Origin of the sequence: Moraxella canis (assembly GCF_002014965.1) — a bacterium.
GTDB lineage: Bacteria > Pseudomonadota > Gammaproteobacteria > Pseudomonadales > Moraxellaceae > Moraxella > Moraxella canis.
This window is the reverse complement of the sequence record NZ_MUXT01000014.1, coordinates 1-47137: the sequence shown is the minus strand read 5'-3', so window position 1 is coordinate 47137 and position 47137 is coordinate 1. Positions and strand designations below refer to the sequence as shown.

The following is a 47137-nucleotide window of genomic DNA, read 5'->3' as shown; positions in this document are numbered from 1 at the left end:
TGTTTCATGGCGAGATTATCAGTCATCAGATGCATAGCAGTCCAAATGATGGCTTGGTTGCTAAGATGCTTGATAAAGCACTAAAGCGACTGCAAGCAGATGGCAATCGCAGTAACCAACAACTCATTTTACATTCCGACCAAGGCTGGCATTATCAAATGAATAATGACCAACAAATCTTAAAAGACAATGGCATTATCCAAAGTATGTCAAGAAAAGGAAATTGCTTGGATAATGCAGTGATAGAGAGTTTCTTTGGAACATTAAAAGAAGAAATCTTCTTTCATGGCAAAAATAGTCAAAGAGTGACATCAATCGACGAGCTTAGAAAAGTCATTGATGAGTATATTCACTACTACAATCATGATAGAATAAAGAGCAAATTAAAAGGACTAAGTCCTGTACAATACAGAATTCAGTCCTTGATTCAACCTTAACCGTTAATCTTAGTGTCTAAGAATTGGGGGTCGGTTCATTTTGGTGGCTTTTTTATTAAATTAATAATTAAACAGCGTCTTCTTGGTTTTCGGGCATCGCAGCAATAAAGGCAGGCTGAGTGTTGGCATATTCATAAATCCGCCGAAGTGTCGGATAGGCGCTCAGATCCACATGAAAGCGAATGGCGTTGTACATTTGAGGAATTAAAAAACAATCAGCGAAGGTCGGCGTATCGCCAAAGCAGTATCGGCTTGCTGTTTGGCTTAATGTTGTCTCTAAAGCATCAAAGCCAAGCTGTATCCAATGTGCGTACCAATCATCAACGGCAGCAGTATCCAAGTGAAGTGTGTTTTTTAGATAATTGAGTACTCTTAAATTATTCAGCGGATGAATATCACAAGCGATGTGCTGTACAACGCTTAAAACCTGAGCTTTTTTGGCAGGATCGCTAGGCAATAGGGCGGGTGTGGGATATTTATCCTCAATGAATAGCATGATGGCAACAGACTGGCTATAGCTCCCAGAATCATCTTCCCAAGTAGGGATTAGTCCTTGAGCATTGATTTGTTGATAGTCTTGTGTGGTCTGCTGCCCCTGTCTTAGATTAACAAACGCCTTTTGATATTCCAGACCTTTGAGTGCCAAAAAAATGCGTACCCGATAAGCAGCCGAGCTGCGAAAATAAGTGTGCAAAGTCGCCAAATTCTAAATCCTTTTATGGGTTATTCATTAATTGTGCTAAACTTATCCATCTGGACTTTTATTATTGCTGATATTGATGAATTTATCAATATCAATCAACCAAGCCTAACATTCTCCATTTAAAATGGATATCAATTTGGGTTATTGTGGCTGATACAAATCCACCACACGACCAACAATGATGATGGCAGGCGCGCTGATACCGGATTTATCTTTTTTATCAACAATATCTGTCAGTGTGCCTGTCAATACTTGCTGGGTGGGCAAGCTGGCATTTGAGATGATGGCGATGGGCAAATCGCTTGGTAGACCAGAGCCAATCAAAGAATCGACAATTTTATTAAGCGCGTGTAAACCCATATAAAAAACCAATGTTTCATCAGTTTGGTAAGCGCTTTTTAGACCATCAAAGGCTTCGTTGGTCTGATAACAGCCGGTCAAAAATCGTACAGAAGTTGCGACACCGCGATGTGTCAGCGGTATGCCCGCATAACTACCCGCCGCCAATGCAGCTGTAATCCCGCTGACAATTTGATAGGGAATATTAGCAGCTTGGCAAGCAAGCATCTCTTCGCCGCCGCGCCCAAAGACAAACGGATCGCCGCCTTTTAGGCGCAACACGCGATGACCTTTTTTGGCATACTCAACTAATAATTGATTGATTTCATCTTGGGTTTTGGCGTGATCTTTTCTTTTTTTGCCCACAAAGATTTTTTGGCTATCACGGCGGCACAGCTCCAAAATCTCATTCGACACCAATGCATCATACAGTACGATGTCTGCCTGTTGCATGAGTCTTAGCGCCTTAAAAGTCAGCAAATCTGGATCGCCTGCGCCTGCGCCGACGATATAGACTTCACCTGAGCGATTATTGGTATTTTTAAATTGATTAAGCTCATCACTGAGTGAGTCAATTTTTTCATCTTTTAAGGCACGGTTAAAAATTGACTCCCAAAAATATCGCCGCTCGGTGAGGGTAGGGAGAGTGTTTTTGACAGTTTGGCGAAACTCACCCGCCTTGTGTGCAAGCTCTCCTAAGCGACTGGGTAATGACGATTCAATTTTGGCTCTAATTAAGCGAGCAAGCACAGGCGCTTTACCATTGCTGGATACGCCGATCATAATCGGGCTTCGATCAACAATGGCAGGGAAAATATAATCGCACAGATCAGGCGTATCGACGATATTCACTGGCACGCCGTGCGCTTTTGCAGCATGATGAATGCTTAGATTGGTCTCATGATCATCAGTTGCACCGATGACTAACGCAGGCTTATGCTCGTTAAGATCGGTTGGCTCAAAGGATTTTTGATGAGCTTGATGATGATTGGACTGTAAAAAATTTAAAAACTCATCATCAAAATGCTTAGCAATGACCACAAGTCGTGCTTCAGCTTTTGCCATTAAGAGTGCTTTTCGGTGGGCGATATCACCCCCACCGATAATCAGCACAGTTTTATTGTTTAGGTTAAAAAATAATGGCAAAGTCTTCATAACGCTCACTTTATTTTTTTAATATTAGCTAAACAATGGCAAGCGATTAACAGATTCGCCATCATAACCTGTCGCCAGATCCTGCAAGGTTTTTGTCAGTGTCTCAACATTTGCTTCGTTCACCAAAAAAGCCGTTGCACCAGATTTGACAAAGTAATTGGCTTGATCAAGAGCGAAGTCACCACCTACAATGATCTCACCCTGAAAGCCTTGGTGTCTGGCATGGCGAATCAAGCTAAAGACGCGACCGTCCATGAAGTTAGCAACGACAAAAACAAGGCGCTCTTGATCAGCGATGGCGGCTTCGATATCATCAGGTGTGGCGTCAGCCGTCAAAGCTTGGCTTAGATCAAGCTCAGCGGGCTCTGAGTTGGCATGTCGATCAACTTTGATTGTACTCATTATTTATCCTTAATAGAAATAATCTATCTGTTATAATATTTTATAAATGTGATTAGTTAATTAGCTATATACGGCTGCTTTGAAGGGTGCTATGCCAAGTCTTTCAACAGCTTGAGCAAAGCTTTCGATATGCTCGTCACTTTCGATGCGCTCATTTTTATAGACATCAACAATGGTGGCGATGGTTTGGGCAACTTCGTCAGCGGCTACAGCGCGTCCTAGGATTTGACCCAATTTGGCATTCTCGCCTGAATTACCACCTAGGCTGATTTGATACCAGTGTTCGCCTTTTTTATCAACGCCTAGAATGCCGATATCACCCACATGGTGGTGAGCGCAAGCATTCATACAGCCTGACATATTCAAGCGGATATCGCCTAAGTCATACAGATAATCTAAGTCATCGAACTGTTTTTCGATGGATTCTGCAATATTGTGCGTGGTGGCATTGGCAAGCGCACAATAATCAAAACCAGGGCAGACGATCATGTCGGTCAAAGTGCCGATATTGGCGCGTGCAAGGTTAAGCGCGCTTAATTTTTGCCAAAGCGCGTATAGGTCGGTGACTTTGACATCGCCGAGTACTAAGTTTTGTTGGTGTGTGGCGCGAATCTCACCCAAGCTGTACTCATCTGCCAAATCCGCCAGCGCAAACATTTGCGTATCGGTGATGTCGCCTGCAGGCACATACGCGCCATCAACAACGCCAGCCTTTAATGAGATGACAACGGCTTTATAGCCATTGATTTTATGAGCGACGGTATTGTGCTTATACCAATCACGAAAAGCCTTGTCAGCTAAGAACTCATCTAGCTTTGCTTGCGCTGCCAAGCCATCAATTTGCTCATAAGCAGGCGTGGTAAAATAGCTTTCGGCTTTGGTAAAGTGCGCATCGGTCAATGTCAAGTCGCCATCTTTTAAAGACTGCCATTCATCATTGACTTTTTGGGCGAAGACATCTTTACCCAAGCTTTCCACCAAAATCTTGATGCGCGCTTTATATTTATTATCGCGGCGACCTTCCAAGTTATAAACACGCAAAATGGCATCAAGATAGCTAAGTAAATGCCTGCGCGGTAAAAATTCATTGATCAGCTTACCGATGATCGGTGTGCGACCTAAGCCGCCGCCGACAATCACTTCAAAGCCAATTTCGCCATCGCGCTCTACCAAGTGCAGACCGATGTCATGAACCTGCGTGGCTGCGCGGTCGGTTTTTGTACCGATGACGGCAATTTTAAATTTGCGTGGTAAAAAGGCAAATTCAGGATGGAAAGTACTCCACTGACGGATGATCTCGCAATAAGGGCGTGGATCGGCAATCTCATCAGCATGAATGCCAGAATAAGGATCGGTGGTGGTGTTACGAATACAGTTGCCTGAAGTTTGGATGGCGTGCATTTGATTGGCAGCCAATTTGGCTAAAATATCAGGCACTTCTTCAAGTTTCACCCAATTAAGTTGTAAATTGGTGCGCGTGGTAAAATGCCCATAGCCTTTATCATAATCACGCGCAATCTCAGCCAATGTGCGCAGCTGATGACTGCCCATCAGGCCATAAGGAATCGCAATACGCAGCATCGGCGCGTGGCGCTGAACATAAAGACCATTTTGCAAGCGCAAGGGCAAAAACTGCTCTTCGGGCAGCTCACCTGCCAAGAAGCGTTCGGTTTGGCTGCGAAATTGTGCCACTCGTTCATCGACAAGTTTTTGGTCGGCATAGCTGTATTGGTACATTATAAAATCCTATTTGGCTTAGCTGATTTATTTTGCATCATGTTAAGTGTTTGATGCCAAAAATTTAAATTCAAAAATGGAATATAGGTAGTGATTTTGGGGATATATTACACCTATTAATAATAAAAACGCCCCATGCAAAAGCAGCGGCGTTTTTGTGCTGACTGCTGATTGGTTAGTCGGTGCCAAATTCTTTGCGTTTTTTGGCAAAGAAGCGATCCAATCTGTCCATGGCATCTTCTAAATCGATGAGATTTGGCAAGAATACGACTCGGAAATGATCAGGTTGATCCCAATTAAAGCCTGTGCCTTGAATGATCAATACCTTTTCTTCGATCAAAAGATCCATCATAAATTTCATGTCATTATCAATGGGGTAGATCTCACGATCAATCTTAGCAAAGCAATAAAAAGCACCTTGGGGCATGGTACAGCTGATGCCTTTGATAGCATTAAGACGCTCAACCGCCAAATTGCGCTGCTTATATAAGCGTCCTGTCGGCGCGGTCAATGCCTGCATGGATTGATAGCCGCCCATCGCTGTTTGGATGGCGTATTGGGCAGGGACATTGGCACAAAGGCGCATGCTTGCCAGCATCGTCAGCCCCTCAATAAAATCGGCGGCATGATCTTTTTTGCCCGAAACCATGAGCCAGCCAGCACGATAGCCTGCGATGCGATGCGATTTGGACAACCCATTATAAGTCAGGACTAAACTATCATTAGTTATGGTGCACATGGGTGTGTGCGTGACACCATCATACAAGATGCGGTCATAGATTTCATCTGCCATAATCACCAAATCATATTTTTTGGCAAGTGCAGCGATGCTTTTTAGGATGTCATCAGAATAGACCGCGCCTGTGGGATTGTTGGGGTTGATGACCACAATTCCCTTAGTGCGTGGAGTGATTTTGCTTTCAATGTCTTTTAGGTCTGGTTGCCAATGATCTTCTTCAAGACAGCGATAATGCACCGCTTTGCCACCTGCTAAATTTGCCGCCGCCGTCCATAAAGGATAGTCGGGCATAGGGATCAAAATTTCATCATCATCGTCAAGTAGCGCTTGCATGGTCATGACGATCAATTCACTGACGCCATTACCGATATAAACATCATTGACATCGATGGCAGACAAAAGCCCTTTGCCTTGATAATATTGAAGCACCGCTTTTCTGGCGGCAAAAATGCCTTGAGAGTCAGAATAACCAGACGCCTCAGGTAAATTCAGCGCCACATCACGAATGATCTCTTCGGGAGCTAGTAGCCCAAAAGGGGCAGGGTTACCGATATTGAGCTTAATAATCCGCTGACCCTCAGCTTCCATGCGATTGGCAGTCTGTAGTAGTTCACCGCGAATATCATAGCAGACATTGGCAAGCTTGTTGGATTTTTTTAAAGGTTTTGGGTGTGACATGGTGGTGTATTCCGATGGCAAAGTAACGAAAATCTGATCAGGCTGTGGTTTGATGAGAGTTGATTTTGGGTGAATTTCATTAATGGGTTGTTGCTCAGGTGCCTGTGGGGCTGAGTCGCCGCTTACAAGATAGCTTTCACTGACGCCCAAAGCTGCCGCTAATATGGGTAGTTTGCTCATGACGATGCCATTTTTGCCACATTCCCAATTCGCGATCGCACCGCGACTGACAGGCGCGCCAAGCTCACTCATCTTGGTGGCTAGAGCTTCGGCGGATAACCCCAAAGCCTTACGCCGCGATTTTAGCCGTAAGCCTTGTTCTGTGATGGTATTTTGTGGGTCATTCATGCTAATATATCCTTAAGTGTGAAGATCATTTTATGTGATAAAGTGATGAATTGCAAGTTATACTTTACAAAATTTATTGGTGAATTAAGATGTTTTTTTATGCAAGTAAATCTTGCAATGTATCATCCTAAATTGATCAGTAACCCATTTTTTTTCAAAAAGTTTAAGGAGTGAATCATGAAACCCCTTGATAAAGCAGTGATAGAGTCGATGAGTGAAGCAGATTGGCAAAATCGTTTGGATGATTTGTCATACTATGTGCTCAGACAAAAAGGCACTGAGCGTGCATTTACAGGGCTTTATACTGACACCGAAGCGGATGGTGTGTATCGCTGTAAGGGCTGTCATACGCCGCTTTTTGATAGTAGTGCTAAGTTTCATTCAGGCTGCGGTTGGCCAAGCTTTGACAAAGTTATCGGCGATAATGTCGTTGATGAAACGCTGGATTTATCGCATGGCATGCGCCGCATTGAGGTAACTTGTCATCACTGTGGCGGACATTTAGGTCATGTTTTTCCAGATAATCATGTAACCGACACTGGGCTAAGATATTGCATTAATTCGGCAGCAGTTGTGCTTGATGAAGCCTAAAACCGTCATAAATGCGATGTTATTTTGAGTAAAAATTTTTGCTCAAAATATAGATTTTTTGTATTTTTTTATATATAATAAGCAAAATCTACGATGAGCGAGTGATTATGAATCCACATAACTTTATCTTGGCACTGACGCAAGGGTAAGTTATTTGTTTTAATCATTCGCTTTTTTGTGGGCAAAATCAAGCAATAGCGATGAGTTTTTTGGCGGACAACCGCTAAAAAATTTTATCTAAAATTTGGTAAACGCCAATTTAATCTATAAGATTTTATCACATAAAAGTTTAATTCTAATAAAAAATTCGGGTGAAATTCATGACAGCTCAAACAACAAAAAAAGCCGTTTTGGCACTCGCTGATGGCACGATTTTTCGTGGTGTAAGCATTGGCGCAGCAGGCAGTACCGTTGGCGAAGTGGTATTTAATACTGCCATGACGGGCTATCAAGAAATTTTGACCGATCCCAGTTATTCAGGTCAGATGGTTACTTTGACCTATCCGCATATCGGTAATACTGGCTGCAATGAAGAAGATTCTGAATCTGGCCGCATTCATAAAGTTTGGGCAACTGGCTTGATTATCCGTGATTTGCCGCTTTTGCACAGCAATTTTCGCGCGACAGGCTCGCTGTCTGAGTATCTCAATGAGCACAATGTGGTGGCAATCGCTGACATTGATACGCGCCGACTCACCACACTGCTGCGTACCACAGGCGCTCAAAATGGCTGTATCATGACAGCTGATGAGCAAGGTGAGATTGATGAAGCGCGAGCGGTAGAATTGGCACGCTCAGCGCCGAACATGAAAGGTCAAGATTTGGCCAAAGTCTGCTGTGACCAAGAAGGCTATGAGTGGACTGAAGGCTCTTGGGAGCTTGCCAATGATGGTCGTAACGCCAAGACAACCGAAACAGGCGGGCGATTTGCCAAGCTTGGGGTGGATATTGAAAAACAGTTTGATATCGTGGCGTATGACTTTGGGGTAAAAACCAATATCTTGCGTATGCTGGTAGATCGTGGCTGCCATGTGACGGTTGTGCCTGCTACCACGCCAATCCAAGACGTTTTGAAGCATAATCCTGATGGGATTTTCCTATCAAACGGACCTGGCGATCCTGAGCCTTGTGCGTATGCCATTGAGGCGATTCGCCATGTGATCACTCAGACCCAGATTCCTGTCTTTGGCATTTGTCTTGGTCATCAGCTACTGGCATTGGCCAGCGGTGCTAAAACCATTAAGATGAAATTCGGTCATCATGGTGCCAACCATCCTGTCCAAAATCTGGCAGATGGTACAGTGATGATCACCTCACAAAACCATGGTTTTTGTGTGGATGAAGAGACTTTACCTGAGCATGTTCGCCCAACGCATCGTTCATTGTTTGATGGCTCAAACCAAGGCATTGAGCTGACCAATCATCCTGCGTTTAGTTTCCAAGGTCACCCTGAAGCAAGCCCAGGACCACATGATTGTGCGGTGCTGTTTGATAGATTTGTGGCAGAGATGCAGAAGTCCAAAGCTTAATACAGGGTGTCAGATCCTGTTTTTGAATTGATAAAAATATTTTAATAAACCAAATTGAGATAAAAAGAGAGTAAACATGCCAAAACGTACAGATATAAAGTCCATCTTAATCATTGGGGCAGGTCCAATCGTCATCGGACAAGCTTGCGAATTTGACTATTCAGGTGCGCAGGCATGTAAAGCCCTAAAAGAAGAGGGCTACCGAGTGATTTTGGTGAACTCAAACCCAGCCACCATCATGACTGATCCTGCGATGGCGGATGCCACGTATATCGAACCGATTACTTGGCAGACCGTTGAGGGGATTATTGCCAAAGAGCGCCCTGATGCCATTTTGCCAACAATGGGCGGTCAGACAGCGCTTAACTGCGCACTTGATCTTGATAAGCATGGCGTGCTTGCCAAATACGGCTGTGAGCTGATTGGCGCTACCAAAGATGCCATCGAAAAAGCGGAAGATCGTGAGCTGTTTGATAAAGCGATGAAAAAAATTGGACTTGAATGTCCGCGTGCCGATATTGCAGAAACCATGGAGCAGGCACTTGAGATTCAAGCGCGTTTTGGCTTCCCTGTGATTATTCGTCCTTCATTTACCATGGGCGGCTCTGGCGGTGGTATTGCCTATAATCGTGAAGAGTTTGTTGAAATTTGTGAGCGCGGATTTGATTTATCGCCAACGCATCAGCTGCTTATTGATGAAAGCTTGATCGGTTGGAAAGAGTACGAAATGGAAGTGGTGCGTGATAAAAATGACAACTGCATCATTGTCTGCTCTATCGAAAACTTTGATCCGATGGGTGTGCATACAGGTGATTCCATCACAGTTGCCCCTGCGCAGACTTTGACGGATAAAGAGTATCAGCTCATGCGTAATGCATCGATCGCTGTATTGCGTGAGATTGGCGTCGAAACGGGCGGCTCAAACGTACAGTTTGGTATTAATCCTGAAAATGGTCGCATGGTCGTCATCGAGATGAACCCTCGCGTGAGCCGTTCATCGGCATTGGCATCTAAGGCAACAGGTTTCCCGATTGCCAAAATCGCCGCCAAGCTTGCTGTCGGTTATACACTTGATGAGCTTAATAATGACATCACAGGTGGTAAGACGCCTGCCAGCTTTGAGCCGTCGATTGACTATGTTGTTACCAAGATTCCACGCTTTAACTTTGAAAAATTCCCACAAGCTGAAGAAACGCTTACCACTCAAATGAAATCTGTGGGCGAGGTGATGGCGATTGGTCGCAATTTCCAAGAGTCCATGCAAAAAGCATTGCGAGGTCTTGAGACGGGCGCAACAGGTTTTGATGAAATTTTAGAGCTTGAGGGTAAATCAGCTGAAGCCATTGAAAGCGAAATTAAGAACCGCTTAAGCATCCCCACGCCAGACCGCATTTTTTATATTGCCGAGGCGTTTCGTCATGGCATGAGCTTGGACGATGTCTTTAAATACACTAAAATTGATAAATGGTTCTTGGTACAGATCCAAGATATCGTAACAGTTGAAGCACAAATCAAAGCGCTTGGCTTTGGCGGCTTGACTGCTGAAAATCTGCGCCAATTTAAGCGTAAAGGCATGAGCGACTTGCGCATTGCTAATCTGATGGGTATCAGCCAAAAACAGCTGCGCAAACAGCGTTGGGATTTGGGCGTGTATCCTGTCTATAAGCGCGTAGATACGTGTGCTGCTGAATTTGAGACGTCGACTGCCTATATGTATTCAAGCTATGATGAAGAGTGTGAAGCGCGTCCAAGTGACAAAGACAAAATCATGGTCATTGGTGGTGGACCAAACCGTATTGGACAGGGGATTGAGTTTGACTATTGCTGTGTCCATGCTGCTTTGGCAATGCGAGAAGATGGCTATGAGACCATCATGGTCAACTGTAATCCAGAGACTGTCTCAACCGATTATGACACTTCTGATCGCTTGTATTTTGAGCCTGTCACGCTTGAAGATGTGCTTGAGATCATTCGTACCGAAAAACCAAAAGGCGTGATCGTGCAGTACGGCGGTCAAACTCCTTTAAAACTTGCACGTGCCCTAGAAGAAGCGGGCGCTCCAATCATCGGCACTAGTCCTGATGCTATCGATCGCGCCGAAGATCGTGAACGTTTTCAGCATATGATTCATCAGCTGAATCTGAATCAGCCGCCTAACGCGCTGGCTACCAGTAGCGAAGATGGTATCGTTAAGGCACAATCAGTTGGCTACCCTTTGGTGGTGCGTCCATCATACGTATTGGGCGGTCGCGCGATGGAAATCGTATATAATGAAGATGAGCTAAAACGCTATCTGCGCGAGGCAGTCCAAGCATCCAATGAAGCGCCAGTGCTGCTTGATCGTTTCTTGGATGATGCCGTTGAAGTGGATGTTGACTGTGTATCGGATGGCAAAGAGGTGGTCATCGGTGGCATCATGCAGCACATTGAGCAAGCAGGTGTGCACTCAGGTGACTCAGCGTGCAGCTTGCCGCCATACTCATTGAGTGCAGACATTCAAGACCAAATTCGTGAGCAAACGATTGCGATGGCAAAAGAGCTTGGCGTGGTTGGATTGATGAACGTGCAGTACGCCATCAAAGACAACACCGTGTATATCCTTGAGGTCAATCCACGTGCTAGCCGTACGGTGCCTTTTGTTTCTAAGTGCATTGGCGCTTCTTTGGCTAAGATTGCAGCACGTTGTATGGCGGGTAAATCGCTTGCTGAGCAAGGATTTACCAAAGAGATTGTACCAAGTCATTATTCAGTCAAAGAAGCTGTTTTCCCATTTGCCAAATTCCCAGGTGTGGATCCGATCCTAAGTCCAGAAATGAAATCTACAGGCGAAGTGATGGGTGTCGGCAAGACATTTGGTGAGGCGTTCTACAAGGCGGTGATTGGGTCAAATGAGCGCCTGCCTGGTCTGCCCGTTAATGGTGAGATTAAAAAGGCGTTTTTATCGGTGCGCGACAGCGATAAGAAGAACCTGCCTTCAGTTGCTCAGCAGCTGCTTGACTACGGCTTTAAATTGGTCGCTACAGGCGGTACGCAGCGCGTACTTGCTGAGGCAGGCATTGAGTGTGAGCGTATTAATAAAGTCAATGAAGGGCGCCCGCACATTGTGGATATGATCAAAAATGGCGAAATTCATTTGGTGGTCAATACCACTGAAGGTAAGCAAGCCCAAGAAGATTCTTTCTTGATTCGCCGAAGTGCCTTGCAAGCCAAGATATTCTATGTCACTACCATCAGTGCGGCACAAGCGGTATGTAAAGCCTATCAAGTCACTTTGCCGTTTGATGTTTATAAGCTGCAAGATTTGCACGCTTAAGAAGGGTTTTGAAACAAATTTGTTCAAGCTTTCATATTGGGCAAATTTGTTTTGCTTGGCATAACTGTGTATTTGCGCTTTAGAGCATTTGCCAAATTGCGCTTGCATTTTTTCTAAAACTCAGTACAATACCTAAGTAAATCTAATTTAACAAAATCTTGCCAGATGTCGTATTTGGCAAGTTTTTTTACATTCTTAATATTTGTATTTAAATGATTTTTTGAGTTAATGTTTAATGAATTGACTTAAATTGATTTAAATCATGAGCATTGAAAGGAAAATTATGCAACGCTATCCAATGACGCCCGAAGGGCACAAAGCGCTTGAAGATGAGCTAAAACAGCTAAAAACCGTTGAGCGTCCGCGCATTACCACAGCGATCGCAGAAGCGCGTGAGCATGGCGATCTCAAAGAAAATGCCGAATATCATGCCGCACGTGAGCAGCAAGGCTTGTGCGAAGCGCGCATCAGAGATATTGAAGCCAAACTTGGCGGCGCTCAAGTCATTGATCCGACTAAACTTCCCCAAGATGGTCGTGTGGTTTTTGGGGTGACTGTTGTGCTTGAGAATATGGATGACGGTGCTGAGCGCCGCTATAAAATTGTTGGCGATGACGAAGCGGACTTTAAAATAGGTAAAATCTCAGTCAACTCTCCGATTGCACGTGGTCTGATAGGTAAATCTGAAGGTGATGAAGCCAAAATCCAAACCCCTAGCGGATTGGCTGAGTTTGAGATTTTACAAGTCATTTATGCTTAATCATTAGAGCGTGTTTATGAAACATTTACATATGCTTTTGGCGATCATTGTGCTATTGATTTTCATATTTCAAGCACTGCCCATGTTTATGGGTAAAGCGCCAAAAGTGTCAAATGCCATCAAAATCTTAAACCATGTCTTCTACACAGCGGTTGTCTTGACTGGATTGGTGCTTTTTTGGCAGATTTATCAGGTTGCAGGTGTTCAGCACTGGGCGCTTGCCAAGTTGGTTTTGCTGATTGTTGCTGCATCTGCCACCATTAAGGCTCAGCGCAATTGCGCCAATGCACCATCTCAAGCCAAAGCAGGATTGATCATTGCTTGTGTGGCTTATGTCGGCATTGTCGTGTTGGCGATCACTAAGCCAATGCTATTTTGATGAAATTTTAAATTAATCTGGCTGCGTATTTAAAACGGCTGAAGCTTTTCAGTCGTTTTTGTTTTTTGGGGATTGTTGGCAGAGATTATTTGAACGATTTATAAAATGCCTTGGCGTAGTTGATTAATAATTCTTAGGCAAAAAAAATTGACAAAAAAACACAAAAGCTCAGGTATTGTGGGTTTTGTGTTAACTTATCCCATGTTACAATAGGGCATTTGTCGTTTCAAATTTGGGCAAAATGATTTGCCAAATCTGCTTAATCAATCATCAGTACTGGAGTATGACTGTGACGATAATAATCAATTCACAAAACCAAAGACCCATCAAGCGCTTGGGCTTGGTTTTTGGTGTGATCACCACTTGTATTTTGGCGGGATGTGCCAGTAAGCCAACTTATAACAGTGCGTCAAGCTCAGGTGGTTCAGGGATGGGTTCGCAAGTCATCACAGACAGTAAGGGTGTGCCAAATCGCTATCAAGTCAAGCAGGGTGATACTGTCAGTAAGATTGCTCAGCGCTATGGGCTAAATTGGCGTGAGATTGGGCGCATCAATAATCTTAATAGCAGTTATACCATTTATACAGGTCAGTGGCTAACTTTATGGTCAGGTGATATCAGAGCGCGTGAGCGCAGTATCAGATCTGGTGCGACTACAGCTAGCACACCTGCACCCGTGGTGACTCAAAGCAGAACGCCAGTTCAGCAGCGTCCCGTGGTACAAGCCCCCACGCCGACCCCGCCTGTGGTTCAGCAGCCGGCGCCAGTTGTCCCAACTGTAACAGAGGCGCCATTCGCTACTGGTAGCTCAGGCGTGATGCAGTTTCGCTATCCTGTTGGCACTACCAATCCAGTGGTACGACGCTTTGGCACGGCGACAGTGGCTGGCTCAACCGTCACCAGTAATGGCATGTGGTTCTCTGGACGAGATGGTGATGCAATCAATGCCAGTAATGCAGGGACGGTGATCCAGGCTGATCGCAACATGGATGGAGCCAGTATCGTGATTCAGCATACCAATGGCTTTGTGTCCAGCTATATTCATATCAAAGACGCTCAAGTCAGCGCCGGCGATACGGTGCGCACCGGTCAGCGCATTGCAAGCATGAAAAATCAGCCAAGCGGCGCAGCGCTATTTGAATTTAGAATTTCTAGAAATGGCGTTTATGTTGATCCATTGACAGTGCTTAAATAGCTGTCAGATGCCAGGCTAACAGAAGTATTGAAAAATCCATCAGTTAGCCTTGCTAAAACTGCTAAGATAATTTTAATGACCTTAAAAAATACCGAAGATTCAATCTTCGGTATTTTTTATTTATTCGTAAATTTTGATATAAGCGCTTGAGCGTAACTCTTGTAACCAGTCTTCTTGAGCCTGTGGGGCGCGTCGCGAGAACAGATATTCGCGCGCAGCGTTACGACGATATTGCTCAGTGACATCATGTTGTCTAATGTCATTGACTTTTAAGATATGCCAACCAAATTGTGAGCGAAATGGGGTAGAAAAATCACCCTGTGCAGTATTTTTCATCACAGCTTCAAACTCTGGCACCATGTCGCCTTCATTAACCCAGCCCAAACTGCCTCGCTGAGATGCTGAACCTGTATCGTCTGAATAAGTCGCTGCCAAAGTTTCAAAATCAGCGCCTTGCTGTAATTGCTGATAAATGGCATTGATTTTTTGTTCAGCGATACCGCTGCTTTGATTATCATCAATTCGAGCTAAAATATGGCTGGTTTGCCATTCTGGCACGATGACTTGGTTTTGCTGTTGTTTATTTATTACTTTGACAATGTCAATACCGCTTGAGGTAACGATCGGCGCCGATGTTTGTCCGATGTCTAGCTTATCTACTTCGGCAGCAATGGCTGGCGGTAGGGCAACCACATTGATCAATCCAGTATCAGCACCTTGAAGCTCAGGGGTGTAGTCACCACGAGTATTTTGCATGGCTTGATCCAAATTCATACCAGCGTCTAAAGAGGATTTAACACGCTCAGCAACCAAAGCGGCTTGCTGGCGATTTTGTTCGTTCGCGGTATTGTCAAGATAAGGCACACGAATGTGCAAAAGGCGATACTGAACTTGGTTTAAACGCGCTGATTCAGGGCTCTTTAAAAACGCGTCAATCTGATCGTCGGTAATGCGAACGCGGCTTTGAACCTGATTTTGCCACAAGGCTTGCATGGCAGCATCTTGAATCAGGCTTGCGCGTAAGGCGGCATAACTGCCTGAACGCTCAGCATCCAGCTTAGATTGAAGTTCTGCCAAATTATTCAAGCCTTGAGACTGAGCAATTTGTAGTAACTGCTGATTGATCACAGTATCATTTGGAACGACGCCGGCACGATTAATGAGGGCAAGCTGAAGTTTTTCATTAATTAGCTCATCCAAAGCTAGGATTTGTGCTTGATCTTGGGTGACACTGCCACCATTTCTTTGGATTTCGGCTGCTACCATCTCAGTGGCTTGATTAAGCTCACTTTTTAAAATGATTTCATCATTGACAACAGCCACAATGCCGTCATTGCTATTTCCGCTGATTGATGCTTGTGACACAAGGCTTGCGCAGCTGATCACAGCAGCGGTTAAAGCTTTGATGATAAATTTACCTTGCATTGGATAATCCTTAATTGTGAATAATAAATATCAGCCTAAATGAGTAAAGTTTAGCATTTGTCTGTCTTAGCGTCAAACCACGCCAAAAACTTGCTGATAATTAATGTTAATTTAAACTGTTTTTGGCATGACTGCATACTTAATAATCGCGCTGCCAAGCATTTTGGACTTGATCGTAGCCCATAACTTTCTCGCTCAAAAGTCGATTCAAGCGACCACCGCCACCGATGCCATTTAGGCGAACTTCTGCCATCACTGCCGTATTTGGCGATAAGTGCGGATTGAAGGCATCTCGGTAGCGTCTTGCATAGATCGATAAGCCATAACAGCAGTCTTCATAATTAAGACCTACCAAAGAATCCATGACATAATCTAGGTTATAGTCGTATTGTAGCTGCCCCATCACACGCCAGCGATTATTGATCGGAAAAACGGCAGAAGCGGTATATGCCGATAGGGCGGCTTGATTAAACGCACGATTTTCTTTTCTTTCCACAATGCCCAAATTGAATAATTGACGATCACTCGGCTGATAGCGGATTTGTGCCACAATGCTACTCAAATCATAATTGGTTCTAAATGAGCCTGAGGCATCAAGCCATAAATTATCTTTAGGTTGCACGCTGGCTTGCCACGCCAAACCAGAGCTTCTGCCGCTATAGTTTTCGCTGTCATCAATACCAACGCGCGTGTCATCCAATAAGATCTGTTCTGCAGCGCCACCTTCAAATCGTGTCCGACCCGTTTGGTCTATATAGCGATAGCTGATCGCAGGCGTGATGGCGTGTAAGTCTTGAATACGGTCGTGACCCAAAAACCAGCTATTGGTTAAAAGCTGCTCATAGCTAAGCTGCGCAATTTTTGTCTCAAAATTTGGGATGTTTTGTTGGTCTTTGAAAGGGGTGTAAGTATAATGCAGTCGCGGTGTCAATACTTGGTAACCGCCTGCATTTTGACTCATGCCAAATGGCGCGCCAGCTTTTTCAAAGAACAGTCCAGCATCCAAGCTGACCGTTGGTGCAAACACCGAATAGCTGCCGTCTTGCTTGGTGAGATTTTGGTCGGCTAAGCTGTCTTCATCATAGCTGGCGTACAGATGCGTCAAGCTAAGCTTAGGTGTGAAATAGCCCCACGAGCGCAGCAGTGGATAACTGGCTGTGAATTGATTAAATATTCTGCCGCCGCTTTTTTCTGGTTCAGAATTATCTTCAATGGATTTTTTGAAATAGGCTGAATTGTGAATGCCGCTTAGCTCAAGACCGCTGGGCGTGCCCATCCAAGTACGAGGCAAGCGATAATTGACTGACAGCTGTGGTAGGCGCGCATAGGGTCTGTCTTTGTCTGTGATTGGCGTACCATCTAAGTTAAAGCCATCCAAGCGCTGAAAATCTTCAAATCTTAAATCAGCTGAGACATTTTCATCCAAAAAGCTTGCGCCAACGCGTCTTGGGAGATTTAGCTTGGTGGTCTCAATGCCTAAAGTATCAAAATCTGATAAATAACTGGCATCAGAGACATATTGATATTGTGCGTAAGTGGTGATTTTATCAAACTGCTTGGGCTGCCAGGTGTGATCAAATCTGACTTGGCTACGGTCTTCATGATCATATTGACGATCTTTTGGAAGATAGGATGCGATCAAGATGCCCGATCCATAATCTTGGGTCAGATAACGAAATTCACCCGTAAGCATGGGGTTACGATTGGTAAATACAGTCGGTGTGATGGTTGCATCATAATTAGGTGCCAAATTCAGATAATAAGGCGCGCTGATCTCAAAACTGTCTGATGTGCCAAATCCCGCTGATGGTAACAAAAATCCAGAAGAGCGGCGGCTGTCGATCGGGAAATTAAAGTACGGCAAGTAAAATACGGGCACTTCTTTGATGCGCAGTGTTGTATTTTTGGCGATCGCACGACCTGTGTCGGTATTGATATCAATGCTATCAGCATCCAAATACCATTTGCGTTCTGTTGGTGGGCAGGTTGTGAACATGACATCTTGAAGCTGATATTCGCTACTGCTGACCTTGTCCATTTGACTGGCGTAACCGTGCGCGTTAATGGTGGTACTTGCAAAAGCAACATCTTGCGCGACTGCTGTTTGTCCGTCCGTACGGTATTTCAAGTTTTCTGCCACACCGATAATGCCAACACTGTTATCGCTTGCGCCGCCATCACTAAACTGCACTTGACCTGAAGCAATGGCTTGTCCTGTTTGAGTATCTAAGGTGAGCTTGTCCGCCATCACACGCTGACCGTTTTGTTCGACAATGACATTACCAGACAGTTCAGCATAGGTTTGGGCATCATAATAGCCATAATCTGCTTGAGCAAAAATACTGCCTGCTGCAAGCGGATTGCCATTTTCATCCAGTCTTGGGGCAACGGGGCCATTTGTACGTGCAGCTTGGTGGATTGGCTGCATCCACACACCTTGACAGCGAGCATCTGAGCTGGGTTTTGCGTGATAGTTTTCGGCTAATTTGGCTAAGCTTCTGCTGGCAGAGAGCGTAGCATGCTCAGCAGGTGGCTTAGCGGTCTGTGAATTTGTATTATCTGGCTGACCAGCAAAGGCATCCAGCTGGCTGATTTCATGACTGCTTTGGCTTTTTTGATCATCAGTTTGCTCGGCTGCTTGCTGTGCGATGACCTCAAGATCGAAGCCATCAAAAGCATTTGTCGCCCCATCAATACTTTGTAGATCGGCATCTGGATCGGATGCAGTGATAGGCTTGGCATCTGGTGCATAAGGCAAATCTTCTTTGCTGATGTCACTGTCTGCGCCAACAACTGTGAGTGAACGACTGGTATTGATCTCTGCATAAGTTGGCATCACAAATGGCAAACTGGCTGCACCAAACAGCGCATAACGGATGGCGGCAGTCAAATACGCTTTTGACTTTGAGCGATGGTGGCGAGCGGTGTGCATTGAACCAGTAGAAAGAATACGAGAGCGAATCACAGCTAAACCTTACAAATTAATATAAAATTTTTGCTATTTTACACCATTCTCAGCATTTGGTGCGATTATTTTATCGGTTTTGTGGATGAAATTGCAATCACAGTGTGGTCATATGCTTGATAGAGCGGTCAATTTTTTGATTGAGTGTTTTAAGAATATGTTTGTCAAATGCTTGATTATTTTCCATCAGGATACTGGTTTAAACCACCAAAATCCGCTAAACTGTCACTTTCATATCACCAATAGTTGAGAAAATTTATGAGCGATGCGCGCCACACTCAGATGATGGAGTTTTTGAATGCAAATTTGGCAACCGGCTTTCGTGTGGAGAGCTTGCCAGGAGATGCCAGTTTTCGTCGCTACCACCGCATTTATTTACCGATGAGTGGTGAGGCGGGCAGCCGCGAGATGACGTATCTATTGATGGATGCACCGCCTGACAAAGAAAGCATCCAAGAGTTTATCCACGTGGCGGACATCATGAGCGAAACGGTGAATGTGCCTGACATCGTGTCGCGTGACGAAGCGATGGGATTTTTACTTTTGCAAGACTTTGGGGTGGTGGAGTTTGCTCACGCGATCGCCAAAGATGCTGATAAAAAAGATGACTATTACACCAAAGCCCTAAAGACGTTGGCTCAGCTGCAGACGATTGAGGGCGCTGATTTGCCTATGTACAGTGACGAAAAACTCGCTCAAGAAATGGCGTTGTTCAGTGAGTGGTTTTTGCCTTATTTGGGCGTTGAGCTGACTTATGAGGGTGCTCAAAAATGGCAACATCTGAAACAAACACTCATCACACAGATCAGCAAGCAGCCCAAAGTAATCGTGCATCGTGATTACCACAGCCGTAATCTGATGATGGATAAAGGCAGCGATCATCTTGGCGTGATCGATTTTCAAGATGCGGTGATTGGCGCTTATACTTATGATTTGGTCAGCCTAGTGCGAGATGCATATATTGATTATGATGAAACATGGGTTGAAAAGCGCATTCATGAATTTTATCAATTGATCAAGCCTAGCGTTGATTTGGGAACATTTATTTCACAAACGAATATCATGGGCGTACAGCGTCATTTGAAAGTTTTGGGGATTTTTATTCGCTTATCAGAGCGTGACGGCAAGCATCGCTACCTTGATAATATCCCTAAGGTGATGCACGACTTGTTATCTGAGCTGTCTTGGCTATCTGAGCGTGGTAATGAGTCAATCTATGGTGAATTTATGGCGTGGCTGAAAGTAAATGTGCTACCATCTTATCGCGCTAAGTTTGGATGCTCGGAGGGGGTATGATTGAGCAAGCAATGATCTTAGCGGCAGGCAAGGGCACGCGTATGCGCCCATTGACGCTGACGAAGCCTAAGCCGCTGATTCCGGTTGCCGGCAGGCCATTGATCGAATGGCACATCGAGCGCTTGGCGGCGGCAGGCGTACGCCGTATTGTCATCAATGCCGGCTATCTGTCCGATGTGCTATTGACAGAACTAAAGGCGATGAATTTGTCTGAAAAATTCGGTATTGAGATTTTGCTTTCTGTTGAGCAGGGTGAGCCACTTGAGACTGCCGGCGGTATCAAGTTTGCTTTGGATCAAGGCTTGCTGCATGATTCGCCATTTATTTTGGTTAATGGTGATGTTTGGACGGAGTTTGAGTTTGATCAGCTGCTAAGCCATCAGCTTGATCACAGGTTGGCGCATCTGATTTTGGTGGATAATCCTCAGCATCACCCTGAGGGCGACTTTGGATTAATCAAAGACACAGTCACCCTAAAAAGTGATGGTCATAGCGCATTGACCTTTGCAGGGATCAGTGTGATGTCACCTAAGATGGTAGCATCATTAGATCAAGGGCAGATTGCACCGCTAGCACCGTATTTAAAATCCGCCATTAATCAGCAGTTGGTGAGTGGTGAGCGGATCACCGATCAATGGATGGATGTCGGCACGCTTGATAGGCTCGCTGAAACCGAAGCATACATTCAAAACAAATATGGTAAAAATTAAAAATTAACCCATTAAATATCAATCACTTATAAACTTTATCCAAAATATCAGGTAATTTCACCCAAAAAGCATTTGACACTGCTGTGAAATTCTATATAATACGCACCACAACGAACGAACACAGTGAGACATCACTCACTCAGTCGTTTAAGAACTTAAAATGTTGATACCTTGACACCGTATCGAATCTTTTTCTTAAGCACAGTAAACTGTTTAAAGAAAAAAAACACATTTTAGGGTGGTTAGCTCAGTTGGTAGAGCATCTGCCTTACAAGCAGAGGGTCAGCGGTTCGATCCCGTTACCACCCACCATATTGCAGCGGTAGTTCAGTTGGTTAGAATACCGGCCTGTCACGCCGGGGGTCGCGGGTTCGAGCCCCGTCCGCTGCGCCATATCTCAAAATCCCAAGTCTTTATGGCTTGGGATTTTTTGTGTTATCAATAAAAATATCAAAACTGCTTGCGATGTATGAATTTTTGTTTAAAATAACACAGCATCTATTTTGCATGAATGTCTTATGATTTGAATGATTTAAGGATGAAATTGTGATGAAATATTCTTCATTAAAACTTGCCATAGTCACTGCTTTATTTGGGCTAAATGCCGTCAGTATCGCACAAGCTGCACCGATTTTGCAGGCGCATCAAGATTATCGTTATGCCAATCACGCCAAAGCTAATGCTTGGCTTGAAATCGATGTCAAAGCGTTTGAAAATAATATCACGCGCTTACAGCACAATTTATCCGATTCAACCAAAATTTGCGCCATCATGAAGGCGGATGCATATGGTAATGGCATTGATTTGTTGATGCCAAGTATCATTAAGCTAAACGTTCCTTGTATTGGCATCGCAAGCAACGAAGAGGCCAAAATTGCGCGTGCACATGGCTATCAGGGAGTGATTATGCGTGTGCGCTTGGCAAGCACAGATGAGGTTAAGAACGCATTGGGATATGATGTCACTGAGCTTACAGGTAGTCTAGCTCATGCCCAAGCGCTAAATGAGCTCGCTGCAGCAAATGGTAAACAGCTTAATGTGCATTTATCGCTTAACAGTGGCGGCATGGATAGAAATGGTCTGGATGTCCAAAACTCCCAAGGCAAAGCCGATGCGCTTGCCATTACGAAGTTATCAGCGCTGAAACTGACAGGTATTATGACGCATTATGCTTTTGAAGAAGAGGACTTTGTGCGTGAGCGTTTGGCTCGATTTAATGAGCAAAGCGCTTGGCTGATAAATGAAGCAAAACTGGATCGTAGCCAGTTGACGTTACACACTGCCAATTCCTTTGCGACCATCACTGTACCCGAAAGTCATTTGGATATGGTTCGTCCAGGCGGGCTGATTTATGGTGACACGATTGATGCTAAGCCTGCGTATCAGCCGATCATGAGCTTTAAGACCAAGGTGGCAGGCGTGCAATTTTATCCAAAAGGCTCAACAGTGGGCTATGATGGCACGCATACCTTGCAGCGCGACTCCTATTTGGCGAATCTGCCTTTTGGTTATTCAGATGGATATCGGCGTGCATTCACTAATAAAGGCGTGGTACTGATTGGCGGTATGCGCGCGCCAGTATTGGGCAAGGTATCGATGAATACGACGATGGTGGATGTGACAGATATTATCGCTAGGCAAGCTGTTAATATCGGTGATGAGGTGGTGATCTACGGTCGCCAAGGCACGGCGCAAATCAGCCAAGGTGAAATTGAAGACATTAATGATGCTTTGTTGGCGGATCTTTATACCATTTGGGGTAACTCAAATCCTCGCGTGATTAAGCCTTAAAAGGGTAAATGGCACAAGATGCGCAATGGTAAATTGTCCTGCTTGACCAGATTATCCCATATTCAAATCAGGAGAGCGCTGTGATCGTCCGAGATAAATCAAACAGTCTAAAGCTGCTATTTGTGTGGCGTGGCACGGTTCTACCCAAAGTGCTGCCAACAATACTGGGCATCATGGTGCTGTCTTTGATCGCTGGCTTTTTGGCGCAATTTCAGTGGTATTATGTCGCTACCGTGCCTGCAGTTGGTTTTACGATGTTTGGTGTTATTATCTCCATATTTTTGGGATTTCGTAATAATGCCTGCTATGATCGATGGTGGGAAGGTCGTAAGCTGTGGGGTGCTTTGGTGGCTAATACGCGCCATCTAAGCCGTGATAGCCACTTTTTGGCACAGAGTGAGCGTGAATCGCTACTGTATCAGATGCTGCTGTTTGTGGCGACGCTTCGTGATCGGTTGCGTGGGCAAAATATCGAGCGATCACAGTTTGGCTACACCAATATTGATGATCATTATTTGGATTGGCTTGATCAGCAGATCAATGCGCCGCAGCGAGTTTTGGAGGCGATGCAAAAGCAATTGATCCAATCGGTTCAACAGGGTCAAATCAGCGACATCATCTATATGACCATCCAAAAACACGTGATTGAGATGGGTAATATTCAAGCAGGCTGTGATCGCATTCATGGCACACCGTTGCCATTTCCTTATTCGGCGCTACTGCATCGGGCGGTTTATTGTTTTTGTTGGGCGCTGCCTTTTGGTTTACAATCCGCGATGGGTTTTTGGACGCCTTTATTGGTCGGGTTTATTTCTTATTTATTGCTTGGGCTAGATGAGCTGGCAAGGCAATTAGAAGAACCTTTTGGTTCTGACCATCATGATTTGGCGCTCGATACGATGGTAAGAATGATCGAGCGTGAAACCTTAATGCTGATGGATAAACCACTGCCTAAGCCATGGGAGATTGATAAAAACTTTAATATGAGCTAGTTGTTTTGCTCAATTTTTGGGTTATGAAAGTCACCTTCGGTGTTAGGCGTCATCTTATGACCTTCATAAGAGATGTAGGGCTTAGGTCCTAAGGGTGGCTTGGTTAGTACTGGCGGATTTGGATCTGAGTACTGCTCTGGCGGATTCAGATCAGTTTGTGCAAGATATTGAGCATTTTGTATATTTTGCTGAGAATCTTGTGGATATGTGACTTGGCAGGCATTGATACTGGTCACATAGGTCATTAAATCCCCTGACTGGCGAACTGCTTCAGAACCCTTGACGCCTTGGGTTAGTACAGTCTCCAAAACCATTGGATTGCTGATTTGGGCGAGATACCCATTAGCGACTGGTAGATATGACCAATGCCAAGGCTCAGGATTGTACCCATGCTGGCGATCGGCACCATAGGTTTGGCAAAATCCAAATTTAGGCGCATTATTTTGCAGCCACTCATAGACCTTTAAGCCCTCTTTAGACTTCCAATAAGCCAGCTCGACGCTATTAAAGTCCACATCGGTACCCCAATGATGGCGACTTGTCCCTGGAAATGAAGACCATTTTAAGATATCTTTAGCTTTATTGATGTCATTATCCGGATGCTTGCCCCATTTATTCTCCCAAATTTGTCTTTGTCTTTCATAAGAGCGAAATGCCGAGACGACGCTAAGCTTAATATTATCAGCTTGTGCAGCCTGAATCATAGTGATCAATGGGTTATAAACTTCAGGATGAATTTGTTCGGGCTTTGAGGTGTATTTTTTTGGAATGGGCACCAGTTTGATTGAGCTTTGATTAAAGACGCCATGAACTTCTTGCAGGCGAATTGGTTTGGATGTCGTAGGATCCAAAGGCTTGGTCAATTTGTTTGTCTCAATTGGCTGATTGGTATAAACCACTGGCTGGACTTGATTGGAGCTGACTGTGTGGAGCTGCTGAAGCGTTTGAGGCTGTGCAGATGCGCTCCTTAAAATATGCTTTTTGTTTTCAGCTGTCTGATTTTGCTGATAAAACTGATAGCCAAAAACAGTCATGCCCAATGAGCCAAAGACAATTAAAACCCAGCCCTTCTTATTCAGACGGTTGGGTTTTTTTGGATTTTTGAGGGTATAACTTCTTTTAGGAGGCATCATGACTCAAATATCTAAAACCCAAGCAATGTTAGGCTTGGGTTTAAAATTAATACTGCAAATAAGCACCAAAGCTATACCCAGTTAATCCAGCAGCATCTACAACTTTTACCCAGCAGCCATATAGACCATTAATGGTTTGGCAGTTGGTTGTTTCACCAACGACCCAGATATCTTCGCCGTCATACAAATAGCCAACTTTGCGTGCGTTGCGATTTGGTGCACTACGAACCATGACATTGCTGCCATGCTGTGTCAGGACATAGGCGCGTTTACGGACAACTCGTTCGCTGACTTGTGGCGCTGGTGCAGGCTTAGGTGGCAAAGGTGCCGCTTGTGCCATGGCATTGGGATCTTGAGTCTGAGGAGTCTGAGGCATCTGATTGGGCTGCATGGGCATCTGCTGCTGATTTATGATTGGCTGCCCATACTGATCGTATTGCTGCACAGGCTGCTGACCATTAGGAATGACAGGCTGAAGATCTTGCACTTGTGGCTGCTGCGCCGTTTGTGGGGGAGGTGCTTCATCTTTTAATATTTCGCGGGCGACGCCTTTGACAACATCATCACAAGCGGTCAGTAAAGCTGCCCCTGTCAGCAGGGCTGCTACTAGGATTTTACGCTCCATGGTATTACCTTTAAGCTGTTTAGATTATTAAAAAATTGTTATTTTTATTCTATAATAAATCAACAACCATTTCAATTGGTAATAAAATGTATTTTTATGTTAATTCACCAATAAAAAAACAGCCGATCATTATCATCGGCTGTTTTGATTTTATTAGTAAGCTAAAAAATTCGGTTCATCCCATTAAGAGCGGCGACACGATAGGCTTCTGCCATTGTGGGATAGTTGAAAGTTGTATTAATAAAATACTCAAGCGTATGACCACATTTCATCACTGCCTGACCGATGTGAATGATCTCAGAAGCGTGGTTACCATAACAATGAATACCAAGTAGCTCAAGCGTCTCGCGGTGGAATAGAATCTTTAAAACGCCTGAGCGTTCGCCAATAATCTGCGAGCGCGCCAAGTGCTTAAAGAATGCCTGTCCGACCTCATAAGGAATTTTTTCTGCCGTCAGCTCAGCTTCAGTCTTACCGATACTAGAAATTTCAGGAATGGTATAAATGCCGGTCGGAACACTATTGACAAATTCAGCATCCTCATCACCCACCATAAATCCTGCAGCGTTACGCCCTTGATCGTAGGCTGCTGAAGCCAAAGATGGCCAGCCAATCACATCACCAACGGCATAAATATGTGGTACGCTGGTGCGGTAAGTTTTGTCCACTTCAAGCTGACCGCGGCTATTAGCGGTGAGTCCAACGGCCTCTAGGTTTAAGCTGTCGGTATTGCCCGAGCGACCATTACACCATAAGATGGCATCAGATTTGATTTTTTTACCGCTTTTTAGATGTAATACTACGCAGTCGTCGTGTGTCTCAAGGTGATCAATTTCTTCGTGGTTGCGAATGCGTACGCCAAATTGTCGAAAGTCATGACTAAGCGCATCGGAGATTTCTTCGTCTAAGTAGCTTAAAAGCTGCTCTTTATTATTAATCAAATCAACCACATAGCCCAAGCCTGTAAAAATAGAAGCATACTCACAGCCAATGACGCCAGCGCCATAGATGATGATTTTGCGTGCCACATAGTCCATTTGTAGAATTTTGTCTGAGTCAAAGACACGCGGATGATTAAAATCCAAAATATCAGGGCGATAGGGGCGCGAGCCAACTGCGATCACCGCCTGATTAAAAGTAATGGTCTTGGTCGGTTCGTGATCACTGGTGTACACTTCTAATGTGTGCGCATCAACAAAACTTCCCCAACCATGGATGACTTGAATTTGGTTACGCTCATAAAACAGCTTGTGCGTATTGACCTGATGGCGAATGACTTCACGCGCGCGGCTTAATACTTTGCTTAGTGGGACTTGATAACTGTCTTTGGTTTGCTTAAACAAAGGGTCGCGGCGAAAGTTAATGATATTGAAGACAGACTGACGCAGCGCCTTACTTGGGATCGTGCCTACGTGCGCGCAATTACCCCCAACTTGATCACGCGGATCAATCACTGCAACGCGATGCCCAGATTTGGCAAGTTTCATCGCCGCCGCTTCACCAGCAGGACCTGCGCCAAGCACGATGGCATCGTATTCATAATTGTGCTTGATTTTGTTTTTATGAGGGCGATTTAGACCGACGCGCTGACCATCTAAGGGGCTGATGAGACTAGGATGGATGTGATCGTGCTCAACATGCTCAAAAGTTTGAGATTTTTTTGTTTGGGTAGGGGCTTCGAGTAAAGCAACTGGGTCAGCATCTTGGGTGGTTTTAGGTTTTTTTGACATAACTAATCCTTAATAATTGTTCTAATAGAGCTTTTTAATTGATCGTTTGGGATAAAATTTCTTCTAATTGCCAAGTGCCTGTCGGTGAGTTGGTGCTCTTTTCAAATTCTTGGCTGACGCGAATCTTATAGCGAACGCCCAGTTTTGGCTCAAAGCCTTTGATGGCATTAAACCCAATGCCAAAAGTGTCGCTGTCAGCACTGCCTGCAGGCTTGACCATTAAGCACTGCATGGGTGATGATGAGTCACAAGATGTACGCAGTGGCAGCACTTCAAGAATTTGACTATTAGCAGTGACGATCTGTGGCGCCTGATAAGGGGCGGGTTTTGGCGGCATGGTCTGACATGCTGCTAAGCCAGCTGAGATGATCAATAACATGATCGGAAGTTTTTTTGACATAATTTTGCTCGATACTATTAATCAATGATTCTTAAACACCAATGCGCCGCTTTAGACCCGTAATTTGTAAAATGCGGGTGGCAATCTCTTCAACAGACATCTCAGAGACATTCAGATTAGGGATTTTTTGGCTACTATAAATGGCTTGAATGGCTCTTTGCTCTTCTTGACATTGAGCCAAGCTTGCGTAGCGGCTACCAGCTTTGCGCTCTTGACGGATGCGTACGAGGCGCTCTGTGTCGATGGTTAAACCAAAAAGTTTGTGGTGATATGGCTTTAAAGCTCTTGGCAACTGACTGGTGTCCAAGTCTTCTTCGGTTAGAGGGTAGTTGGCGGCACGGATGCCATATTGAAGCGCCAAATATAAAGAAGTGGGCGTCTTGCCTGAGCGGGATAATCCAATCAAAATAATATCGGCGCCGTCATAGTGATTGGTACGAGCGCCGTCATCATTATCTAAAGCAAAATGCACCGCATCAATGCGCGCTTTATAATCATCTGAATCAACGCTGCTGTGCGCCATGCCAGCGTGCGGATTGGGCTTATGATTGATTTCGGTGGCGATACGATTGATCAAACCTTCATAGATGTCCAAATTGTGCGCATCGGCAGCATTAATAATTTCACGAATCTCATCTGAGACAATTGTGTCAAAGACCAACGGACGCAGACCACTGGATTCATAAGCTTTATTAATACGCTGAACTGCTTCACAGGCTAATAAAGGCGTATCAACATAAGGGATGACCTGAATGTCAAATTCCACATCGCTAAACTGACTTAGCAGTGATTTTCCTAGGGTTTCGGCGGTGATCGCTGTGCCATCAGAAATAAAAAAAGCGCTTCGGATGTTTGACTGTTTTTCTTGTTGAGCAGGTGTGGGAGTGTGGACGTACATGTCTGTGCTTCATTATTTGACCAAAACAAGTGTTTTGTCATTATAGCATAAAAAAGCCATTTTGCACGCGATGGACAAGCGAACTTCCCAGAGGATGTGCAGAATTTTTAGGGTTTACATTTTTATAATTTATGGGTATATTTTTATTATGAATAAATAGATAAATTGATTGAGAATTGCAACATTTGTCGCTATAATCGCTAAAAATATCTCAAAGCCTTTGGCATCATTTCTTTGACGAGTAAAAAAAGGAATTGGAATCATCTGTGCCAAAGTTTTTGTTCACCAATCGGAGCTAACTATGAACAAGCAAGTCATTGCCTTTAATCAACTTGGTAAAAATGACGTTGAAATCGTCGGTGGTAAAAACGCCTCATTGGGCGAGATGATCAGCCATTTGGGTAACTTGGGTGTGAATGTACCTAATGGTTTTGCGACCACGGCAGAGGCATTTAATCGCTTTTTGAATGAAACAGGTTTGCTTGATAAGATTAATGCCGAACTCAAAGGTTTGGATGTTGATGATGTCGATTTATTAACCCAAACAGGCGCCAAAATTCGCGGTTGGGTCATCGAACAAGAACTGCCAAAAGATTTAGAAGATGAAATTCGTACTGCTTTTGCAGAATTGTCAAAAGGTGAAGATATCGCCGTCGCTGTACGTTCATCGGCAACTGCTGAAGATTTGCCAGATGCCTCATTTGCAGGTCAGCAAGAGACTTTCTTGAACATTCGCGGTATTGATAATGTGCTGATCGCCATTAAGGAAGTCTTTGCTTCATTGTATAATGACCGTGCCATCGCTTATCGCGTGCACAAAGGCTTTGAACATGCAGGCGTTGCGCTGTCAGCTGGCATTCAGCGTATGGTGCGTTCAGAGACGGGCACCTCTGGCGTGATGTTTACGCTAGATACCGAGTCAGGCTTTAATGAAGTGGTATTCATTACAGCAAGCTATGGTTTGGGTGAGATGGTCGTCCAAGGTGCGGTCAATCCTGATGAATTTTACTTGTCAAAAGTTTTGATCGAACAAAATCGCCCCGCGGTTGTACGCCGTAATTTGGGCTCAAAACAAAAGAAAATGATTTATGGTGATGAAGGTAGCACCACCAAGTCTACCAAAATCGTTGATGTCGATAAAGCTGAGCGCAATCAATTTGCTTTGAGCAGCGAAGAGCTAACCCGCTTGGCAAAACAAGCCATGATCATTGAAAAGCACTACGGCTGCCCAATGGATATCGAATGGGCAAAAGATGGCGATAGCGGTGAAATCTTTATCGTACAGGCACGACCAGAAACGGTTAAATCTCGCCAAGACAAAAATCACATGGAGCGCTATGTGATCGACTCAAAAGGTGCCAAAGTTCTGACGGAAGGGCGCTCGATTGGTCAGCGCGTCGGTAGCGGTAAAGTGCGTATCGTCACCAATTTAAATGAAATGAGCAAGGTTCAAGATGGTGACGTCTTGGTCTCTGACATGACTGATCCTGATTGGGAACCTGTGATGAAGCGTGCTTCAGCGATCATCACAAACCGTGGCGGTCGTACCTGCCACGCAGCGATCATCGCGCGTGAATTGGGCGTGCCTGCCATCGTCGGTTCGGGTAATGCCACCGAAGTGCTCACCGATGGTCAAGAAGTCACCGTATCTTGTGCAGAAGGGGATACTGGTTTTATCTATGAAGGTCTTTTGGATTATGAAGTGCAGCGCAACTCAATCAGCACCATGCCTGAACTTGCCTTTAAGATCATGATGAATGTGGGCAATCCTGACCGTGCTTTTGATTTTGCACAGATTCCGAACCAAGGCGTGGGCTTGGCTCGACTTGAGTTTATTATTAACCGCATGATTGGCGTGCACCCTAAAGCTTTGTTAAATATTGACACGCTACCACAAGAGACCGTACAAGCTGTTCAAGAGCGTATGGCGGGTTATAATTCTCCTGTTGAATTTTACATCAATAAATTGATTGAAGGCATCTCAACTTTGGCGGTGGCATTCCGTGATAAGCCTGTCATTGTGCGTATGAGTGACTTTAAATCGAACGAATATGCCAACTTGATCGGCGGTAAGCTGTACGAGCCTTCTGAAGAAAACCCCATGCTTGGTTTCCGCGGTGCGAGCCGTTATGTATCGGATAATTTCCGCGACTGCTTTGAGCTTGAGTGCCGTGCGCTAAAATATGTGCGTGATGACATGGGCTTGACCAATGTTAAGATCATGATCCCATTTGTGCGCACCACTGAAGAAGCAAGACAAGTCATTGAATTACTTGAGAAAAATGGCTTAAAGCGCGGTGATAACGGTCTTGAAATCATCATGATGTGCGAGCTGCCAACCAACGCTGTACTGGCTGACGAATTCTTAGAATATTTTGATGGATTTTCAATCGGCTCAAATGACCTAACTCAGCTGACGCTTGGTCTTGACCGTGATTCAGGCATCGTATCTCATTTGTTTGATGAGCGTGATCCAGCAGTCAAAAAAATGCTAAGCTTAGCGATCCAAGCTTGTAATAAAGCTGGTAAATATGTCGGTATCTGTGGTCAAGGTCCGTCAGACCATTCTGATTTGGCCTATTGGCTGATGGAGCAAGGCATTGACTCGGTATCTTTGAATCCAGATTCGGTGCTAGATACTTGGTTCTTCTTAGCGGATGAAAACAATAAGCCTTAATTGTGATTGATGATAAAACCCTTAAGGTATCTGCCTTAGGGGTTTTATGCTTATTTTTAATTTTTTAAGCCCATGTATTCGATGACAAAGCCTAAGATTGCTGAGTTCTTTGAAAGAACACTACAAGAGCTGTATCAAAATATCTACCAACTGTTCGGCGGGTCATTGGATGATCAGACGCTGACTTTGGCGCACATCGGCTTGTCAATATTAAGCACCAGTCTCAAAATCATCATTTTGCTTTTGCTGGTGGGGTTTATCTATTGGTTTTTGGTTTATACCGTCAAAACCGTGCGCAAGTTATTTGGTCTGCCTTATCGCTATGCACGCATCGCACGCGCAACTTTGCGGTATTTGTGGTTTATGACCAGTTTGCTTGCCGTGATGTCGCAAATTGGCGTTACCGACAATACTGTGACAGCCACAGCCAAAGCAGCGACATGGGCGGGGTTTTATTATGTGCTTTGGGCGCTAAGCGGTCAAATGGTCAGCAGTGTGTTAAAGCATTATGATTTAAACGCCTCCATTGAGCAGCTCTTAAAAAACTTATTGCTGGTCATCATATTGGCGCTTGCTTTTGCCACAGTCATGGCAAAATTTGGCTTCGATATATTTTCCATTGTGGCAGGTCTGGGTATCGCTGGTCTTGCTGTTGGTTGGGCATCTCAAAGCACCCTTGCAAACTTTATCGCTGGAATTGTGATTTTGGTTGAGCAGTCGTTTCAAGTTGGCGATTGGATTCGTTTGGGTGAAAAAGAAGGACGCGTGGTCAAAATCTCCTTACGCGCCACCCAAATCCTTGACCGCGATAATATCATTATCATCATTCCAAACTCGACGGTTGCCTCATCTGAGGTGGTGAATTTAACGTCCAAAAAAATGATCCGCTTTGATGTCAAAACCCGCATTGGCTTGCATGCGGATATCACAGCAGCCAGAAGCGCGATCATCAAGACCCTTCAAAAAGATGAAGTAGTCTTGAAACATCCTGCGCCGCTTGCGACCGTATCAGACATTGGTGAGTCGGGCATTCATTTGATAGTGCGTTTTTGGGTGGCGCCGCTGTCTGTCGCTCGAATCCCGATTATTAAAGAAAATATTAATGAAAAAATCAAGCGAGCACTTGATGAAGCAGGCATTGAAGTACCATTCCCATATATGAGGCTGATCATGACCGAAGATGGCGATCAAGTACAGCGTCTGAAATTTGATGATGAGGAACAAAAAAGTTAGGCATTGAGGACCATGAACCACCTGACACACTGGGCGGTTCATATTTTTTAAATTCTTATCATGGTTTATGCTATAATACTCTGTTCTTTAAAACCCAAATTTGGACTCTTATGACTCAGCACAAACCCTCTTATTTTGCCGATCTCAAAAACTTTGACGTAAATGAGTTCACCATCGTTGTGACGTGTGCCGATGGTCTTGAAGCTGCCTTACAAATTGAGCTGGGCAGTTTTGGCTTGTCAAGCGATGTGCTGCGAGCAGGGCGTGTGGCAGTCATTACGGATTTGGCAAAGCTATACCATATTTGTCTGTATAGCCGAGTGGCTAGCCGTGTTTTGTTGCCGCTTGGTGAATACCATTTTAAACAAAAATTATCGCAAACTGCACCTAGCCAGTCTGTTGAGGTATTGGATGAGGATGTGCCTGAGGCATTGTACCAATTTGCCAGTCGTATTGATTGGACAGATTTATTTGGGCTTGAGCATCGTTTTGCGATTCGCTTATCAACCGATAAACGCTTGTCGGTTAATCAGCAATTTGCCACTTTGCGTATCAAAGATGCCATTGCTGACGTCTTTAATCGTGCCTTTGGTGCGCGACCTGATGTCGATGCCAAGCAGCCTGATTTTCAGATTTTTGCGGCAGCTAACCACAAATTTGCTGAGATTTTTTTGGATTTATCGGGCACCAGTTTGCATCGCCGAGGCTACCGCGTTGCCAATACTGCAGCGCCGCTCAAAGAAAACTTAGCGGCTGCACTGCTGTACGAATGTGGTTGGCATGAAGGAACTTATGATACGATCATCGATCCGATGTGTGGCTCAGGCACTTTTATCACCGAAGCTTTATTGATGCGTGCTGATTATCCTGTCGGTCTAGAAAAGTCGGCTGATGAATTTGGATTTTATTGTTGGCAGCATCACGATGATGAGATGTGGGATGAGATGGTGTCAGATGCGACACAAAGATTCCATGCGCGCTTGGCTCAAATGCAGGCTAAGCCTTTGACCGTGATCGCCTGCGATGCTGACGCCTACGCGGTGCAGGCTTGCCATAAGAATCTGATGGCAGCAGGACTCAGCCCCATTCTCGACCAAGTCACGTTGGCTCAGCGTGCTTTATATCAGCTACCTAAGCTTTTATCTACATTGACTTGCTCAAAGCCGCTGATCATCACCAATCCGCCTTATGGAGAGCGATTGGGGGATACGGATTTTATTAAGCCTTTGTATCACGGACTTGGGCTGCATGTTGCAGCTGGCATGCGATCAGTTGCTGCCAATACAGGACAGGCGATTGATGCGACGATGGCAGTCTTGGCAAGTCATATTGAGCATGCGGACACTTTGCCGATCATAGAGCCTCAAACCTTGCGTTGCCATAATGGTGCTTTGACGGTGTATTTTCGTCATGGCGAGCTGAATTTGTCTGAGTCATCTGCCTTGATTTTTGAGTGGCAAAAACAAGAAATCACCCATCCAGAGGCTCAAGATTTTATTAATCGTCTACAAAAGAATTTATCCAATCTTAAAAAACAAGCCATCAAAGTAGGCGTGACCAATCTGCGCGTCTATGATGCTGACTTGCCAAATTTCAATGTCGCGATTGATGTCTATGGCGATAAGATCCATGTTCAAGAATATGCACCACCCAAACAAATTCCTGCCGATGTCGCCAAAGCTCGCTTTAATCTAGTTTTGCAAGCCGTTCGAGAAGTGTTTGGTGTGCCGCGTGAATCCATTTTTATTAAGACGCGCGCCAAGCAGTCAGGTAATGAGCAGTATACCAAAAACGATAACGCCGCCAAACGCAGAAAGATGTGGGTGATGCGTGAGCTTGATGCTTATTTTTATGTTAATTTTACGGAGTACTTGGATACAGGGCTGTTTATTGACCACCGTAATATGCGTGCCAAAGTCGGCGCCGCTAGCCGCGCCAAGCGTGTCTTAAATTTATTTTCATACACTTGTACGGCTTCGGTTCATGCCGCATTGTCAGGCGCAAAATCGGTGACCAGTGTTGATTTGTCTGCCAATTATTTGGATTGGGGGAAACAAAATTTTGCCCTAAATGGACTTGTGCTTGATGCCATGACAGAAGATGGTGAGAAGTATCAATTCATTGCGCACGATGTTTTTGAATGGATTAAAGGACATACTGAGCAATACGACGTGATCTTTATTGATCCACCGACTTTCTCAAATTCCAAAAAATTCAAAGGTACCTTTGATGTCCAAAGAGATCATGTCGCATTGATCAATCGCGCGATGAACCGACTGACCGCGGATGGCGTTTTATACTTTAGTAATAATTATATGCGTTTTGAATTTGATGAAAGCTTAATGGCGCGATACGATGTCAAAGACATCACTCATGAAACCATTGGATTTGATTTTGATCTTAAAAAACCCATCCATCGCAGTTATGAGATCCGCCATAAAAATGCGGTCAAATCTGAGGCAGTGTTCCTCGATGATGCCGTGGATCAAAAACCACAGCCTAAAACGCCCAAAAGCTTCGATCAGCCCAAGCGCTTTGCCAAAAAATTTAATCAAACCACTGACAAAAAACCCAATCACAAGCCTGGTAAAGATGGCAAAAAATCGCATGCGGATCGTTTTAATAATTTTGATCATCGAGCGAAGCGATCGGCGCCTGACTCTCGCCGCTTTAATGACAGCGATCATAAGCCAAATCAAGCGACAAATCAGCCAAGCATCAAGCGCGTTTATGTCAATCCAAAATTGGCAGATGAAAATTTAGCTCAGCGCCTCACTGATAAACTTGCTGAAGCCAGTCCGCAAGGCGAAAAACGATATAAAATTAAGAAAAAAAGCTAAAAACAGAGCAGATTATGACAAATTCGCACATTGAATATCCTCAAACACAAACCACCGATGAGCAGCACATCGCCGATGTGCTCATGGGCAAGTCCGTTGATATGGCAGATGATGATGAGTCGCCGTCAGATGATGAGCGTCATGAATTTGATGATGGCATAAAATCTAGCCGATTTAAAAAATTACAAAAGAAGCTAAGAAAAGAAGTCTCTTGGGCGATTCGTGACTTTAAGATGATTGAAGATGGCGATGTCGTCATGGTGTGTATTTCAGGCGGTAAAGACAGCTTTACCTTGCTTGATATTTTGCTATTCTTAAAACGCATCGCACCGATTCATTTTGAGGTGGTGGCGGTCAATCTTGATCAAAAACAGCCTGGATTTCCTGAGGAAGTCTTACCGCGTTATTTGTCTGAGCAGGGGATTCCTTATTATATCTTAGAAAAAGATACCTACAGTATCGTAAAATCCGTCGTCCCCGAAGGAAAAACTTACTGTTCGGCTTGCTCACGCTTACGCCGCGGCTCGCTTTATGGTTTTGCTAAGCAAATTGGCGCCACTAAAGTAGCGCTTGGGCATCACCGAGATGACATTTTGGCAACTTTCTTTTTGAACTTGTTTCATGGAGGCAGCCTAAAAGCCATGCCACCCAAGCTGTTGTCGGATGATAAGCAAAACATACTCATTCGCCCACTGGCGTATGTCGCCGAAAAAGATATCATCAAATACGCCAATTATAAAAAATTCCCCATCATTCCTTGTAATCTGTGCGGCTCTCAAGAAAATCTTCAGCGCGCCATGATCAATGAGATGCTGCGTGAGTGGGATAATGCTCATCCAAAGCGCTTGGCAAGTATGTTTAAGGCGCTTCAAAATGTCGCTCCAAGTCAGCTTGCTGATCGTGAATTATTTGACTTTGAGAGCTTGACGCTAGATCGTAATGATGATGAGCGCCTGTTTGAGGGAGACAACATCCAATCAGGGGTGACTGATGAGCTTGATAAGATGGGCTTGCCAATCAATCCTTTGGTACAAAACTTTAATCCAAAATTTGATAAAGAAGACGACGCCTCTGACAATGACCAAAAAACAGAGCAAAAAGACAAGCCGTATAAAATCCCTGTGATCAACCCATTAGTGTAATCATTCATAGCCTGATCTTAGCATCAGGCTATTTATTTGACGGCATTAAACCTTACCCAAACACCTGACGGATCTTTTGAAGAGCTAGGTCAATTTCATCTTTGGTAATGATCAGTGGTGGTGCAAACCGAATCACGGTGTAATGCGTCTCTTTGCATAAAAGCCCCAACTCTTTGAGTCTTTCGCAGTAGGGGCGAGCAGGTTCATTGAGCTCCATGCCAATAAATAATCCTCGTCCACGCACCTGTTTGATACTGCTGTGATTGATTTTTTGTAGTTCTTCTAAAAAGTATTCGCCCAATGTGGCAGAATTTTCAATCAAGCCTTCTTCTATCAAGACATCTAATGCGGTGATGGAGACAGCGCAGGCGAGCGGATTACCGCCAAAGGTTGAGCCGTGCGAGCCTGGCTCAAAGACGCCCAAGATTTCATCATTTGCCAACACGCATGAGATCGGAAAAACGCCGCCGCCCAAAGCTTTACCAAGAATATACATGTCTGGTGTGACATCTTCATGCTCACACGCAAATAGTTTGCCCGTACGACCAAGTCCTGCTTGAATCTCATCGGCAATGAATAGCACTTGATTAGCCTTACAAAGCTCAAAAGCTTGTTTCATAAAGCCTTTTTTGGGAATATTAATCCCTGCCTCGCCTTGGATAGGCTCCATGATAAATGCCACGGTATTTGGGGTGATGGCAGCTGATAATGCCTCAATATCGCCATAAGGCACCAACTTAATACCGCCTAACATCGGACCAAAGCCGCGCTTATATTCAGGATCGGATGACAGCGATACCGCGCCCATGGTGCGACCATGAAAATTGCCCACGCAGGCAATGATCTCGGCTTGATTATCAGCTACCCCTTTGATGTCATATCCCCACCGGCGAGCGGTTTTGATGGCAGTTTCAACTGCTTCAGCGCCTGTATTCATCGGCAAAACCCGATCTTTACCAGCAAGCTGACAAATTTTCTCACTCCATGGTGCCAGCTGATCATTATGAAAAGCTCGGCTGGTTAAGGTCACTTTGTCAGCTTGATGCTTAAGTGTTTGGATAATGCGTGGGTGGCAATGCCCTTGATTGACCGCAGAATAAGCGCTTAGCATATCCATATAGCGATTCCCTTCAGGGTCTTCCACCCAAATCCCAGATGCCTGACTGACCACGATTGGCAGTGGCAGATAGTTTTTGGTGCCGTATTGATCGTTTTGAGCGATGAGTTTTTGTGTTGTCGTTGTCATGATCGTCCTTCTGTATATGACCTAAAAATAAATCCTGCTAAATTGACTATTTAAGATGCTTGATAAACCAATCCATTGCCATCTTGTAGCCCATATCACCTAAGCCACAGATCACCCCAACCGCTTTATCGGACAAATAAGAGTGGCTACGAAACGGCTCGCGCGCATGAATGTTTGATAAATGCACTTCAATAAATGGCTTATCCATGGCTGATAGAGCATCACGAATCGCCACAGAAGTGTGCGTATACGCCCCTGGATTGATGATAACACCATCAACAGGATCGGATGATAATAGCCCCTGCTCACCGATAAAATCGACAATCGCGCCTTCATGATTCGATTGATAGGCGATCAGCTCAATACCATGCGATGCAGCTTGGGATGTCAAGTCATTGATGATATCCGTCAAAGTGACTGAGCCATAGATATCAGGTTCTCGAATGCCTAACAGGTGTAAATTAGGTCCATTAATCAAAGCGATTTTTTTGGTAGTTTGGATGCTCATAAGGCTAAATATATTTGACAAAAAATTATTGTAACCAATTTAAGAAATCTTGGCAAATGGTTTGAATATAAGATTTTGAGACACAATATTTCACTATTTTAAAAATAAATGTTCAACATTTATAAGATTTTAAGGGGCTAAGTATTTGTTATTGTCCCAAATAATGTTAAGATGAAATTTCAAAATCATTTGTGATTTTTGGCAGGTTTGATGATTGCTCAAATTATCAGACCCACTGGTACTTAATGGCTCGTCTGTCGATTGAGCACTCAAGGAAATTTGTTATGTCTAAAGAGCAAGGTGTTGTAAAGTGGTTTAATGATGCCAAGGGGTTTGGTTTCATTCAACGCGAGACTGGCGAAGATGTTTTTGTGCATTTTCGTGCGATTCAAGGGGAAGGCTATCGCTCACTTAAAGAAGGTCAAGCGGTAGAATTTGTCGTAACAACAGGTGATAAAGGATTGCAAGCCGAAGAAGTTGTCAAGTTATAAATGCAAAAATGGCAATACAGGGCGTATTGCCATTTTTATTAAACATCTATCTTATCAACGATGATCTGGCACACTCAGTGTGTCTGGAACATCTGGCGCTACCAAGCGACGCAGCTTAGAGCCTTCTAAGTTAATATCACCAAAGCGCTCGTGATGATTATTCCAATCATCCACAGCTTCTTGTAAGCTTTCGATGTCTTTGCTGACAAAGTTCCACCAAATCACCGTCGGATGTGGCAGCGGCTCACCACCAACGAGCATCACATGGGTATCGTCAGCAGCCGACATGGACAAAGAGCCATCCGCACTCGCGCACTCAGACAGCACGACCAACTCATCTTGTTGGTACACTTGACCATTGATGGTAAGCTCGCCTTTGATGATCAAGAAACCATACTCAAAACCTTCTTGTTCTTCAATATCAAACTCGGTCGCCTGATTAAAACGCATATCAACGCCAACCAAAGGGCTGTATTGGGTGGTAGGCGCGGTATGACCGTGGTAGCTGCCGGTGGTCAAAATGTAGTCGATACCATCTTTTGACCAAGTTGGCAGGTCTGGATAATGCTCAAAATTTGGTTCAATCTCTTGATCCATCGGCAGGGCGATCCAAAGCTGAACTGCGTGCAGGTCTTTGACGCCTTCTGGGGTTTGCTCGGTATGGCTGATCCCGCGATGGCTGCCTGTGCCTGCGGTCATGAGATTGACTTGTTTTGGGCGGATCAGCTGACGATGACCTAGGCTATCTTGATGCCAAACCTCGCCCGCCAACATCCAAGTAAATGTTTGCAAGTTGATATGTGGATGTAAACCAACCTGCAAGCCGTCTTCTTCTGCGCTAAACTCAAGCTCATCAGAGCCTGCATGATCCAAAAAGCACCAAGCGCCAATGGTCTTGCGCTGTGGCTGCGGCAATAAGCGAGCAACAGGAATGCCCCCAACATCTTTGGTCTCTGCATTGTATTTATCAACACTCATTTATTTCTCCTTGAAATTTATCATTGTGCTCATTTATTCGCTTGGTGCGCTGTAATTGACTGTATTTGCTTGATATTCAGGGTGCTTGTCAATGTACTTGCGCACATAAGGGCAAACAGGATCCACCTTTAAGCCCTTGGCTGCTGCGTCATCTAAAATGTGTTTTACCAAATATGCAGCAATGCCCTGACCGCCAAGCGCTTCTGGCACTTCGGTATAAGTATAAGCAATGCCGCCATCAAATAAGCGGTAATTTTCAAATGCCACATGTCCATCTTTATGGATTTCAAATCGAGACAGCTCTTTATTATCGATTACTTGATAGTCAGTCATATCATGTCCTTCGTCATTTTAAAGTCATTTTAAATTTTAATCGTTAAACTGGCCGCCGATCAGTCAAATGGGATAGCCAGCGCGCATACCTATGCCAATCCTATTCTAGCAAAATTCACTTAAGATACAAGCGCTGCTCTGTAGGTGACTTGTTATTAAAAAAGCTTGCTGATATCGGTGGTATCGGCAGGCTTTTATGGATTATCTGCTAAAATGGGTTTTGTGTTTTATAAATTCATACTGACAAACTAATAAACACACCAAAATCCAGAACACCAGATATTCAATCCCGCCGGTATTCCAAAACCAACCAAACCCCGCCACAACAATCAAAGATCCTAGCGCAAAGACCAAAATAGCAGCAGCAATGAAGGCGCTAAATCGTGTGGCAATGCCCAAAACCAACATCACGCCTACCACAATTTCGGCGATCGCCGCAAAAATAATCCATAATGAGGCTGGTGCATATCCTGCCGCTTCAAAAAATCCCAAAGTTGCTGGATTGATCCCGCCATTGGCAAATTTACCAAAAGCATGTGGGATAAAGCCTGCACCTGCCAAGATTCTCAAAGAATTCATCGGATTGGTCAAATCAAATGACTCATTATGAATGCGAAAATCGTCTTTTGTAATCATATCCATGCTCCTATTATGGATGATTGGTTAAATTGTGAGTAAAACTATCGTGATGAATGGGTTAAGCTTTCATTCTGATGGATTGGCATTCTGCGATCATCCAAGATCGAAGATCAGCTCATAGGCACTTCAATCAGCAACACTTCAGCATCCGTATCAGCTTGTACATTCAGTGTATCTATTTCCCACACGCCCAAGCCATCCCGCTCATCTAAAATGGTGTCATTAACACGGATTTTACCTTTAATCACAAAGACATAGACACCGTTATCAGAATTTTTGAGCGTATATTCGCTTGAGTTGCCAGCGTCAAAATGACCAAGATGGAACCAAGCATCTTGATGAATCCAAACGCCTGCATCATCAGCATTGGGCGATAAGACTTGACCGAATTCATTTTTGCCAATCAGGTCAGCCAGACTGATTTGCTGATAGCGTGGGGTAACGCCAGCTTTATTAGGCTGAACCCAAATTTGTAAAAATTTGACAATCTGATCAGCATTGGCGTTCATTTCGCTGTGAGTGACGCCTGTACCTGCCGACATGACTTGGATGTCGCCATTTTTAATAATGCTGCCATTTCCCATACTGTCTTTGTGCGCCAAATCGCCACTCAAAGGGATGGAGATAATCTCCATGTCGCGATGCGGATGCGTGCCAAAGCCTTGACCGCCAATGACTTGATCATCATTGATGACCAGTAGCGCCCCAAATCCCATGCGTTTTGGGTCATAATAATGACCAAAACTAAATGTGTGACGGCTTTTTAGCCAGCCATGATTAGCGGTACCGCGACTGTCAGCTGCGTGATATACAGATTTCATAAAAACTCCAAAAAATTTAATCATTCATTGGATATAGTATAAATCAGCAGTCAGCAAATGATAAGGGCGAAAATTCAAAGATAATTTTGCAAATTTGCAAAGTTACAACGGTCAAAGTCAAGCCAAGAGTGCTATAACGCCCAGTTTTTACTATAGCTGATGACTGTGAAAAAATCATGACACTTAGAGGTGGGTGGTATTAGGGTGGGTTTAGATAGCGAAAGATTGGTTATGCCTGTTTGATTGGATAATAAATAAAGCCAAGCGCTTATTAAAATTGAATAAACGCTTGGCTTTGGGTTTTAAGTGAGTGCTTAAGATTCTGTGATCGAAGATGAATTATGCAGCATCGCATAATACCCATCTTTTGCCAAAAGTTCTGTGTGAGAGCCTTCTTCAATGATTTTTCCGCCGTCCATGACGATGATACGGTCGGCTTGTTCAATCGTGCTTAAGCGGTGAGCCACAATGATGCTGGTACGACCTGACATCAGACGCTCAAGTGCTTGCTGTACAAGGCGCTCAGACTCATTATCAAGAGCGCTGGTAGCTTCATCTAGCAGCAGAATTGGCGCATCTTTTAAAATGGCGCGCGCAATCGACACGCGTTGGCGTTGACCTCCTGATAGCAAACTGCCATTGGCGCCGATCGGCTGATGCAATCCTTTTGGATGCTTGGTGACCAGCTCAGTAAGATTGGCGGCTTCTAAAGCTGCCATAACTTCTGCTTCGGTAGCATTTGGGCGTGAGTAACGCACATTTTCAAATAAGGTATCATCAAATAAAAATATCTCTTGAGAAACTAAGGCGAACTGGCTTCTTAGATTGGCAAGCTTTACTTCTTGAATATTAATATTATCTAATAAAATCTCACCCTCAATGGGATTGATAAAGCGCGGCAGTAGGTTGATCGCAGTGGTTTTACCCGATCCCGACCGCCCGACAAAAGCGATTTTTTCGCCAGGACAGATATCAAGATTAAAATCATCGAGTGCTTTGGTTGTTTCATTGTCATATTGCACGCTGACATGATTAAAATGAATGTAGCCTTTGACATTACTCAGCTCGATCGTGCCTTGATCATCTTCAGGCTTGGTATCCAAAAAGGCGCATACTGAGTCAGCTGCCAAAAACATCGTCTGCATCGGGATGCTGATATTGGCAAGGTTTTTAATGGGTCCAAACATCTGCATCATCGCTACGATGAACGCCATAAATTCACCAATGGTGGTCAGTCCTTGCTGACTTTGCCATAGGGCAAAAAATATCACACCGGCCAATGCTGTGGAACCAACCACTTCACTGATGGGGGAACGGGCTGCGTTGGCTTGGCTGATTTTTTTGCCAAGTCGCACGATGATATTATTGACTTCAGAGAATTTGGCAGAAGATTGCGCCTGACCACCAAACAGTTTAACCACGCGGTGACCTTGATGGGTTTCATTGACAACATTATTTAATGAACCGATACTTTTTTGAGCGTTATCGATAATGTCTTTAAGTCGATTACGATAGTAGCGCGACAGGGCGGACAGTACTGGAAACATAATCATGATAAACAATGCAAGCTGCCAATTGAGATAAAACAGCACGCACACCAAGCCAATCACAATTAAAGTATCGCGTGTTAAAACGATAAATACATTACTGGCATTACTGATGGAGTTTTCGGCCATCTGCACCATATTCATCAGCATCTCGCCTGAGGGCATGGTTTGGTGGTGCGCTGATGAAAATGACAGCATTTTATCAAACATATCTCGGCGAAGATGACCGATGGCAGTGGTGGCTACCCATGCCATCAAATAAGCGCTGATGAAGCGGCAAATCCCACGAAAGATCACCAAACCCATAAAAAACAGCGGAACAATCCAAACTTTATTTTCTGTGCCCCAAATCATATGCTGAAAGCTTTGGGCGTAATACTTTAGCTTCGCGCCTAGTCCATCTCCTGTCAGCATGGGGATGTTTGCAGGATCGGCAGCTGCAAAGCCTTGATTGACAAGTGGGGCAATAAATGCCGCCAAATAACTTTCGCTGAGGGCAACCCCAACAATAGCGAGCAAGGCAAACAAAATGCGTGCTTTATATGGCTTGATATAAGTCATAAGCCGCATAAAACTTGCGGTATCTTTTTCGGAGAATAGGCCGAAGGTGAGTTTGCTAATCATAAGCCTCTCTAAAAATCTATACAATAAACCGCAAATAATTATCTAAATTTTGACTTTGAAAAAAAATGCCTATATACAGTGTTAGTCAAAGTAGTAACTTGAGCAATGATTCTATGGATTTCTCTAATTATTTTACGCTTGTAACGAGTATATGGTAGTTCGTTTTTAAGTATATTTTCTGATATTTGCGAATTATTAATCCTAATCCTACGATCCGCTTCTAACTGGCTTTTAAAAACATTAATATTATTATTTCCAGCAGTGTTCACCCGGTCGCTTTGCACAACGATGGCAGGATGCATTTGGAATACATCTATTTCTTTTAAATGAGAATCAAATAAGACATGGTCAATAGGGATGATTTGCTGATAACTTTTGATTATATTTAAAAATTTATTAATTGAATGCGTATTTAGGATGTACCCGGCTGCACCCAAATGAACTGAATTTATTTTTCTTAGCTTTCTATTTCCTGGTAGTTTAAGACCAGTGAAATCCATATCAACCAATTCTTGAAAGAACTCAAGTTTAACTGTGTCTATGTTTTTTGGTATCCATTTTGCATCACCAAGGTATAAATGAGAGTTATTCCCCAAATATACATCGTCTTCAAAAATGGCGATATAATCCATGTTCTCGCCTAAAGCTTTATGCCATAAGGATAAATGGCTGAATAGACAGGCTAATTCACCTTTGGTTAATTCACACGAGCCGACATTGATATTATATCTTTCAGCTAAGTTGTCAACCTGTTCTGGCGTCACTGCATCAAAAAATTCAAAATCCACACCCTGCTTGCCGAACTCGCGGATGATATGATCTCGTCTTTCTGATGCTGTCGTTAAACTGATAACGTAATTTTTCATCATAATCTGTTATTGATAAATATGTTCATATTATTTACAAATTACTCAGCTTGTCAAGATATACCTTAAAAAATCTTCATGCGATGATAATTATTAAGGGTCTGTACTAGAATAACTCTCATGTTATACTAGTTTTATGAAGATAACCCATTGTAAACTCAGTAAAAAAGTACAAAAAAAGGATGCTTGAATTTTTTTTTGTACTTGAAGTGACTGCTCGTTCGGCAGCTGATTTGCTTGGTATTCAGCATAATGCAGCAGCTTTATTCTACCATAAAATCAGACTTGTGATGGAATACCATCTTAATCTTAAGGCTAAAGAATTGTTTGATGGCGAAATAAAGCTTGATGAAAGCTATTTTGGTGGCATTGGCAAAGGCAAGCGTGGTCGCAGAGCTGGTGGTAAAACAGCTGTTTTCGGTCTTTTAAAACGCAACGGTAAAGTCTTTGTGGTTGTGGTTAAAGACACCAAGACTAACACACTCATGCCTATCATCACAAGCAAAATCAAGCCTGACAGCATTGTCTATACTGATAGCTATCGTAGTGACAATGCTCTTGATGTCAGTGATTTTAAGCATGTTAGAATTAACCATTCCAAAGAATTTGCAAAAGACCACAATCACATCAACGGCATTGAAAACTTTTGGTCGCAAGCCAAGCGTGTTTTAAGAAAGTACAATGGCATTGACAAGAAACACTTTCATCTTTTTATCAAAGAATGTGAGTGTCGTTTTAACTATGGTACACCCTCTAATCAGCTTAAAGTATTGAGAAGATGGTGTGGGATTTAGGCTAATCTAGTACAGCTCCATTTTTTTTATCTTTCCATGCCAAAACACTATTTGCCAAATAATGCCTGGATACACCACCATATTGTTCAGGTTGATTCAATTTCAAAGGTTCAATATCTACTTTTTACCATTGATATAGGCACGACTTACCACAGTTGTTGATGTACCAAAATCAATTCCAATATAAACTGGCTTGATAATATCGGGTGTATTATTCAAAGATAATTCGTGTTCTAACCAACTCATAAGTATTTTCTTTTGAATATTATCTAAAAAAACTCTCTAAATCTTTTGGAATTGATTTTTATTGACTTTAAATTGATTTTTAAGAAAATAAAATTAATTTCCTAACAAAATATTAAACCAAACTTCTTGCCTATCTTTTCGATTATCAACCGTCTGCCAAATTTTTAAAGTTTTCATATTTGGCAATTCACTTTCCACTAATTGCCAACGACTTTCATTCATATCACAAAAAAAACGCCCATCTTTTTCCCGTTCGCTATCGCCATATTTAAATGAAGCATAGAGAATACCATTCGGTTTTAACGTCTCTAACAAGTCATTTAAAATATTAGGTAGCTCATCAAAAGGCACATGAAGCAACGACGCACACGCCCAAATGCCTGTAAACTTGTTATGCCAGTTTTGATTTTTTATCTCATTAAAAGCTAAACATTGCCAATCAATAGTGGGATGATTTTGCTTGGCTAACTCAATCAGATTTTGTGAGCCATCTATCGCCATGACTTGAAAGCCTTGTTTAGCAAAAAATACGCTATCTCGCCCAGAGCCACAGCCTACGTCCGAAATAATTTGTTTACCACTTGGCAAATTTTCTAAAAAAGGCTGATAGACATTTTGCATATCGACATTGATAGTCTGGTTAAAAAAATCTTTAGCATGGGTCTGATAAAAATCTAACGTCGCCATTTAAAAACTGCTTATACCTTGTGCTTTGGGTTGCCAACTGTGGATTAAACGTTCTTTGGAAAAGCGATAGGATTTATCCAAAAAGTATTTGCGGTCACGCTCATTTGAGCCTGTTTGCATGATTAGCGTTTCTCGTAAGGGATGATAACTACCGATAAGATATTCATTGCGAGTATGTAGCCTATTTAACAGTTCAATACTTGGCACTTGAGCAAATTTTCCACTTTCACCACGATTACATTCTGAGCATGAAAGAACGAGATTCCAAACCCCATCCATATTGACAGGGCGACAGCAACCCGCATTGGCGACTTCAGGCTTTAATAAATGTGGGAAAAAGTGGTCCACGTCTGCCAGTAACTCATCGGCGGAACTGATACTAATTTCTTTAAAACAGTAAAAACAACGGCTTTTTTGATAGCCATTTAACGCCCCACGAGACGTGGTAATATTGGTTCGGCGATGTTTGGTATCATGAGCAAAAAGCTGTTTTGTTTCTTGGTCAAATTCGACTGCAATTAGATTTTTATTGATGTTCAATTCCCACGCTTTTTCAACAAGATTCCAACGGGATTCGGTTTCTTGATTTAAATCTTTGGCTGAATTATCATAGACATAGAAAAGTTTAAATAGGTTATCCGTCAAGCGTATACCTTTGTTAAATTTACGCTCATCAATAAAAAACTCTTCATTCACCACATCATAAAATCGTTCTTGAATGGCTTTGGTATTGACGACATGAAAGGCATCTAAAACGTATTTAAAACCTTCTTTTTTGGTAATTTGAACTAGCCTATCTTCATCAATTTTGCCTTCGTTGTAATCTTGGCAAGCTTGGATAAATTGACTGGTTTTGGCAGTGGATTGCTTGGGGCTGTGTTTAAGGTGTTCGGTAAGGTGCAAGGCATACGGCAGGGCTAAATCATCAAGGGTGATTAAATCCGATTTTCGCTCAAGGCTCACATCAATCAGGCTTTTGGCAAGGGCAAATTTGTAAGAAGCGGTATTTTTGCCAAATAAAATAATCGCTCGCCAATAGTTTTCTAAGGTGGGTTCAACATCGACAAAATTCATAGGGTTATCAAAGGTCAAATAATGAACTTTTATTCTGCATTAAAAGTGGAATTTATTCAATATAAAAATGAATGATTTTACTGCTTCACAACTAATAATTTTGGCATTGTTAATTTAAAAT

At 43.7% G+C, this 47137-nt stretch carries 38 protein-coding genes, 2 tRNA genes and 1 pseudogene; 19 read left to right on the top strand and 22 right to left on the bottom strand.

The annotated features are described in order from the left end of the window. Positions 1-437, top strand: a 437-nt coding sequence (locus B0180_RS09955) for an IS3 family transposase (RefSeq protein WP_143821304.1), incomplete at its 5' end; no start/stop codon positions are given. A gap of 67 nt (positions 438-504) precedes the next feature. Here B0180_RS09955 and maiA read toward each other — a convergent pair. From maiA to B0180_RS09925, 5 genes are all read right to left on the bottom strand, one after another. Next, the gene (gene maiA / locus B0180_RS09950; RefSeq protein ID WP_078256758.1) at positions 505-1140 is read right to left on the bottom strand and encodes a maleylacetoacetate isomerase; all 636 of its coding nucleotides are present in this window, start codon (positions 1138-1140) and stop codon (positions 505-507) included. 141 nt (positions 1141-1281) lie between these two features. Further along, on the bottom strand, positions 1282-2634 hold the full coding sequence (gene cysG, locus B0180_RS09945) for a siroheme synthase CysG (RefSeq protein WP_078256757.1): 1353 nt from the start codon (positions 2632-2634) through the stop codon (positions 1282-1284). A 24-nt stretch (positions 2635-2658) separates the two neighbouring features. Continuing rightward, a complete protein-coding gene (locus B0180_RS09940; protein WP_078256756.1) occupies positions 2659-3036 on the bottom strand; it encodes a DUF934 domain-containing protein in 378 nt (125 codons plus the stop codon). Between the two features lie 60 nt (positions 3037-3096). After that, positions 3097-4773, bottom strand: coding sequence for a nitrite/sulfite reductase (locus B0180_RS09935; protein ID WP_078256755.1), 1677 nt, complete (start codon positions 4771-4773; stop codon positions 3097-3099). A 175-nt stretch (positions 4774-4948) separates the two neighbouring features. Next, a complete protein-coding gene (locus tag B0180_RS09925; RefSeq protein ID WP_143821303.1) occupies positions 4949-6538 on the bottom strand; it encodes an aminotransferase class I/II-fold pyridoxal phosphate-dependent enzyme in 1590 nt (529 codons plus the stop codon). 177 nt (positions 6539-6715) lie between these two features. Between B0180_RS09925 and msrB the strand changes: the two genes are divergently transcribed. From msrB to B0180_RS09895, 6 genes are all read left to right on the top strand, one after another. Next, positions 6716-7129 carry a peptide-methionine (R)-S-oxide reductase MsrB gene (gene msrB / locus B0180_RS09920; RefSeq protein WP_049235857.1) on the top strand — a complete coding sequence of 138 codons (414 nt, stop codon included), beginning with the start codon at positions 6716-6718 and terminating at the stop codon, positions 7127-7129. 320 nt (positions 7130-7449) lie between these two features. Then, positions 7450-8658 (top strand): glutamine-hydrolyzing carbamoyl-phosphate synthase small subunit, encoded by a 1209-nt coding sequence (gene carA, locus B0180_RS09915; protein WP_078256754.1) that lies wholly within the window; start codon positions 7450-7452, stop codon positions 8656-8658. Positions 8659-8734: 76 nt separating this feature from the next. Further along, a complete protein-coding gene (carB, locus tag B0180_RS09910) occupies positions 8735-11971 on the top strand; it encodes a carbamoyl-phosphate synthase large subunit (protein WP_078256753.1) in 3237 nt (1078 codons plus the stop codon). A 283-nt stretch (positions 11972-12254) separates the two neighbouring features. After that, a complete protein-coding gene (gene greA / locus B0180_RS09905; protein ID WP_078256752.1) occupies positions 12255-12731 on the top strand; it encodes a transcription elongation factor GreA in 477 nt (158 codons plus the stop codon). A 16-nt stretch (positions 12732-12747) separates the two neighbouring features. Continuing rightward, entirely contained in the window at positions 12748-13110 is a 363-nt protein-coding gene (locus tag B0180_RS09900) for a SirB2 family protein (protein WP_078256751.1), read from the top strand. A 283-nt stretch (positions 13111-13393) separates the two neighbouring features. Then, on the top strand, positions 13394-14305 hold the full coding sequence (locus B0180_RS09895) for a LysM peptidoglycan-binding domain-containing M23 family metallopeptidase (RefSeq protein ID WP_078256750.1): 912 nt from the start codon (positions 13394-13396) through the stop codon (positions 14303-14305). A 120-nt stretch (positions 14306-14425) separates the two neighbouring features. Here the strand turns inward: B0180_RS09895 and B0180_RS09890 are convergent, their stop codons facing one another. Together B0180_RS09890 and B0180_RS09885 are read right to left on the bottom strand one after the other, a co-directional pair. Next, on the bottom strand, positions 14426-15730 hold the full coding sequence (locus tag B0180_RS09890; RefSeq protein ID WP_078256749.1) for a peptidylprolyl isomerase: 1305 nt from the start codon (positions 15728-15730) through the stop codon (positions 14426-14428). Positions 15731-15869: 139 nt separating this feature from the next. Continuing rightward, complete coding sequence (locus tag B0180_RS09885; RefSeq protein WP_078256748.1) at positions 15870-18662, bottom strand: LPS-assembly protein LptD; 2793 nt, start codon at positions 18660-18662, stop codon at positions 15870-15872. Positions 18663-18953: 291 nt separating this feature from the next. Between B0180_RS09885 and B0180_RS09875 the strand changes: the two genes are divergently transcribed. The 6 genes from B0180_RS09875 (at position 18954) to B0180_RS09850 (ending at position 23484) form a co-directional block, all read left to right on the top strand. Continuing rightward, positions 18954-19991, top strand: coding sequence for an aminoglycoside phosphotransferase family protein (locus B0180_RS09875; protein WP_078256747.1), 1038 nt, complete (start codon positions 18954-18956; stop codon positions 19989-19991). Beyond that, entirely contained in the window at positions 19988-20701 is a 714-nt protein-coding gene (gene murU, locus B0180_RS09870; RefSeq protein ID WP_078256746.1) for an N-acetylmuramate alpha-1-phosphate uridylyltransferase MurU, read from the top strand. Before B0180_RS09875 ends, murU begins: the two co-directional genes overlap by 4 nt. Before the next feature lie 236 nt (positions 20702-20937). Then, positions 20938-21013, top strand: a tRNA-Val gene (locus tag B0180_RS09865). A gap of 4 nt (positions 21014-21017) precedes the next feature. After that, positions 21018-21094: transfer RNA gene (locus B0180_RS09860), tRNA-Asp, on the top strand. 156 nt (positions 21095-21250) lie between these two features. After that, positions 21251-22492 carry an alanine racemase gene (gene alr / locus B0180_RS09855; RefSeq protein ID WP_078256745.1) on the top strand — a complete coding sequence of 414 codons (1242 nt, stop codon included), beginning with the start codon at positions 21251-21253 and terminating at the stop codon, positions 22490-22492. 80 nt (positions 22493-22572) lie between these two features. Next, positions 22573-23484 (top strand): bestrophin family protein, encoded by a 912-nt coding sequence (locus B0180_RS09850; protein WP_078256744.1) that lies wholly within the window; start codon positions 22573-22575, stop codon positions 23482-23484. On the opposite strand, the gene B0180_RS09845 is transcribed toward B0180_RS09850, so the two are convergent. The 5 genes from B0180_RS09845 to ppsR form a co-directional block, all read right to left on the bottom strand. Further along, positions 23481-24617 carry a M15 family metallopeptidase gene (locus B0180_RS09845; protein ID WP_233424973.1) on the bottom strand — a complete coding sequence of 379 codons (1137 nt, stop codon included), beginning with the start codon at positions 24615-24617 and terminating at the stop codon, positions 23481-23483. The genes B0180_RS09850 and B0180_RS09845 overlap by 4 nt on opposite strands. Positions 24618-24663: 46 nt before the next feature. Then, a complete protein-coding gene (locus tag B0180_RS09840; protein ID WP_078256743.1) occupies positions 24664-25242 on the bottom strand; it encodes an SH3 domain-containing protein in 579 nt (192 codons plus the stop codon). 161 nt (positions 25243-25403) lie between these two features. Then, on the bottom strand, positions 25404-26972 hold the full coding sequence (gene sthA / locus B0180_RS09835; RefSeq protein WP_078256742.1) for a Si-specific NAD(P)(+) transhydrogenase: 1569 nt from the start codon (positions 26970-26972) through the stop codon (positions 25404-25406). Positions 26973-27006: 34 nt separating this feature from the next. After that, positions 27007-27372, bottom strand: coding sequence for a DUF4377 domain-containing protein (locus tag B0180_RS09830; RefSeq protein WP_078256741.1), 366 nt, complete (start codon positions 27370-27372; stop codon positions 27007-27009). Between the two features lie 31 nt (positions 27373-27403). Next, entirely contained in the window at positions 27404-28270 is an 867-nt protein-coding gene (gene ppsR / locus B0180_RS09825) for a posphoenolpyruvate synthetase regulatory kinase/phosphorylase PpsR (protein WP_049237780.1), read from the bottom strand. A 301-nt stretch (positions 28271-28571) separates the two neighbouring features. Between ppsR and ppsA the strand changes: the two genes are divergently transcribed. The 4 genes from ppsA (at position 28572) to ttcA (ending at position 36162) form a co-directional block, all read left to right on the top strand. Then, positions 28572-30947: a phosphoenolpyruvate synthase gene (ppsA, locus tag B0180_RS09820; protein WP_049237781.1), complete on the top strand. Its 2376-nt coding sequence runs from the start codon at positions 28572-28574 to the stop codon at positions 30945-30947. Positions 30948-31028: 81 nt separating this feature from the next. Next, complete coding sequence (locus B0180_RS09815; protein WP_078256760.1) at positions 31029-32180, top strand: mechanosensitive ion channel family protein; 1152 nt, start codon at positions 31029-31031, stop codon at positions 32178-32180. 29 nt (positions 32181-32209) lie between these two features. Then, on the top strand, positions 32210-35020 hold the full coding sequence (gene rlmKL, locus B0180_RS09810) for a bifunctional 23S rRNA (guanine(2069)-N(7))-methyltransferase RlmK/23S rRNA (guanine(2445)-N(2))-methyltransferase RlmL (protein WP_078256740.1): 2811 nt from the start codon (positions 32210-32212) through the stop codon (positions 35018-35020). Positions 35021-35121: 101 nt separating this feature from the next. Further along, positions 35122-36162, top strand: coding sequence for a tRNA 2-thiocytidine(32) synthetase TtcA (gene ttcA / locus B0180_RS09805; protein ID WP_233424975.1), 1041 nt, complete (start codon positions 35122-35124; stop codon positions 36160-36162). A gap of 52 nt (positions 36163-36214) precedes the next feature. Here the strand turns inward: ttcA and B0180_RS09800 are convergent, their stop codons facing one another. Then, positions 36215-37408 carry an ornithine--oxo-acid transaminase gene (locus B0180_RS09800; RefSeq protein WP_078256738.1) on the bottom strand — a complete coding sequence of 398 codons (1194 nt, stop codon included), beginning with the start codon at positions 37406-37408 and terminating at the stop codon, positions 36215-36217. A 46-nt stretch (positions 37409-37454) separates the two neighbouring features. Then, a complete protein-coding gene (aroQ, locus tag B0180_RS09795; RefSeq protein ID WP_078256737.1) occupies positions 37455-37916 on the bottom strand; it encodes a type II 3-dehydroquinate dehydratase in 462 nt (153 codons plus the stop codon). A gap of 284 nt (positions 37917-38200) precedes the next feature. On the opposite strand from aroQ, the gene B0180_RS09790 reads away from it, so the two are divergent. After that, positions 38201-38407 (top strand): cold-shock protein, encoded by a 207-nt coding sequence (locus tag B0180_RS09790; protein WP_049237789.1) that lies wholly within the window; start codon positions 38201-38203, stop codon positions 38405-38407. 54 nt (positions 38408-38461) lie between these two features. Here B0180_RS09790 and B0180_RS09785 read toward each other — a convergent pair whose 3' ends face one another. The 6 genes from B0180_RS09785 to B0180_RS09760 all read right to left on the bottom strand — a co-directional run bounded on the left by B0180_RS09785 (position 38462) and on the right by B0180_RS09760 (position 44215). After that, the gene (locus tag B0180_RS09785; RefSeq protein ID WP_078256736.1) at positions 38462-39385 is read right to left on the bottom strand and encodes a pirin family protein; all 924 of its coding nucleotides are present in this window, start codon (positions 39383-39385) and stop codon (positions 38462-38464) included. A gap of 33 nt (positions 39386-39418) precedes the next feature. Further along, entirely contained in the window at positions 39419-39718 is a 300-nt protein-coding gene (locus B0180_RS09780) for a GNAT family N-acetyltransferase (RefSeq protein WP_049237792.1), read from the bottom strand. Positions 39719-39919: 201 nt separating this feature from the next. Beyond that, positions 39920-40354, bottom strand: a complete 435-nt coding sequence (locus B0180_RS09775) for a DoxX family protein (protein WP_204371695.1) — start codon at positions 40352-40354, stop codon at positions 39920-39922. Positions 40355-40467: 113 nt separating this feature from the next. Beyond that, a complete protein-coding gene (locus B0180_RS09770) occupies positions 40468-41178 on the bottom strand; it encodes a pirin family protein (RefSeq protein ID WP_078256735.1) in 711 nt (236 codons plus the stop codon). 314 nt (positions 41179-41492) lie between these two features. After that, complete coding sequence (gene msbA, locus B0180_RS09765; protein ID WP_078256734.1) at positions 41493-43349, bottom strand: lipid A export permease/ATP-binding protein MsbA; 1857 nt, start codon at positions 43347-43349, stop codon at positions 41493-41495. 38 nt (positions 43350-43387) lie between these two features. After that, positions 43388-44215, bottom strand: coding sequence for a glycosyltransferase family 25 protein (locus tag B0180_RS09760; protein WP_167366946.1), 828 nt, complete (start codon positions 44213-44215; stop codon positions 43388-43390). A 136-nt stretch (positions 44216-44351) separates the two neighbouring features. Here B0180_RS09760 and B0180_RS09755 point away from each other — a divergent pair. Next, positions 44352-45009, top strand: a pseudogene (locus B0180_RS09755) (IS1595 family transposase). A gap of 339 nt (positions 45010-45348) precedes the next feature. On the opposite strand, the gene B0180_RS09750 reads toward B0180_RS09755, so the two are convergent. Both B0180_RS09750 and B0180_RS09745 read right to left on the bottom strand, forming a co-directional pair. Then, complete coding sequence (locus B0180_RS09750) at positions 45349-45942, bottom strand: class I SAM-dependent methyltransferase (RefSeq protein WP_078256732.1); 594 nt, start codon at positions 45940-45942, stop codon at positions 45349-45351. Next, positions 45943-47016 carry an HNH endonuclease family protein gene (locus tag B0180_RS09745; RefSeq protein WP_078256731.1) on the bottom strand — a complete coding sequence of 358 codons (1074 nt, stop codon included), beginning with the start codon at positions 47014-47016 and terminating at the stop codon, positions 45943-45945. Positions 47017-47137 lie beyond the last annotated feature (121 nt).

Excerpts from the sequence above, each read along its gene's own strand:
- cysG (WP_078256757.1), bottom strand. The coding sequence starts at position 2,634 with ATGAAGACTTTGCCATTATTTTTTAACCTAAACAATAAAACTGTGCTG.
- B0180_RS09940 (WP_078256756.1), bottom strand. The coding sequence starts at position 3,036 with ATGAGTACAATCAAAGTTGATCGACATGCCAACTCAGAGCCCGCTGAG.
- B0180_RS09935 (WP_078256755.1), bottom strand. The coding sequence starts at position 4,773 with ATGTACCAATACAGCTATGCCGACCAAAAACTTGTCGATGAACGAGTG.
- B0180_RS09925 (WP_143821303.1), bottom strand. The coding sequence starts at position 6,538 with ATGAATGACCCACAAAATACCATCACAGAACAAGGCTTACGGCTAAAA.
- msrB (WP_049235857.1), top strand. The coding sequence starts at position 6,716 with ATGAAACCCCTTGATAAAGCAGTGATAGAGTCGATGAGTGAAGCAGAT.
- carA (WP_078256754.1), top strand. The coding sequence starts at position 7,450 with ATGACAGCTCAAACAACAAAAAAAGCCGTTTTGGCACTCGCTGATGGC.
- carB (WP_078256753.1), top strand. The coding sequence starts at position 8,735 with ATGCCAAAACGTACAGATATAAAGTCCATCTTAATCATTGGGGCAGGT.
- greA (WP_078256752.1), top strand. The coding sequence starts at position 12,255 with ATGCAACGCTATCCAATGACGCCCGAAGGGCACAAAGCGCTTGAAGAT.
- B0180_RS09900 (WP_078256751.1), top strand. The coding sequence starts at position 12,748 with ATGAAACATTTACATATGCTTTTGGCGATCATTGTGCTATTGATTTTC.
- B0180_RS09895 (WP_078256750.1), top strand. The coding sequence starts at position 13,394 with ATGACTGTGACGATAATAATCAATTCACAAAACCAAAGACCCATCAAG.
- B0180_RS09890 (WP_078256749.1), bottom strand. The coding sequence starts at position 15,730 with ATGCAAGGTAAATTTATCATCAAAGCTTTAACCGCTGCTGTGATCAGC.
- B0180_RS09885 (WP_078256748.1), bottom strand. The coding sequence starts at position 18,662 with ATGCACACCGCTCGCCACCATCGCTCAAAGTCAAAAGCGTATTTGACT.
- B0180_RS09875 (WP_078256747.1), top strand. The coding sequence starts at position 18,954 with ATGAGCGATGCGCGCCACACTCAGATGATGGAGTTTTTGAATGCAAAT.
- murU (WP_078256746.1), top strand. The coding sequence starts at position 19,988 with ATGATTGAGCAAGCAATGATCTTAGCGGCAGGCAAGGGCACGCGTATG.
- alr (WP_078256745.1), top strand. The coding sequence starts at position 21,251 with ATGAAATATTCTTCATTAAAACTTGCCATAGTCACTGCTTTATTTGGG.
- B0180_RS09845 (WP_233424973.1), bottom strand. The coding sequence starts at position 24,617 with ATGATGCCTCCTAAAAGAAGTTATACCCTCAAAAATCCAAAAAAACCC.
- B0180_RS09840 (WP_078256743.1), bottom strand. The coding sequence starts at position 25,242 with ATGGAGCGTAAAATCCTAGTAGCAGCCCTGCTGACAGGGGCAGCTTTA.
- sthA (WP_078256742.1), bottom strand. The coding sequence starts at position 26,972 with ATGTCAAAAAAACCTAAAACCACCCAAGATGCTGACCCAGTTGCTTTA.
- B0180_RS09830 (WP_078256741.1), bottom strand. The coding sequence starts at position 27,372 with ATGTCAAAAAAACTTCCGATCATGTTATTGATCATCTCAGCTGGCTTA.
- ppsR (WP_049237780.1), bottom strand. The coding sequence starts at position 28,270 with ATGTACGTCCACACTCCCACACCTGCTCAACAAGAAAAACAGTCAAAC.
- ppsA (WP_049237781.1), top strand. The coding sequence starts at position 28,572 with ATGAACAAGCAAGTCATTGCCTTTAATCAACTTGGTAAAAATGACGTT.
- B0180_RS09815 (WP_078256760.1), top strand. The coding sequence starts at position 31,029 with ATGACAAAGCCTAAGATTGCTGAGTTCTTTGAAAGAACACTACAAGAG.
- ttcA (WP_233424975.1), top strand. The coding sequence starts at position 35,122 with ATGGCAGATGATGATGAGTCGCCGTCAGATGATGAGCGTCATGAATTT.
- B0180_RS09800 (WP_078256738.1), bottom strand. The coding sequence starts at position 37,408 with ATGACAACGACAACACAAAAACTCATCGCTCAAAACGATCAATACGGC.
- aroQ (WP_078256737.1), bottom strand. The coding sequence starts at position 37,916 with ATGAGCATCCAAACTACCAAAAAAATCGCTTTGATTAATGGACCTAAT.
- B0180_RS09790 (WP_049237789.1), top strand. The coding sequence starts at position 38,201 with ATGTCTAAAGAGCAAGGTGTTGTAAAGTGGTTTAATGATGCCAAGGGG.
- B0180_RS09785 (WP_078256736.1), bottom strand. The coding sequence starts at position 39,385 with ATGAGTGTTGATAAATACAATGCAGAGACCAAAGATGTTGGGGGCATT.
- B0180_RS09780 (WP_049237792.1), bottom strand. The coding sequence starts at position 39,718 with ATGACTGACTATCAAGTAATCGATAATAAAGAGCTGTCTCGATTTGAA.
- B0180_RS09775 (WP_204371695.1), bottom strand. The coding sequence starts at position 40,354 with ATGATTACAAAAGACGATTTTCGCATTCATAATGAGTCATTTGATTTG.
- B0180_RS09770 (WP_078256735.1), bottom strand. The coding sequence starts at position 41,178 with ATGAAATCTGTATATCACGCAGCTGACAGTCGCGGTACCGCTAATCAT.
- msbA (WP_078256734.1), bottom strand. The coding sequence starts at position 43,349 with ATGATTAGCAAACTCACCTTCGGCCTATTCTCCGAAAAAGATACCGCA.
- B0180_RS09760 (WP_167366946.1), bottom strand. The coding sequence starts at position 44,215 with ATGAAAAATTACGTTATCAGTTTAACGACAGCATCAGAAAGACGAGAT.
- B0180_RS09750 (WP_078256732.1), bottom strand. The coding sequence starts at position 45,942 with ATGGCGACGTTAGATTTTTATCAGACCCATGCTAAAGATTTTTTTAAC.
- B0180_RS09745 (WP_078256731.1), bottom strand. The coding sequence starts at position 47,016 with ATGAATTTTGTCGATGTTGAACCCACCTTAGAAAACTATTGGCGAGCG.